Below are 40,982 nucleotides of genomic sequence, written 5' to 3'. Positions count from 1 at the left end.
GGGGGGGGGGCGGCCCCCGCCGCCAATTTAGGGGGGGTAATCGCTATGGGCCCCGGCCCCGCCGCCCGAGGAAGTGGCGGCATAGCGAAGGGGGTGCGCGGCCCCGGCCCCGGCTCCGCAGTCGGTGGGGGTAATTGGGATGCGGTGGGTGTAGCGCCCGGCCGACACTGGGGGTTCATCCGCCCCGGTTCGAAAGGCACCCGTGCAAGCTGTTGTCAGCGTTACTCCTGGTCAGGTTCCTGAGCTGCTGCTGGGGCTGGCGACCGTGCGGCCGGTCTTCCTCTGGGGGGCGCCCGGAATCGGGAAGTCCTCGCTGGTGCGGAAGTTCGCTGACTCGCTCGGGCTGGAGTGCGTCAGTCTGCTCGGGACGCAGCTCGCACCGGAGGACCTCATCGGGGTACCCCAGATCCGCGACGGGCGGTCGGTGTTCTGCCCGCCGGAGGCCATCGCGCGGGACGAGCCGTACTGCCTCTTCCTGGACGAGCTGAACGCCGCCACCCCCGACGTCCAGAAGGCCTTCTACTCCCTGATCCTGGACCGCCGCATCGGCAGCTACGAACTCCCCGAGGGCAGCATCGTCATCGGCGCGGGAAACCGCTCCACCGACAACGCGCTGGCCCGCCCCATCGCCTCCGCCCTGGTCAACCGCCTCACCCACGTACATCTGCGCGCGTCCGCCACCGACTGGCTCGTCTGGGCGGGGGAGAACGGCATCCACCCGTGGATCGTCGACCACCTCACCGACCGCCCCGACCACCTGTGGTCGCCCGCGCCCAAGACCGAGGAGCCGTTCTCCACCCCGCGCTCCTGGCACATGCTCTCCGACGCGCTGCACTCCTTCGGGCCGACCCTCGACGAGGAGACGCTGAAGGTGGTCGCACACGGCACGCTCACCCCCTCGCACGCCGTCTCCTTCTGCGGATACGCCAAGATCGTCCGCCATGCGTACGGGCTCGACGCGATCCTCAAGGGCGACGCGAACTGGCCGAACCGGACCGAGGACCGCGACCTGCTCTACTACCTCGCCGAAGCCTTCCGCGGCCGCCTCGCCAAGGAGCTGCCCGCGCAGAAGGCGCATGTCTCGCCCGCGATGCAGCAGACCGCGTACCGCGCGAAGTCGTTGCTGGTCCAGCTTGCCGAGATCTCGGTGGAGGTCGCCCAGACCGTCATCGCCGAGGACGCGGACGGGCAGCCGGTACTGCCCGCCTGGTTCCTGGTGGAGGCGGCGCGCGACATGCCCCGGCTGGTGGAGGCCCGCCGTTGAGCACCGGTGCGCGCACCGCCAAGTCACGTAAGAACAAGCCCGATCCGGCCACCGAGGCCTTCGCCGCCGGCCTCGCCCTGGTCAAGCGCAACCCCGCCCTCGCCGCCGTCGAGGCGGGCGTCTGCCGCAACGAGAAGTGCCGCAGCGTCGCCCACGACGGTCTGGTCGCCGTCGACTCCAACGGCACCCTGCACGCCCACCACAAGCGCCGCGCCGAACCCGCCGAATGGGCCTGGGCGATCTCGCACGCCCTCCTCCACCTCGGCTTCGGCCACGTCCCGGCCGACACCTCGCAACGCCACCCGCCCACCCCCGCCGAGATCGCCGCCCGCTGCACCGTCGTCAACCGCTTCCTCGCCTCCTCACCCGTGGGCCGTGCACCGGACGACATCCCGACCGCCTACCCCGGCACCGACGAGGAACAGCTCGCCGCCACCTGGCACCGCGACGGCATCCCGGACATCCACCGCTACGGCGGAACCAACGGCAGCGCCCCCGACCAGCTCCTCACCCCCTGGTCGCACCACGAGGAGAAGCCCCCGGACTGGCAGCTCGCCTTCGCCCACGCCCTCACCCGCACCGTCTCCGCCACCATGGACGTCGCGGGCGGCCGACGCGACGCCACCACCGGCGAGCGCGTCCCCCGGCACCCCTGGGAACTCGCCCTCAACTGGTTCGTCTCCTCCTACCCGCTGCTCGGCGGCATCGCCGCCGGCCTCACCCTGGTCGCCGACGCCGAACTCGCCCGCGCCCACGACATCTCCATCGCCGCTGTCAGTGCCACCGCGGGGGAGATCTACGTCAACCCGCTGCGCCGCTTCTCCGACGAGGAGTGGCGCTTCGTCCTCGCCCACGAAATGCTGCACGCCGCGCTGCGCCACTCAGAGCGTGCGGGCCCCCGCGACCCCTACCTCTTCAATGTCGCCGCCGACTACGTCATCAACGGCTGGCTGATCGAGATGCGGGTCGGCGAGATGCCCGAAGGGCTGCTGTACGACGCCGAGTTGAAGGGGCTGTCCACGGAGGAGGTGTACGACCGCATCACCACCGACCTGCGCCGCCGGCGCCGCCTGGCCACCCTGCGCGGCAAGGGCCTGGGCGACGTACTCGACCATCCGCTGGACCGTGCCACCGGCGGGGTCGCCGACTACATCGATCTCGACGAGTTCTACCGGCGCGGCCTCACCCAGGGCTTCGACCTGCACGGGTACGCCGAACGAGGGCTGCTGCCCGCCGGGCTGGTCCAGGAGATCCGTGCGCTGTCCCACCCGCCGGTCCCGTGGGACGCCCAACTGGCCCGCTGGTTCGACGAGTTCGTGCCCCGGCCCGAGGCCCTGCGGACGTACTCCCGGCCCTCCCGCCGTCAGGCGTCCACCCCGGGCATCCCGCGCGCGGGCCGTTACTTCCCGCCGGAGGAGATCGCCCGCTGCACCTTCGGCGTGGTCCTGGACACCTCCGGGTCCATGAACACCACCCTGCTCGGCAAGGCGCTGGGCGCCATCGCCTCGTACGCCGAGGCCCGCGACGTACCGGCGGCCCGTGTGGTGTTCTGCGACGCGGCGGCGTACGACGCGGGCTACCTGCCCCTGACCGAGATCGCCGGGAAGGTACGGGTGAAGGGGCGCGGCGGCACCCAACTCCAGCCAGGGATCGACCTGTTGCTCCGCGCCGACGACTTTCCCGCCGCGGCCCCCCTGCTGATCATCACCGACGGATACACCGACGTCCTGCGGATCAGGCGCGAGCACGCGTTCCTGATCCCGCAGGGGGCGTCGCTGCCGTTCACGGCACGGGGCCCGGTCTTCCGGGTGCGCTGACGGACGCGTCAGAGCAGCCCGCCACCGGTCCGGCCGCGCCGCCGCAGCGCCCACGCGCCGCCGCCCGCGAGCAGCGCCACGCCCGCCAGCGCACCGAACGCCACGCTCGGATCCATCCCCAGCAGGGTGCTCTGCGCCGCCACACCCCGCGGACCCGGCAACGGCGCCGCGCCCTCTGCCTGCGCGCCCGTGGGCAGCAGGTCCATGTCGCTCGAACACACCACGGGCACCTGGGACTTGGGAAGGTACGCGCAGACCGTGCTGGCCGCCCGCAGCGCCCCCGTCCCCTTGGTGCCGACCTTCGCCGACGACGTCAGCACGGCCTTGCCGTGCGCCCGCACATCCGTCGTCCACACCGCCTTGCCGCCCGCGACCTTCGCCCGCTGACCCGCCGCGGCGTGGGACGAGCCGGCGGGCAGCTCCTGCTCGATGCGCAGTTCCGAAAGGTTCTTCGCGCCCTGGTTCTGCACGGTCACCGTGTAGGCGACCTCGGCGCCCGCGCCGACCGTCTCCACACCGTTGGTGAGGGAGATCGACATGGCGGGCGGGGCATTGTCGGCTGCGGCACTCACGGGCGCGTGCGCGCCGAGCAGCAGCAGCGGTACGGCGGCAAGTGCGCAGGCGGTGGAGCTACGAGCGGTGTGACGGGCGGGCATGGGGCCCCTTCCGATAGGGCCGTGGGGACGGCCGGGCCGATTGAACGGGGCCCATCCGAGCACCGCCCGCCGCCCGACCCCCCGCCACCGTGCCGTCGGTTGCCGAGGATTCACCCGTACGCGCACCCGGCCCTTCCGCCCCGCCCCTGCCGCCGCCTGCCCCCGACGGGCCAGGAGGACGGCGGGGAGGTGACTCAGGAGGTCTCCACCGTCCGCAGGTACTCGACCGTGCTGCGGTCCGCCGGGAGGAAGGTCTCGATGGCCAGCTCGGCGACCGTGACGTCCATCGGGGTGTTGAAGGTGGAGATGGACGACACGAAGGAGAGCACCCGTCCGTCGTGCTCGATCTGGAGCGGGAGCGCGAAGTAGGCGACCGGCGGGTCGGCCGTACCGGACGTGTGCGGGTGGGACGGAGGCTGCGGATAGGCCGCCACCTCGTCGTACAGCTCACGCAGCGCGCCGGACCGGTCGAGGGCGATCTGCCGCTGCATCTGGTGCAGGAGGTGCCCGCGCCACTGGGGAAGATTGCGGATGCGCGGGGCGAAGCCCTCCGGGTGCAGGGCCAGACGTATCGCGTTCGGTTCCGCCAGCAGATGGCCGGCGACCCCGGTGAGGAGCATCGCGATGCCCCGGTTGGCGGCGACGACCTGGTACGTGCCGTCGACGACCAGCGCCGGGTACGGCTCGTACCCCTGGAGCAACTGGTCGATGCCCGCGCGCAGCCCCTCCATGGACGGGTCGTCGAGCGGGGTCTCGGCGTACTGCGGGGCGTACCCGGCGGCGAGCAGCAGATCGTTGCGCTCCCGCACCGGTACGTCGAGGTGCTCGGCGAGCCGCAGCACCATCTCGGGGCTGGGCCGGGAGCGGCCGGTCTCGACGAAGCTGATGTGGCGGGCGGAGGAGTCGGCGCGCAGGGCCAGCTCCAGCTGGCTGAGCCGGCGGGTCTCGCGCCAGTGGCGCAGCATGGCGCCAACGCCCTTTTCCACAGCGAGGGTTGTCATGGCATGAAGGTAACCGCAGGAGGTGCGGGCCTGTCACCGGGCTTTTGGCAGTATGGGCCGATGACCTACGACGTAGCAGAGGTGGTCCCCGCCGGACGGATGCGCGAAGGGGAGCAGCCGGTGCTCGCGCTGCCGAGCGGGATCGAGCTGCGGCCCTGGCGTGCCTCGGACGCACCCAGGTTCGTGGAGGCGGGCCAGGACCCGGCGATCCAGCACTGGAACCGGCCGGGACGGGTGGACCTCGCGGAGGCGGAGCGACGCATCGACCGGTGGAACAAGAGGTGGCACAGCGAGCAGGCCGCCATCTGGGCGATGGCGGAGCCCGGCGGGGGAGAGGTGGTCGGCACCATCGGCATCGGTGACCTCCTCCTCGCCCACGGTATGGGTGAGGTCCTCTACTGGGTGCTGCCCGCCGGACGCGGCAAGGGCCTGGCCGTCGAGGCAGCTCTCGCGGTGACCCGCTGGGCGATCGACGAACTCGGCCTGCAACGGGTGCGGTTGACCCACTCCACCCGCAACCCCGCGTCCTGCCGGGTCGCCGAGAAGGCGGGATTCGCCTACGAGGGCACCATGCGCAGCGCCCTGCTGCACGCGGACGGCTGGCACGACGAGCACCTGCACGCGCGAGTGCGGGGCGATGCGTGGCCGGAAGGGTGACGCGTGGCCGGAGCGGCGGCTTGTGGCCGAAGCGGCGAGGGGGCTCCGGCCGCCCGTAACGGCGAATTTACGGCCGGAAGCCTGGGCGAAACCTGCACGCGGTTGGCTGCACCGCATCGCGCATGATCTTCATGCCAGCCGCGGGCCGTCCTCGACGGTCCCGTGGGGTGCAGGGGCGGTGACTGCACCCGGATGCCGATACCTGTGAACCCCTACCAGGGAGAACTGCCGCGATGACACAGATGACACAGCAGGGTTGCGCGACCGGGCCCGACGCCCCTTCCGGCGCCCCGGCCCCGGCCCTCACCGAGCTCGACCGCGAGGCCCGCATGGGCGGTGCCGGCACCGAGCGCACCGACCGCGAGATCCGCCGTATCGACCTCTCCGACTTCGAGGACCGCCGCGAGGAGATCACCCAGCAGCTCTGGGACGCGGCCGTCGAGGTGGGCTTCTTCCAGATCCACCACCACGGCATCGACCTCGCCGCCGTACGCCGGGCGTTCGCCACCACCAGGGACTTCTTCGCACTGCCGGAGGAGACCAAGGCGCAGTACACCCTGAGGAAGGGGCTCAACGCGGGCTGGGAGTCCAAGACCCAGGTACGGCCGTCCATCGGCACCCCGGACCAGAAGGAGTCGTACCAGATCACCCGCCCCTACATGGACGAACTCTGGCCCACCGATACCGAGTTGGCGGGCTTCCGGGAAACCATGCTCGGCTTCGAGGCCCAGTGCTGGGAGGTCGCCATGCGGGTGCTCTCCTGCTTCGCCGACCGCCTCGGCTTCGCCCGCGACTTCTTCGCCGACGCCCACGACCCCTCTCAGGACTCCTACCGCAGCGCGCTGCGCATGCTGCACTACTTCGCCGTCCCCGAGGAGGCGCGCGGCGGCCTCGGACTGTGGCGGGCCGGAGCCCACACCGACTTCGACTGCCTCACTCTGCTCTTCCAGCAGGAGGGCCAGGGTGGCCTCCAGGTCTGCCCCGGCAAGGAGGCCCAGGCGCAGGAGTGGACGCCGATCACCCCGTCCGAGGACGCCATCACCTGCAACATCGGCGACATGCTGATGCGCTGGAGCGATGACGCCCTCCCGTCCAACTTCCACCGGGTGAAGACCCCCGGTCCGGACGAGGACCAGGGCGCCCGCTACAGCATCGCCTTCTTCGCCCAGGCCAACCGGGACGTGCTCATCGAGGGACCCGGCCGCAAGTACCCGCCGATCACCGCCGAGGAGTATCTCCAGCAGCGGATCAGCGCCAACTTCGACCGGAAGGTGGCAGGCTGACCGGAAGCACGCAGTCCTTGACGCGGTAGTGGAGGGAGTCCGGCCATGGCCCAGGAGCCGTTGTCGCAGAAGGAGATCGAGGACCGGTTGCGCGAGCTCCCGGGCTGGTCACTTGAGGAGAGCCGGATCGCCCGGACGTACCGCCTCGGCACGCACTTCGCGGCAGCCGCGATGGTCGTCCAGGTGGCCGCCATCCAGGACGAGCTGGACCACCACGCGGACCTCCTGCTCAGCTACCGCACCCTCTCGCTGTCCGTGAACACGCACAGTGCCGGCGGCGCGGTCACCGAGCTGGACTTCGCGCTCGCCCGCCGCGTCGAGGACATCGCGCCGGGGCTCGGCGCCGCCTGACCGCACCCCTGTGCCCCAGCGCCCCCGTGCCCCGGTAGCGCAGGCTCGCGGGCGTCCTCCCGTGCTCCTCTAGTGGTACGAGGCCCCGCCCCGCGCGCCGAAACCGGGGACGGCGCCGGTGGCCAGCCACCGCGGATAGGTGGCGCTGCGGGCGATCGCTTCCCGATACGCCGTTGCGGTGTACCCGGCGACCGCCCTCGCGGCCTCGGCCGCGGGGGCTCCCGGGTGCCAGCCCAGCAGATGCCGCCAGGACAGCGGCGCCCCCACCAGCGGAACGGTCACGATTCCCGGCGTGGCGGGGAAGGTGGCCCGGCACAGACCCACCGCCCGCCCCACCTGCACCAGGTGCATGCAGGACGCCGTATCCGTCTCGTACACCTGCATCGGGGCGAACCCGGCCCGTGCGCACGCCGCCGTGAAGCAGTCCGAGAAACACCCCTCACCCGGCACGTCCGTCCAGCACTCACCGGACAGCCGCGACAGCTCCAACTCCCGTTCCCCGGACAGCGGATGCCTCTCCGGAAGCATCACGAACACCGGATCGACCCCCACCACCTCCCAGGTGAGCCGGTCCGTCGCGGGCGGCCGGCTCTCTCCGCAGGTACCGATCAGTGCGAAGTCCAGCCGCCCCTCCACCAGCATGGTGCTGATCTCCGTCACCGACCAGGTGGTGTACGTCGTCACCGGCACGGTGGGCCGCGCCGTCGCCAGCTGATCCACCAGCCCGCCGAGCAACGGACCGTGTGTCGCCCCGAGCCGGAACCGGTCCAGGTTCGCCCAGGTGTTGGCGAACCGGACGGCGTCCTCCTGAAGCTCCCGCACCGCGGGCAGCAGCACCCGCGCCCGGTCGAGCACCAGCTCGCCCAGCGGTGTGGGCCGCGACCCGGTGTGATCCCGGTCGAACAGCGGCCCGCCCAGCGCCCGCTCGATCCTCCGCAGCTGCGTACTGAGCGCGGGCTGCGCCAGCCCGAGCGCCGCTGCGGCCTTGGTGAGACTCCCGGCGTCGGCGATGGCTCTTACGGTTCGCAGGTGGCGCAACTCCAGCTCCATACCGGCAAGTTATGGGGCGCGGATACCCCCGGCAATACGCGTGCGCGAGTTGTGTCGAGTTCTCGTGGAGGAGACGTGAGCCGCCTGGCACCTCACCCCTGCCAAGCCCCCGCCGCGAACTCGCCGAAGGGCCTGGCCTCGCGTCCCAGCACCCTGCGCACTCCGTCCGTCGTCGACGCGTTGTGGCCGTCCAGCAGGAATCCGAACAGCCCCGCCAGCCACTCGGCCTCGCCCGCCGGCATTCCGTACTCCGTCAGCGCCGAGGCGTACTCGGCCACCGTCAGCGGGACGTACCGCACCTCCTTGCCCGTGGCCCGGCCCAGCTCTGCCGCGACCTCCGCGAGGGTGAGCAGGGACGGGCCCGTCACCTCGTGGATCTTGCCGCCGTGGCCGTCCTCCAGCAGTACCGTCGCGACCACGTCGGCGAGGTCGTCCGCGTCGACCCAGGGCTCCGCGGTGTCCCCGCCGGGGAAGTGGATCTCGCCGGCGCGGACGCCGTCGGTCAGCGCGCCCTCGCTGAAGTTCTGGGCGAAGAAGGCCGCGCGGATCACCGTCAGGCGCTCCGGCGCACCCCAGGCGCTCCGCAGTGCCTCCTCGGCGACCACCGCGTCCGGCTCACCCCGGCCGGAGAGCACGACCAGGCGTCCCACGCCCTGCTCCGCGGCGATCCGGCCGAACGCCCGCATGGCCTCGGGCGCCCCGGGGGCCGCCAGGTCCGGGTAGTAGGTGAGGTACGCCGCGTCCGCGCCGGACAGTGCCGGGCCCCAGGTGCTCTCGTCCTCCCAGTCGAACCGGACGGCGCCCTTGCGGGAGCCGGCCCTCACGTCGACGCCGCGTGCTGCCAGGCGGTCCGCGACCCGTCGTCCGGTCTTGCCCGTGGCCGCCGTCACCAGAATGGTGCTCATGTGAACTCCCTTGTCAGTGCGACCCGTTGGCCGCTCGTTGCGATGTCTCAAGAATGGCGCCACGGGAGTGGACGGAACATGCTCCACAGGCTCACTTCCATACGCGTAAGTCCAACCCCTGTGACATGGCTCAGAGTTCGGAACAGGGGCCGGAGTCCGGGGCATGGCCTAGAGTTCGGGACATGGACGCACTTGCCGGGCTTCTCGACGGGCCACGTGCGCGGGGGGCCTTCCTGCTGCGGACCGTGATGGATCCGCCCTGGTCGATCCGGGTCGAGGACGAAGCGCCCCTCACTCTGATGTGCATGATGCGCTCCAGCGCGTGGATCATGCCGGACGAGGGCGACCCGGTCCTGCTCCGCCCCGGCAGCATCGCCGTCGTCCGTGGCCCCGCCCCGTACACCTGCGCCGACACCCCGGCCAGCCCGCTGCGGGCGAGGATCGGTCCCGGCGGGGCGTGCAGTTCGCAGCTGGGGGCGCCGCTCGCCGACGAGATGCATCTGGGCGTACGGACCTGGGGCGATCGCGTCGACGGGGAGGCGTCCATGCTGATCGGGACGTACCAGCTGGACGGCGAGGTCGGGCGGCGGCTGCTCGATGCGCTGCCCGGGCTGACGCACCTGCCGCGCGAGGAATGGGAGTGTCCCCTGCTGCCCGTCCTGGAGGACGAGATCAGCCGGGACGCGCCGGGGCAGGGCGTCTTTCTCGACCGGCTGCTCGATCTGCTGCTGATCGCCGTGCTGCGGGCCTGGTTCGCACGGCCGGAGGCGCAGGCGCCCGCCTGGTACCGGGCGATGGGCGACCCGGTGGTCGGCAAGGCGCTGCGGCTGATGCAGGACGAACCGGCGAATCCCTGGACGGTGGCCTCGCTGGCCGCCGGAGCGGGAGTGTCGCGGGCGGGGCTGGCACGCCGGTTCGCGGAGCTGGTGGGGCAGACCCCGATGGCGTACCTCACCGACTGGCGGCTGACGCTGGCCGCCGATCTGCTGCGCGGCTCGGACGCGACCGTGGAGACGGTGGCCCGCAAGGTCGGCTACAGCGGGTCCTTCGCGCTCAGCGCCGCCTTCAAACGCGTACGCGGCATCAGCCCGCAGGAGCACCGCAGGGCGGTGGCCGCAGGCTGATGCCGTTCATGCCGGTCTGTAAATCCCTTTACGGCTTGGGGAGTTCACATCCCGCGCGGGTCAGGTCGATCTTGCTGCCCGCCCCGATGCACGGCACGATTCCGTACGTCTGCTGGCCGTAGTTGATGCCCTTGCGGACGGTCACCTGGCCGGCCTCGTCGACCTCGCAGGGGTTGTTCTGGGTGCACTCCTGCCCGTCCTCGTTGCCGGTGTTGTTGACGGCGACGACCTTGCCGGTCGCGTCGTCGACCACCGGGGAGCCGGAGGTGCCGCCGATGGTCTTGCAGTCGGCGGTGTAGCGGACCGAGTCCTTCCAGGTCCAGTCACCCTCCTTGAGGCGGTACGCGAAGCCGTCGACCTTGCAGCTGTACGTCTTCTTCCAGTAGCCGGAGACGACCGTGATGGCCGTGCCCTGGGCCGGACGGGCCGTGCTCAGCTCCAGCGCCTTGATCCCGTACTGGCTCTCGATCTGGGCGTAGGTGCTGGTGAGCTGGTAAAGGGAGACGTCCGTGTCCGTCATCGTGCCGTAGGCGATCTTGCTGGCCTTTACGGTGCCGAGCTCTCCGGCGGTGTTGTCGAGCAGGGTGAAGGTCCGGGTCGACGGCTTGTCGACGACCACCTCGCCCGCCGCCGGGAAGCCCGACTCCAGGCAGTGCCCGTTGGACATCACCAGCGCCGGGTCCTCCGGCTTGGAGTCCGCGGTGCGCACGACGGAGCCCGAGCAGTTGCTCAGTGCCACCGTCCCCGCGAATCCAACTGCCTTGACCTTGGCGGCCTTTGACGGACCTGCCTTCACTGCCGTCTGCGCTGCTGTCTTTGCTGCTGCCGGGTCCCGCGTGGGTGCGGGCGCCGAGCCCGCTGTCGCAGGTGCCGCGCCTGCCCCGACGAGCAGGGTGGCGAGAAGCGCGCCGACGAGAGGCTTGTTCATGTGGGGGTCCCCTCCGTGCCATGTGTGACCGGGGCGTGGGGGCCCCGGTTGTCATGGGCATTGTTCGGGGTGTCCAGGTGCTGAGACAAGGGGGCGCCTGTGAGGCTGTTGTGCGCATTGCGGCGCGCGGACACCGCTGCCCGCACCGCAACGCCCGTTGTGCCGCGTCTGCTTCACGTCCGAGCCACGACCACCCGACCTCGTCGCCCCGGTCAGCCGAGTGGTGCCGGCTCCAGCTGCCACCACTGCCCGGGCGAGTCGGTGTCCTCCCACTGCTGCACCCGCGCCCCCTCCTCCGCGCTGCCGTCCGCGACCTCCAGCAACAGCCCGCTGATCCAGCTGACCAGGCTCACCCGCCCCGGCGCGTCCGGGTGCCGCTCGATGATCCACTCCTGGGCGCCGAAGTTGTTGGCCCGCCACTGCTGGATCCGGGTGCCGTTCTCCACCGAGGCGTTGGCGACGTCCAGCCGCTTGCCGGTGGCCTCGTTCACCACATGGTGCAGCCCGCTGCCCTCGTGCACCGGGCTCAACTGCCAGCGCTGGCCGGGCGTTCCGGCATCCTTGCCCTGCTGTACGCCGCTGCCGCCGCGCCCCTCCAGGAGCAGGCCGCTGCCTGCGTTGCGCAGCAGATAGGTGCCCGCGGGGGCGGACTCGGTGGCTGACATGGCAGGCGCCTCTCGGAAGGGGGACCGGGGGCCGGTTCCCGCTGGTCACGGCCGGTTGCGGCACGGTCGTGGGGGGTGAGTGTATGACGATTTGCGAAGGGCGGCAGAGTGGGGCCATGGCATCAGTGGACGTACGTACCGATCATGGAGTTGTACGGGGCCGGAGCGAGCGGGGGCTGGCGGTCTTCCGTGGCATCCCCTACGCCCAACCCCCGGTGGGCGAACTGCGGTTCGCGGCGCCCCGGCCCCCGGAGCCCTGGGAAGACGTACGGGAGGCCGACGCCTTCGGCCCGCCGTCACCCCAGTCGATTCCGCTGCCGGGAATCGAGCCCGCCCCCGGCGACGGATGGCTCACGGCCAATGTCTGGACCCCCCTGCCCGACCCGGCGGGCGAGCCGGGCAGCGACCCCCTGCCGGTACTCGTGTGGATCCACGGCGGCGCCTACGTCGCGGGCAGCTCCAGCGACCCGATGTACGACGGCGCCGACCTGGCCCGGCAGGGGCTCGTCGTCATCACTGTCAACTACCGCGTGGGCGCCGAGGGTTGGGCCCACGTCGAAGGTGCCCCCGACAACCGCGGCCTGCTCGACCAGCTCGCCGCCCTCACCTGGGTCCGGGACAACATCGGTGCCTTCGGCGGCGACCCGGACCGGGTCACCGTCTGCGGTCAGTCCGCGGGCGCCGGATCGATCGCCACCCTGCTGGTCTCGCCCCCGGCCGCCGGGCTCTTCCACCGGGCCATCGCCCAGTCCGTCCCCGGCATGTACTGCACCCCCGCCTTCGCCGCCGACTTCACCGCCGCCCTCGCCGAGCGGCTGGGAGTGGCGCCCACGGTGGCCGGCCTCGGCGCCCTCGCCCCGCAGCAACTGGCCGACGAGATCGGCCTGTTCATGCGCGAGCTGCCCGCCCACGGCGACCGGTGGGGCCGGGCCGCCCACCTCGGCGCACCCCTCGCGCCGGTACTCGACGGCGTACTCGTCCCGCAGACCCCCTGGCAGGCCCTGCGCGACGGACGGACGCCGGGCGTCGAACTGCTGACCGGGCACACCAAGGACGAGTTCCGGATGTTCCTGCTCATGACGGGCCGCACCGAGTTCACCGACGCCGAGGCGGACGCCGCCCTCACCCGCTTCGCCCCGCTTCCCGAGGGCCCGGCCGCCTACCGCGCGGGCCTGCCCTCCGCCACCCCCTTCGAACTCTTCGACACCGTCCACGCCGACACCCTCTTCCGGATGCCCACGGCCCACCTCGCTGAGGCCAACGCGGCCGCCGGAGCGGCCACGTACCTCTACGAACTCACCTGGCCCGCCCCATCGATGGGCGGCGTGCTCGGCTCCTGCCACGCCCTCGAAGTCCCCCTGCTCTTCGGTACGTTCGACAGTCCGGCGGCCCGGATGGTGCTCGGTGACCCCACCGACGAGGCACGCGCACTCGCCGAGGACATCCGGGACGCGTGGGTGGCCTTCGCGAAGAGCGGTGACCCGGGCTGGACGGCGTACCACCCCCACCACGGCCGCAACACCCGCGTGTTCGACGGCAAGGGGAGCGCCCCGGCGGTCCCGTACCCCGAAGAGGTCTCGCGGCGGATCTGGGAGGGCGCGGAGATCGAGCCGTTCGGGGTCGCGGGCGAGTAGCGGAGCCCTCCGGCGGGCGGTCCGCGCGCGGTACATGGTGGTACGGCTCCCGCGCGCGACCGCTTCGGGGCATCATGCGTACATGGTCAACGAAGGGCGCCCCCAAGGGCATTCGGAGCGCGTCGTCGGGGGCCGCTACCGGCTGACGGGGCGTCTGGGCGCGGGCGGCATGGGTGCGGTGTGGGCGGGCCGGGACCTGCTCGTCGACCGCGACGTGGCCCTCAAGGAGGCGTACGTCCCGGAAAGCCTGCCCACCGGGGGGCGTGGCTCCGGCGGCGCCGCGCACACCGAACGGATCCTGCGGGAGGCCAGGGCCGCCGCCCGGGTGGACCACCCCTCGGTGGTCACCGTGCACGACGTGGTCGTCGAGGACGGCATCCCCTGGATCGTGATGGAACGGGTGCGCGGCGAGTCCCTGGAGGACCGGCTCCGCCGCGAGGGCTCACTGTCCGAACCGGAGACCGCCCGTATCGCCCTGGCCGTCGCCGAGGCCCTGCGCGCCGCCCACGCGCGCGGGGTGCTGCACCGGGACGTGAAGCCCGGCAACGTCCTGCTGGACCCCGCCACCGGCCGCGTGGTCCTCACGGACTTCGGTATCGCGTACATCGAGGGCGACGAACCCCTCACCCGCTCCGGCGAGTTCATCGGCTCCCTGGAGTACACCGCGCCGGAACGCATGGGCGGCTCCCGCCCTGGCCCGCCGTCCGACCTGTGGTCCCTCGGTGTGCTCCTGGTCCGCATGCTGGAGGGCCGCTCACCCTTCCGCCGGGAGTCTCTGGAGGCGACGGTCACCGCGGTGGTGCTCGCGGAGCTGCCCCGGCTGTCGGCGCCCGGTCAACTGGGTCAGCTTGTGGGTGAGTTGCTGGTACGAGACCCGGAGGCGAGGCCCTCTGCGGACATGGTGGTGGCTGCGCTGCGCGGAGTGGGGAGCGCGGCGGGGAAGAGGACGGGGAGGACGGCGTCCGGGCGGGCGGGGGTGGCTGCCGGCCCTGTGATGCCGTCGGTGCACGAGAGGGCGACCGCGGACGGGCCTTTGCTGCCGCAGCCGCGGCTTGAGCCGGTGTCGCTGCTTGAGCCGCTGCCGGAGTCCTCGCCGGTGCCGGTGCGTCCTGGCCGGTGGGCGACCCGACGGGCGGTGCGGCTGGGCGTGGTCGTGATGGCGTTCCTGCTGGGCGGGCTGGTGGCTTTCTACCCGTGGGGCAGCCTGCGCGGTGAGCCGGAATCCAGGGGCCCCGGTGCCACGTCGGCCGCGCCCCCTGCCGGGCCCTCCGCCCCGGCCTCGACCGGTCCCGGGCGGCGAGGCTCCCAAGAGCCGAGCACGACTGCCGAATTCTCTGTCGAGGTGCCCGCCGGCTGGAAGCCGCTGGCGAAGAACAATCGGGGACAGTACCGGTACCGGGGCCCCGGCGGACTCGAACTGACCGTGGTGCCGGGACGCGACACGGCGGCGAAGTACGGAAGCGACCCCATGGTGTACCAGCTCAAGGAGGAGCAGGAGCTGGCGCCGTTCAGAGACTCCACGTGGGCCTCGCAGTCGGGGCTCCGCAGGGTGGGCGTCGGCAAGGACGCGATGGCGCTCGGCACGTTCTCCTGGACCGACGGGAGGGGTCGCCAGCTGTATGTCCGCAACCAGGCCCGTCTCGCCGCGGGCCGGTACCACCTGCTCCTGGTCACCGGACTGGAGCAGAAGGACAACGAGGAGGCGGACCGGGTGTTCGAACGTGCCACCGCCACCTACCGGCCGCGATGACAGGAGGGCCGCCGCCCGGCACGCATGCCGGGCGGCGGCCCTTGGACGTACGCCACACTCACGTACACCCGGTCCCGCACACACCGCAGGTGCGCGCACCTGCGGACGTATCTGCTGAAAGGAATCAGGCGCCGAACACGGCCGGGTCCGGGCCCAGTCGCTTGCCCTCGTCCAGGGCGGCGAAGGCCGCCATGTCGTCGGCGTCCAGCTCGAAGTCGAAGACGTCGATGTTCTCCGCGATCCGCGACGGGGTCACGGACTTGGGGATCACGACGTTGCCGAGCTGGAGGTGCCAGCGCAGGACCGCCTGGGCCGGGGTCTTGCCGTGCTTGCGGGCGACGGCGACGACCGTGGGGACCTCCAGGAGGCCCTTGCCCTGGCCGAGCGGCGACCAGGCCTCGGTCGCGATGCCGTGCTTCACGTGAAGGGCGCGCGAGTCGGCCTGCTGGAGCTGCGGGTGCAGCTCGATCTGGTTGACCGCCGGGACCACGGAGGTCTCGGCAAGCAGCGTCTCCAAGTGCTCAGGAAGGAAGTTGGAGACACCGATCGCCTTGGCGCGGCCGTCCGCGAGGATCTTCTCGAACGCCTTGAAGGTGTCGACGAAGGTGCCCTGGCCGGCGACCGGCCAGTGGATCAGGTACAGATCGACGTAGTCCAGGCCGAGCTTGCCGATCGACTCGTCGAAGGCGCGCAGCGTGGAGTCGTAACCCTGCTTGTCGTTCCACAGCTTGGTGGTGACGAACAGTTCGTCACGGGCGATCCCGGAGGAGGCGAGCGCACGGCCCGTGCCCTCCTCGTTGCCGTAGATCGCGGCGGTGTCGATGCTGCGGTAGCCGGCCTCCAGGGCCGTGCTCACGGCGGCCGTGGCCTCGTCGTCCGGCACCTGCCAGACGCCGAATCCGAGCTGCGGCATTTCGACGCCGTTGTTGAGGGTCAGGGAGGGGACCTTGCTCACGAGGAAACGATCCTTACTTCGTCGGGGGTATCACCAGTCTCAACGATCACCACGGGTCACACATTCCTGGCCCCGGGGACGATTTTGAGCGGCTACTTGCTTACCGGGTAGCTTTTATCCAACTTTATGTAGATCATCCGCTTATGACTTATTCCCCTGAACCATGGGGTTCCCACGCCTCCCACGCCCCCCGCGACTCCCATGGATCCCGGAGCTTTGACGACCTGATCGCCGAGGCCGACTCCGTATCGGTCGACGGCTGGGACTTCTCCTGGCTGGACGGCCGGGCCACCGAGCAGCGCCCCTCCTGGGGGTACCAGCGCCTGATGGGTGAGCGGCTGGCAGGGGTGTCCGCCGCGCTCGACATCCAGACCGGCGGCGGCGAGGTCCTCGCGGGTGCCCCGCAGCTGCCCCCGGTGATGGTCGCCACCGAGTCCTGGCCACCGAACGTGGCCAAGGCAACACAGCTGCTGCATCCGCTGGGCGCGGTCGTCGTCGCCGACACGGACCAGCCCCCGCTGCCCTTCGCCGACAACGCCTTCGACCTGGTCACCAGCCGCCACCCGGTGCGGGCCTGGTGGGAGGAGATCGCCCGGGTGCTCAGGCCCGGCGGCACGTACTTCTCCCAGCAGGTCGGCCCGGCGAGCGTCTTCGAGGTCGTCGAGTACTTCCTGGGCCCGCAGCCCGAGGCACGCCTCGGCCGCCGCCCGGAGACGGCCGGGGAGGAGGCCGAGGCGGCCGGGCTGGAGATCGTCGACCTGCGGTCGGAGTCGCTGCGGACCGAGTTCTTCGACATCGGGGCGGTCGTCTACTTCCTGCGGAAGGTGATCTGGATGGTGCCCGGCTTCACCGTGGAGACGTACCGGGACCGGCTGCTGGACATGGACGGGCAGATCCGCCGGGACGGGTCGTTCGTGGCTCACACCGCACGCTTCCTGATCGAGGCGCGCAAGCCGGAATGAGACGGCGGGGCGGGGACGGCGCGGCCCCCGCCCCGGCCGGGGGCCCGTCAGGGTCCGGATGCAGCCCCTCAGGCCCGCAGGGTTCGGACACAGCCCCTCAGGCCCTCAGACCGGCGACACCAGCCCCAGATGGTCCGGATTCCACAGGTCCTCCGTGCCGTCCGGCAGCACCAGCACCCGCTGCGGGCGCAGCGCCTCGATCGCGCCCTCGTCGTGCGTGACCATCACGATCGCTCCCGGGTACGAGTCCACCGCGGCCAGCACCTCCGCACGCGACGCCGGATCGAGGTTGTTGGTCGGCTCGTCGAGCAGCAGCACATTCGCCCCGGAGTGCACCAGCCCCGCCAGTGCGAGCCGGGTCTTCTCCCCGCCCGACAGCACCCCGGCGGGCTTGTCCGCGTCGTCCCCGGAGAACAGGAACGCCCCCAGCACCCGCCGCGCCTCCCCGTCGGTGAGATGGGGTGCCGCCGACGCCAGGTTCTCCCGTACGGTCCGGTCCGCCTCCAGCGTGTCGTGCTCCTGTGCGAAGTAGCCGAGCCGTAGCCCGTGGCCGTGCACGACCCGGCCCGAGTCGGGCTTCTCCTGCCCTGCCAGCAGCCTCAACAGGGTGGTCTTCCCCGCCCCGTTGAGGCCCAGCACGACCAGCCGGCTGCCCCGGTCCACCGCCAGGTCCACGCCCCCGATCACGTCCTGACTCCCGTACGACTTCGTCAGGCTGATCGCCCCCAGCGGCATCCGCCCGCACGGCACCGGCTCCGGCAGCCTGATCCTCGCGACCTTCTCCGTGCGGCGCACGGGCGCCAGGCCGGCCAGCATGCGGTCCGCGCGGCGGGCCATGTTCTTGGCGGCGACCGCGGTCGCGACGTTCGCCCGCATCCGGTCCGCCTGGGAGTGCAGCGCGGACGCCTTGCGTTCGGCGGCGGCACGCTCCCTGGTGCGCCGTCGCTCGTCGGCGTCGCGCTGGGTGAGATACGCCTGCCAGGGAGTGTTGTGCACGTCGAGGGCGGCGCGGGCGGGGTCGAGGTGGAAGACCCGGTTCACGGTGCCGGCGAGCAGGGCGGTGTCATGGCTGATCACCACGAGGCCGCCTGGGTGGGAGAGCAGGAAGGTGCGCAGCCAGGCGACGGAGTCCGCGTCGAGGTGGTTCGTCGGCTCGTCGAGGAGGAGGGTCTCGTGGTCGGCGAAGAGGATGCGGGCCAGCTCGACGCGGCGCTTCTGGCCGCCGGAAAGGTGGCCGACGGGGCGGCCCATCGCCTCTGTCGGCAGCCCGACCCCGGCCGCGACCCGGGCGGCCTCGGCCTCCGCGGCGTACCCCCCGCCCGCCTGGAACTCGGCTTCGGCGCGGGTGTAGGCGGCCATGGCCTTCCGCTGGGCGCCGGGGTGCCCGGCTTCGGCCATCGCGGTCTCGGCCGCGCGCAGCCGGCGTACCGCACGGTCGAGACCACGGGCGGACAGGATCCGGTCGGCGACCGAGACGGTGGGATCGGCGGCCCGCGCGTCCTGCGCCAGACAGCCGAGCGAGCCGGTACGGGTCACGGTCCCGGCGGCGGGCGGCAGCCGCTCGGCGAGGGTGTTGAGGAGGGTGGTCTTCCCGGCCCCGTTACGGCCGACCAGGCCGATGCGGTCGCCGGGGGCGACGCGGAAGGAGACCTGGGACAGCAGGAGGCGGGCGCCGACGCGGACGTCGACACCACTGGCGGTGATCATGAAATTACGCTCCGGAGAAGCAAAAGGACACACGGGTGGCGTGGGTGTGGGTCCTCAGCTAGGAAACGCGGGGCGTAGACATGCGGGTCAGGGTACGGGTGGAGCCCGGCGGGACGCCAGCCAATTCCGCCGCCCCCGCAAGTCCGCCCGGCGGCGGGGCCGCGCCCTCACCTGCGCCGGGCCGGCCTCCGCCCCCGTACCCCTCACCGGTACAACGCACTGACCTCCGACTCGTACGCCTTCTCGATCGCCTTCCGCTTCAGCTTCAGCGAAGGCGTCAGCAGGCCGTGTTCCTCGGTGAACTGGTGCGCCAGAATCCGGAAGGTCCGGATGGACTCCGGCTGGGAGACCAAGGTGTTCGCCGCCACCACCGCTCTGCGCACCTCCATCTCCAGATCCGGATCCCGCACCAGATCCTTCGGCGCCAGCACCGCCCGCCCCTGCATCGCCAGCCAGTGCTCGACCGCCTCCAGGTCCAGCGTGACCAGCGCCGCCACATACGGCCGGTCGTTCCCGACCACGATGCACTGGGCGATCAGCGGATGCGCCCGTACCCGCTCCTCAAGCCCCGTCGGCGAGACGCTCTTGCCGCCCGACGTCACCAGGATCTCCTTCTTGCGTCCGGTGATCGTCAGATACCCGTCCTCGTCGAGCGCCCCGATGTCCCCGGTCGACAGCCACCCGTCGTGCAGTACGGCCGTCGTCGCGCCCGGGTCGTTGAGATACCCGGAGAAGACGTGCCCGCCGTGCAGCCACACCTCGCCGTCGTCCGCGATGTGCACCGTCGTCCCCGGCACGGGCAGCCCCACCGTGCCGAACCGGGTCCGCTCCGGCGGGTTGGCCGTCGCCGCCGCGGTCGACTCCGTAAGCCCGTAACCCTCGTAGATCGTCACTCCGGCGCCCGCGAAGAAAAGCCCGAGCCGGCGTTCCATGGCGGAGCCGCCCGACATCGCCTGCCGGACCCGTCCGCCCATCGCCTCGCGCACTTTGCCGTACACCAGCTTCTCGTACAGCTGGTGCTGCATCCGCAGCGAGGCGGACGGGCCGGGCCCGGTTCCGAAGGCCTTGTGCTCGATGGCCTCCGCGTAACGCACCGCCAGCTCCACCGCCTTGTCGAAGACACTCGCCTTCCCCGCGGCCTCCGCCTTGCGCCGCGCCGCGTGGTAGACCTTCTCGAAGATGTACGGCACGCCCAGGATGAACGTCGGCTTGAACGCGGCCAGATCCGGCAGCAACTCCGAGGCGGACATGACCGGTTGATGCGCCAGCTTGACCCGGCCCCGGATCGCCGCCACCTCCACCATCCGCCCGAAGACATGCGCGAGCGGCAGGAAGAGCAGAGTGGACGCCTCGTCGCCGGGGGCGGACCGGAAGACCGGGGTCCAGCGGGCTATGACGGTGTCGGTCTCGGTCATGAAGTTGGCGTGGGTGAGGACACAGCCCTTGGGGCGGCCGGTGGTGCCAGAGGTGTAGATGACGGTGGCGACCGTCTCCGGGGTGACCGCGCGGCGGTGCCGGTGCACCACGTCGTCCTCCATCTGGGCTCCGGACGCGACGAGTTCGTCCATCGCGTCGGTGTCCAGCTGCCACAGCCGCTCCAGCCTCGGCAGCCGGTCGATCACCGAGGCGATCGTCATCGCGTGGTCCTCGTGCTCGACGACGCAGGCCACCGTCTCCGCATCGTGCAGCGTCCAGAAGACCTGCTCGGTGGAGGCGGTCGGGTAGATGGGTACGGGCTGCGCGCCGACCGCCCAGAGCGCGAAGTCGAGCAGCGTCCACTCGTACCGCGTACGGGACATGATCGCGACCCGGTCGCCGAACCGCACACCCTGCGCGAGCAGCCCCTTCGCGAGCGCCATCACCTCGTCACGGAACTCGGCCGAGGACACGTCCCGCCACCGGCCGTCCGAGCCCTTGCGGCCCAGTGCGACCCGGTGCGGATCCTCCTCGGCATTGCTGAACACCGCATCGGCCAGCCCGCCGGCCTGAGGAGTCGCAGCCATGGGTGGGACAGTGAACTCGCGCAATGGACTGCTCCTTGTAGCGCTCCGCACGGCGCCGTGACGGTACCCCGATCCACCTCGGTACGGGAGGGTCGGACGGCGACCTTACTTCCGGGTAAGTCAGGCTGTGTGGAATCTCCACGGAATCTGTACGTTGCACGTGCTGGGCGCCTACGGGGGATCAATTCCGGCCACTGGGGCCATCCGGGCGCGGTAACGCTTTACGAGCTGGAACACGTTACGGTCCCTGCCCTCACTCACGCCCCAACCGCCACTCACGCCCCACCGACTACCCGCCACTCACACCCCCACCGCCCGTCACTCACGCCCCCCTACCCGCCTCGGTGCAACCTGTCCGCCCCTGCCAGGATCGCCGCGGCCAGCGCGTCCGCCGCCTCCTGCGAGGCAGGCCGTCGGCGTCCGTGCAGCAGTACGAAGTCGACCGTGCCCAGCTCGGGAAGCCCGGGACCGCCGCCGCCGCGCTGCCGCAGCGGCTCCAGCCCCGGCGGGATCAGCCCGTGGGTGTGCGCCATCACCCCGAGTCCGGCCCGCGCCGCCGCCACCAGCCCGCTGAGGCTGCCGCTCGTGCAGGCGATCCGCCACGACCGTCCCTGGGCCTCCAGCACCTCCAGCGCACGGGCCCGGGTGATCGCCGGCGCCGGAAACAGAATCAACGGGACGGGACGGTCCGGTTCGAGCCGCAGCCCCGGCGCCCCGATCCACGTCAGCGAGTCCCGCCACACCAGCTCGCCGTGCGTGTCCGTGTCGTCCGCCCGGCGCTTCGCCAGCACCAGATCGTGCCGCCCCCGCTCCAGCTGCCCGTGCAGAATGCCCGAAAGCTCCACGGTCAGCTCAAGATCGACCTCCGGATGCTCCCGCCGGAAACTCTCCAGAATCTCCGGCAGCCGGGTCAGTACGAAGTCCTCCGACGCCCCGAACCGCAGCCGCCCCCGCAGCCGGGTGCCGGTGAAGAACGCCGTCGCCCGCTCGTGCGCCGCCAGGATCGTCCGCGCGAAGCCGAGCATCGCCTCTCCGTCCTCGGTGAGCGCCACCCGGTGCGTGTCCCGGACGAACAGCCGCCGCCGCCCGGCCGCGTCCTCCAGGCGCCGTACGTGCTGGCTGACCGTCGACTGCCGCAGCCCGAGACGACGGGCGGCCTGGGTGAACGACAGTGTCTGGGCCACGGCCAGAAAGGTGCGCAGATGAGTCGGGTCGTACATACCCGCAGACGCTATCGCGATCCGCGATGACAGTCAGCACGGTGTGCGCCTTTCCCGATGGGCCGGGCCCGGGGGACGATGACCCGCATGAACAGCCGCCACCCCCGCCTCTCCCTCAAGCTGCCGTCCTGGCTGCCGGTCGACGCCTACATCCTGGTCCTGATCGGCACCGTCGCCCTCGCCAGCCTGTTCCCCGTCTCCGGCACCGCTGCCGACATCCTGGACAAGGTGACGGTCGGGGCGATCGCGCTGCTGTTCTTCCTGTACGGGGCGAAGCTCTCCACCGCCGAGATCGTGACCGGCCTGGGGCACTGGAGGCTGCACCTGACCGTGCTCGCCGCCACCTTCCTCGTCTTCCCGCTGCTCGGCCTCGCCGCCCGCGGCCTGGTCCCGTACGTCCTCACCCCCCAGCTCTACAGCGGCTTCCTGTTCCTCTGCCTGGTGCCGTCCACCATCCAGTCCTCCATCGCCTTCACCTCGATCGCCCGCGGCAACGTCCCGGCCGCGATCTGTGCGGGCTCCTTCTCCAGCCTGGTCGGCATCGTCCTCACACCGCTCCTCGCGGCGGGCCTGATCGGCGGCGACAAGGTCAGCTTCTCCGGCGGCTCGGTCCTCAAGATCGTCCTTCAGCTGCTCCTCCCCTTCCTCCTCGGTCAGGCCCTGCGCCGCTGGGTGGGCGGTTTCCTCACCCGGCACAAGAAGGTGCTCGGCTACTTCGACCGTGGCTCGATCCTGCTCGTCGTGTACGCCGCGTTCAGCGCGGGCATGGTGCGCGGTATCTGGAACCAGATCTCGCCCGGTCGCCTGGGCGCGCTGCTCCTGGTGGAGATGGTGCTGCTCGCGGTGATGCTCTGCCTCACCTGGTACGGCTCCAAGCGGCTCGGCTTCCCGCGCGGCGACCGCCTCGCCATCCAGTTCGCGGGCTCGAAGAAGAGCCTGGCGGCCGGACTCCCCATGGCCAGCGTCCTGTTCGGCGCCCAGGCCGGTCTGGCGGTGCTCCCGCTCATGCTCTTCCACCAGATGCAGCTGATGGTCTGCGCGGTCATCGCCAAACGGCGCGCCCAGGACCCCGAGGCGGCGACCGAGCCCATTGCGGGAATGCCGGTCACTGCTGGCAAGATCGCCAAGTGACCTCCGCGATACGTTCCTTCGCCTCCCGCACCCGTCCCTGCGCCCTCACCGTGTGCCGGGGCTGCTGCTGCGGCGACGCCCGCAAGCACCCCGGCACCGACCACCAGGCCCAGCTCCACCGCCTGCGCGAGGCGGCAGCCGCCTCCGCCGGTCGCCTGACCGTCCGCACCAGCGACTGCCTCGGCCCGTGCGGCCAGGCCAACGTCGTGGTCGTTCAGCCCTCCACGGAGGGCCGCCGCCGGGGCGGTCGTGCCGCGTGGGTCGGCTGGGCCCTGGACGACGACAGCACCGACGAGATCCTGGCCTGGGTCGCGGCGGGCGGACCCGGCATCGCGAAGCCGCCCGCGACGCTGGAGTTGCAGTTCTTCCCGGCGCCGGTCGAGACGAAGACGCCGAAGAGGCGCTGAGTCGCGGCCGGGGCACGGTCCGATGGGGGCGAGGTCCAGGGGTGTTGTAGCGTGGACGTGCTCCTGCGCCGGGTTTCCGGCGGCAGCGAACCGAATTCCTGTTCCTTCTGTGTGCCGATCCCGAGGTGACGTCCTATCAACCAGGCCATGTAGTCGTCCGTGTTCCCCGCGTGCTGTGTTGTCGCACGTGTCCGGGAGCGGACGTCGCGCTGGTCTGAGTTGCGTCATCCCCCCGCAGTTTTCCTCCCGGGTGCAGCTCTGCCGTCTGCCCCGGGTTCCGTGTGCTGAGGCCCCGGTAAGGCTGTCGGCAGGGCTCCCCGAATCCTTTGGATCAGGAGCTTTCCCCTCGTGACTTCCTCAGCGCTCGACAACGAGCCAGAGCACACCCTCCCGTCCCCGGGCCGCCCAGCGGATCACCACCCGGCACCTCACCGTCCGAGAATGGCCCTGGCGGCCCGGATCGCCCTCCTGGTGCTGCTGACCGCCGAACTCATGGACATCCTCGACCAGTCTGTCGTCCTGACCGCCCTGCCCGCGATCCAGGAATCGACCGGCGCCGGGCCTGCCGCGCTGCAGTGGCTGACCACCGGTTACTCGCTGCCCGTCGCCATCGGGCTGATCACCGGCGGGCGCCTCGGCGACCGCTACGGCCGCCGCAGGCTCCTGCTCATCGGCACCGCCGTGTTCACCTCGGCCTCCCTGCTGTGCGGCCTCGCCGCCGGGCCGGGCGTGCTGATCGGCGCCCGTGCGCTCCAGGGCGTGGGGGTCGCGCTGATGATCCCGCAGGTCCTGGCCACTCTCCACGTCACCTTCGAGGGCCAGCACCGCAGCAAGGCGTTCGGCCTGTACGGGGCGGTCCTCTCGATCGCCAACGTCCTGGGCCCCGTGCTGGGCGGCCTCCTCACCGAGGCCGACCTGTTCGGGCTCTCCTGGCGGCCGATCTTCCTGATCAATGCCCCCGTCGGGCTCGCCGTGCTTCTCCTGGGACGCAAATTCGTCCCCGAGTCGACCGCGCGGAAGGCCGACCGGCCCGACTTCACCGGCATGGCGCTGTCCGCACTGGCCCTCGTCCTGATCGTCCTCCCGCTCACCGAGGGCCACCTGCACCACTGGCCGGTGTGGGTCTTCGCCCTGCTCGCCGCCGGTCTCCTCACACTCGGCGTCTTCCTGCGCCAGCAGCGGCGCAAGCAGCACGACGCGCCCCTCGTGCCCCTGCCCCTCTTCCAGGGCGGGCAGTTCCCCGGCGGCACGGCCGCGCAACTGGTGCACGGCCTGCTGTGCGGACTGTTCTTCATGACCTGGACCCTCTACCTCCAGCACGGGCTGGGCATGAGCCCCTTCCACGCGGCCCTGGCCTTCGTCCTGCTCTCCTTCGGAGAGCTGGCCGGCGCGACCATCGCGGCGAAGAGCGCCGGGCGCTTCGCCCGCCGCCTCCCTCAGACCGGCATCCTCATCACGATCGCCGCGATGGCCGGCTACGGGCTCCGGATCGCAGCGGGCCAGGCGGACCTGACCCTGCTGGCGATGACCGCTCCCGTGGTACTGATCGGCTTCGGCCTCGGCATGGTCAGCGGCCCGCTCGCCGACATGACCCTCGCCAGGGTTCCGCACGACAACGCCGGGGCCGCCTCAGGCCTGTTCAACACCGCCATGCACCTGGGCATCGCCCTCGGCACCGCGCTGACCGCCCTGGTGTTCTTCGCCACCACCGACGGCTCACCCGACGCCGGACTCAACCGCGACGCCTTCATCACCGTGCTGTGGTGGGTCGGCGGCCTCCTTGCCCTGATGTGGGCCCTGATGTTCTGCCTGCCCCAGCAGGCCGATCGCCAGGCCGACAGCCAGGCCGGCGATCAGGCCGCCTGAGTCACCCCCGGGCGACCGGCCGGACTCGCTCCCGTCAGCTTCCCGTTTCAGCCGTTCACGCGGTCGCTCCAGGCGCTATCTCGGCGATCAGTCCCTCGACGAGGGCCCTGATCTCGTCCCGGATCGAGCGGACTGCTTCGACGCCCCGGCCCGCGGGGTCTTCGAGCTTCCAGTCGAGATAGCGCTTGCCCGGGAAGACGGGGCAGGTGTCGCCGCAGCCCATGGTGACGCAGACGTCCGACTCCTTCACGGCGTCGACGGTGAGGATCTTCGGTGTCTCCTGCGAGAGGTCGATGCCGACCTCGGCCATGGCCGCCACGGCGGCCGGGTTCACGGCGGCCCCCGGCGCGGAACCGGCCGAGCGGACCTCGACACGGTCCCCGGCAAGGTGGGTGAGCCAGCCGGCGGCCATCTGGGAGCGGCCGGCGTTGTGGACGCAGACGAACAGGACGGACGGTTTGTCGGCCATGGTGAAGGTCTCTCTCGCGGGGCGGCACTCGGCTGGTAGTCACATCAGCTGCCGCTGGTATCAGCGAGCAGTGATGTGAAAGTATCAGCGCATGCTGACTTCAGTCGACGCTGATGTGATCCGGGTGCTGGGCGATCCGCTCCGCCTGAAGATCGTGACCCTCCTCGCCCGCGAGACGCTGTGCACGACGCACTTGGTGGAGGAGACCGGAGCGAAGCAGACCAACCTCTCCAACCATATGAAGGTGCTGCGCGAGGCCGGGATCGTGGACACCGAGCCGTGCGGCCGGTTCACCTACTACAAGCTCAGGCCCGAGGTCCTGGAGGGGCTCTCCGCGCGGTTCGCCGACCTCGGCGTGTCCGCCCGCGATGCGGCCCGGAACAGGAGGGCTTGCTGATGGCCGCCGTGGACCCCGCCACCGCACCGGCCGGTGAGGCGTCGGTGGTCAGGAAGCTCTCCACCCTTGACCGTTACCTCGCCGTGTGGATTCTGCTGGCCATGGTCGTCGGCCTCGGCCTGGGACGCCTCGTCCCCGGGATGAACGGCGCCCTGGCGAAGATCGAGATCGGCGGGATCTCCCTGCCGATCGCGCTCGGCCTGCTCGTGATGATGTACCCGGTGCTGGCCAAGGTCCGTTACGACCGTCTCGACCGCGTCACCGGCGACAAGAAGCTGATGGTCTCCTCGCTGGTCGTCAACTGGGTCGTGGGACCGGCGGTGATGTTCGCCCTCGCGTGGACGTTCCTGCCCGACCTCCCCGAGTACCGCACCGGACTGATCGTCGTCGGCCTCGCCCGGTGCATCGCGATGGTCATCATCTGGAACGACCTCGCCTGCGGTGACCGTGAAGCCGCCGCCGTCCTGGTCGCCCTCAACTCCGTTTTCCAGGTGCTGGCGTTCGGGTTGCTGGGCTGGTTCTACCTCGACCTGCTGCCCCGCCGACTGCACCTGGGCGATGGTCAGGGACTCGACGTCTCCGTCTGGCACATCGCCCTGAACGTCGTCATCTTCCTCGGTGTCCCGCTGCTGGCAGGGTTCCTCACCCGTCGCATCGGCGAGCAGAAGTGGGGCCGCGAGTCCTACGAAGCGAAGTTCCTGCCGAAGATCGGCCCATGGGCCCTGTACGGGCTGCTGTTCACGATCGTCATCCTGTTCGCCCTCCAGGGGAAGACGATCACCTCCCAGCCGTGGGACGTGGTGCGGATCGCGCTGCCGCTGCTGGTGTACTTCGCGGTGATGTTCTTCGGTACCTTCCTCCTCGGCAAGGGCCTGGGCCTGGCCTACGACCGCACCGCCACGCTGGCGTTCACCGCGGCGGGCAACAACTTCGAACTGGCCATCGCGGTCGCCATCGCCACCTTCGGCGTCAGCAGCGGCCAGGCCCTGTCCGGTGTCGTCGGTCCGCTCATCGAGGTCCCGGTGCTGATCGGCCTGGTCCACGTCGCGCTCGCGTGGCGCAGGAAGTTCGGCCCCGAGGCCATGGCGACGGCCTCCTAGGGGGCGTCCGCGCCGGTCAGCGGGACGGCGCGGACGGGATCGGGCGGTGGTTGCGCGGACGGGGCTGGGCGGTCGCTGCGCGGACCGGGCCGGGCGGTGGCTGCGCGGACGGTCAGGCGGTGGCTGCGCGGGTGAGGAGCCGGCCCATGGCGGCCAGGACGGACGGCTCGACCTTGTAGTACACCCACGTCCCACGCCGTTCGGAGGTCAGCAGGCCGGCCTCGCGGAGCTTCTTCAGGTGGTGGGAGACGGTCGGCTGGGACACCCCGACATCGGAGATGTCGCACACGCACGCCTCGCCGCCCTCGTGCGAGGCGACCAGGGAGAACAGCCGCAGCCGGACGGGATCCCCGAGGGCCTTGAACATGACTGCGGCCCGCTCGGCCTCCTCGGCCGTGATCGGGCGTTCGGACAGGGGCGGGCAGCACGGAGTGACCGCTTCCTGCTCCAGCAGCGGCAGCGCTTTCGTCGTCATGGCCCCATTATCCATGGGAGTTCGACAAACGTCTATGTTGACGGATGTCGATACAAGGTGTCATGGTGACGTCGCAAGACATCGACATCCGTCGAATCACTAGGAGCCTGCCGTGAACGCGCCTTCTCCCGCCGAAGTTCTGCCCGTCGTCGTGATCGGCGCCGGTCCCGTCGGGCTGGCCGCTGCCGCCCAGCTCATCGAGCGGAACATCGAGCCACTGGTTCTGGAGGCCGGGCCCGCCGCCGGGGCGGCGGTGCGGGAGTGGGCACATGTCAGGCTGTTCTCCCCCTGGTCCGAGGTCGTCGACCCGGCCGCCGAGAAGCTCCTGGCTCCCACCGGCTGGGTACGCCCCGACGGTGCGGGCTATCCGTCCGGCGGCGACTGGGCCGACCTTTACCTCCTGCCCCTCGCCGAAGCCCTCGGCGACAGGGTCCGCACCGGCACCACCGTCACCGGTGTCTCCCGTACGGGCCGCGACCGTGTCGTCGATGCCGACCGCGAAGCCCAGCCGTTCGTCGTCCACCTCGCACGCGCCGACGGCACCGAGGAGCGCGTACTGGCCCGTGCCGTCGTCGACGCCTCCGGCACCTGGAGCGTTCCGGGGCCGGCCGGTGGCAGCGGTCTGCCCGCTCTCGGCGAGAAGGCGGCCGCGGACCGCCTCACCTACCGCGTCCCCGACCTCAAGAACCCGGCCGTCCGCGCCCGGTACGCGGGCAAGCGCACCGCCGTCATCGGCTCCGGTGCCTCCGCCTTCACCGCACTCGCCTACCTCGCCGACCTCGCCACGTCCGAGGACGGCGCCGGCACCCACGGCCTCTGGGTCCTGCGACGCGGTATCTCCGGGAGCACCTTCGGCGGCGGCGAAGCCGACCAGCTTCCCGCCCGCGGCGCCCTCGGCCTCGCCGCCAAGGCCGCCGTCGACAACGGCCACGCCGACGCCGTCACCGGCTTTCGCACCGGCGCCGTCGAACGCGACGGCGACGGCCGCCTGGTCCTGGTCGGTGAGGACGGCCGCCGCCTGGACCCGGTCGACGAGGTCATCGTCCTCACCGGCTTCCGCCCCGATCTCAGCTTCCTGAACGAACTGCGCCTCGGCCTCGACGAGCGTCTCCAGGCCCCCACCGAACTGGCCCCGCTGATCGACCCCAACCAGCACTCCTGCGGCACCGTCTACCCCCACGGCCACCGCGAGCTCTCCCACCCCGAACCCGGCGTGTTCCTCGTGGGAATGAAGTCCTACGGCCGTGCCCCGACCTTCCTCGCCATGACCGGCTACGAGCAGGTCCGCTCCCTCGCCGCCGCCCTGGCCGGTGACCTCGCGTCCGCCGACCGGGTCGAACTCACCCTCCCCGAGACCGGGGTGTGCGGCGGAGCCGGACTCTTCGACGACCCGGCGACGGAAGCAGCCGACGGCGGGGGCTGCTGCGGAGCATGACCGCTCCCACCCGTTCAGGCCCCGTCCAGCACCACCCGCTCCTCACCCGCGTACACGTTCATGTTCGCCCCCCGCAGGAATCCCACCAGCGTGAGCCCCGTCTCCGTCGCCAGATCCACGGCCAGTGAGGACGGGGCCGAGACCGCGGCCAGGAACGGGATTCCCGCCATGACAGCCTTCTGGGCGAGTTCGAAGGAGGCGCGGCCCGACACCAGCAGGAGGGCGCGGGAGAGGGGGAGGCGCCCGTCCGTCATGGCGCGGCCGACCAGTTTGTCGACCGCGTTGTGGCGGCCCACGTCCTCCCGTATGTCGAGGAGTTCGCCGGTTTCGGAGAAGAGGGCTGCCGCGTGCAGTCCGCCGGTCCTGTCGAAGACCTGTTGGGCTTCGCGGAGGCGGTCGGGCAGGGAGGAGAGGAGGCCGGGGGTCACCCGGAGCGGGGGAGTGTCCGCGATCGCAAACCGGGCGGTGGTGCGGACGGCGTCCAGGCTGGCCTTGCCGCACAGGCCGCAGGAGGACGTGGTGTAGACGTTGCGTTCGAGAGTGATGTCGGGGACGGGGGTGCCGGGGACCAGGCGTACGTCCACCACGTTGTAGGAGTTGGAGCCGTCCTCCTGGGCGCCCGCGCAGTAGACGATGTTCGCGACCTCCGAGCCGTCGCCAAGGACGCCCTCGCTGACCAGGAAGCCCGCTGCCAGCGCGAAGTCGTCGCCGGGGGTGCGCATGGTGATGGCCAGGGGCTTGCCGTTGAGACGGATCTCCAGGGGTTCCTCCGCCACCAGGGTGTCCGGGCGGGTGGACACCGCCCCGTTCCTGATGCGGATGACGCGGCGGCGTGCGGTGACCCGGCCCATGGTGAATCAGTCCTGCCCGAGAGTGACGGATGTGTAGCGAGAGGTGAAGTACAGGGGCGCGTTCGTGTGCGCGTGCGTACAGCGAGTGCCATTCTCCGCGGGGTGGGCGGGAAGCTCCAAAGTCTGGGTGGCGAATGCTGTTGATTCACGCGCCCTCGTACCGGTGAGTCACAAAGAAGACTGGGTCGCTCCGACTGTCCGCAATGAGGGGTGGAGTCGCCGCATGACCGGTTCACGGATCGTCGCGCTCGGGCATTACCAGCCGGCCAAGGTGCTCACGAACGAAGACCTGACGAAGCTGGTCGACACCAGCGACGAATGGATCACCAGCCGGGTAGGCATCAGGACCCGGCACATCGCGGGCCCCGACGAACCGGTCGACGAGCTCGCGGCGCACGCCGGAGCCAAGGCGCTCGCCTCGGCCGGGCTCGCCCCCGCCGACATCGACATGGTCCTGGTCGCCACCTCCACCGCGATCGACCGCTCGCCGAACATGGCCGCCCGGGTCGCCGCGCGGCTCGGCATGGGCTCGCCCGCGGTGATGGACCTGAACGTGGTCTGCTCGGGCTTCACGCACGCGCTGGCCACCGCGGATCACGCGGTACGGGCCGGGTCCGCGACCCGTGTCCTGGTCATCGGCTCCGACAAGATGACCGAGATCGCCGACTGGAGCGACCGCTCCACGTGTGTGCTGGTCGGGGACGGGGCGGGCGCGGCGGTCGTCGAGGCCGTGGCGGAGGATTCCGCGGGGCTGGGCGGTCTCGGTACGCACGCGGGCGCGATCGGCCCGGTGCTGTGGGGGTCGGTGCCCGAGATGGGGCATGCGGTACGGATCGAGGGGACGCCGCCGCGGTTCGCGCAGGTCGGGCAGTCCGTGTACCGGTGGGCGACGACACAGCTGCCGCCGATCGCCCGGAAGGTGTGCGAGCGGGCGGGGGTCGCGCCCCAGGAGCTGGCCGGGGTCGTGCTGCACCAGGCCAACCTGCGTCTGATCGAGCCGCTGGCCCAGCGGATTGGGGCGGTCAACGCGGTGATCGCGCGGGATGTGGTGGACTCCGGGAACACCTCGGCGGGGAGCATTCCGATGGCGTTCTCGAAGCTGGTGGAGCGGGGGGAGATCAGGTCGGGGGAGCCGGTGCTGTTGTTTGGGTTTGGGGGGAATCTGTCTTACGCGGGGCAGGTGGTGCGCTGCCCGTAGGGGGACTCCCAGGTGGCGGGCTCTAAGGGTGGTCGTCGCCGTCCTTCGTCTTGCCGGGCAGGTGTGCGTACGAGCTGCTCTCGTGTGGGCCGCCGCCTCGTGAACGGTCGTCCGTCGGGCGGGGGAGTGGCCTGCACAGGGGGAGGGCGAACAGCCAGGCGACCGCGGTGAGGCCGCCGAAGAGCAGGAGCATGCCGCCGTCCCCGTCGCCCCGGACGGTCAGGGGGATGCCGAAGCCCAGTTGGGCAAGGGATCCGGCGATGGAGAGCCCGGCCAGGACGCGGCGGGTGCGCAGGCGGCGGCCGACAGCGGTGCGGTTCTTCTCGGCGGCGCCGCGCACTCCGCGTTTGCGTTCCTGCCACCACCAGGCGATCCAGCAGGCCACGCCGAGGACGCTGAGGTAGAAGGCGCAGTTCAGCAGGATGTCCAGCCACAGGACGTCGGTGTATCTCGCGAGTTTGCCCCCGCCGGCTGCCAGTGGGAGGTGATGCTCCGTCATCTCCATGGATGCCGGGTGCCCGCTCGGAGAAGAGGCAATCCGGGGGCCTGGCCCACCGCTTTGTCCTCAGCGTGGAGAAAGTTGACCCCAATTCGCGCGCAACTTCTTCCCACCCCTGGCACCCGCTGCTACGTTCCCCTCCAAAGAACCACCGGAACAAGCCAGTTGAGGCTTGCGGCGCAGGCCGCGGAGGCAGGAGGGGGCACGTGAGGCGCATGACGGCCCGACCCGCGAACGCGCACCAGGCGCGACTGCTGCGCCTGTTGCGCGACGGGGGCCCCAACTCCCGGGCGCAGCTGGGTGATCAGGTGGATCTGTCGCGGTCCAAGCTGGCGGTCGAGGTCGACCGGCTGCTGGAGACCGGACTGGTGGTCGCCGACGGCCTCGCCGCCTCCCGGGGCGGCCGCCGCTCCCACAACATCCGGCTCGCTCCGGCGCTGCGTTTCCTGGGCGTGGACATCGGTGCCACCTCGATCGATGTCGCCGTCACCAACGCCGAGCTGGAGATCCTGGGGCATCTCAACCACCCCATGGACGTCCGGGAGGGCCCGGTCGCGGTGTTCGAGCAGGTCCTGGTCCTGGCGGCGAAGCTGAGGGCGACCGGGCTCGCCGACGGTGGGTTCGACGGTGCGGGCATCGGCGTTCCGGGCCCCGTCCGGTTCCCCGAGGGCGTCCCGGTCGCGCCGCCGATCATGCCGGGCTGGGACGGCTTCCCGGTACGGGAGGCGCTCAGCCAGGAACTCGGCTGCCCGGTCATGGTCGACAACGACGTGAACCTGATGGCGATGGGCGAGCAGCACGCCGGAGTCGCACGCTCCGTCGGTGACTACCTGTGCGTGAAGATCGGCACCGGCATCGGCTGCGGCATCGTGGTCGGTGGCGAGGTCTACCGGGGGACCACCGGCAGCGCGGGCGACATCGGGCACATTCAGGTCGAGCCCGAAGGACGCCCCTGCGCCTGCGGCAACAAGGGCTGCCTGGAGGCACACTTCAGCGGCGCGGCGCTGGCCCGCGACGCGGAGGCCGCCGCCCGGGCCGGTCATTCCGCCGAGCTTGCCGCACGGCTGGAGGCGGCCGGTTCGCTCACCGCCGCCGATGTGGCAGCGGCGGCGGCCGCCGGGGACGCCACCGCCCTCGAACTGATCAGGGAGGGCGGCAACCGGGTCGGCCAGGTCATCGCCGGCCTGGTCAGCTTCTTCAACCCGGGACTGGTGGTGATCGGCGGCGGGGTGACGGGCCTCGGTCACAATCTGCTGGCCAGCGTCCGCACCCAGGTCTACCGCCAGTCGCTGCCGCTGGCCACCGGCAACCTTCCCATCGTGCTCGGGGAACTGGGCCCGGCGGCGGGGGTGATCGGCGCGGCCCGGCTGATCAGCGACCACGTGTTCTCCCCGGCCTGATCCCGGGCGCCGTACAGCCGCACAGCCGTACCGCAGCACCGCTTGTCCAGCAGTACCCCGTACCCAGCACCGCCGCACTCCAGCCAGCCCCGCACCACCTGACACACCCGCCACACCCGCACCTGGCACAGCCCTGTCCGCTCACGGCCGTATCCGCCGAGGGGAATCGTCATGGCACCAGAGCACCCGACATCACCCGCACCACCCCCGGGTCCCTCCGGCCCTCTCCTCACCATGTCCGGCATCACCAAGTCGTTCCCCGGCGTCCGTGCCCTGGACGGCGTCGACCTGGAGGTCCTGCCGGGTGAGGTGCACTGTCTGCTCGGCCAGAACGGCGCCGGGAAGTCCACCCTGATCAAGGTGCTCGCCGGGGCCCACCAGCCCGACGGCGGACGGATCACCTGGTCCGGCGAGGAAGTCCTGCTCAAGTCCCCGATCGCGGCGATGCGTCTCGGCATCGCCACCATCTACCAGGAACTCGACCTGGTGGAGGGCCTGTCGGTGGCCGAGAACATCTTCCTCGGCCACGAGCTCACCGCCGCCGGTTTCGTCGTACGGGGCCGGGCCGGCCGGGCCCGGGCGGCGGCCCTCCTCGCCCGCCTCGGCCACCCGGAGATCGGCCCCGGCCGGCGGGTCGGCTCGCTCTCCGCCGCCCAGCAGCAGATCGTCTCGATGGCGCGCGCCCTCTCGCACGACGTACGGCTGATCGTGATGGACGAACCGTCGGCGGCCCTCGACCCCGACGAGGTCGCCAACCTCTTCCGGATCGTGGCCGCGCTGACCGCCGACGGGGTCGCCGTGGTCTACATCTCGCACCGGCTGGAGGAGATCCGCCGCATCGGCGACCGGGTCACCGTCCTCAAGGACGGCCGCGCGGTGGCCGTGGGGCTCCCGGCACGGACCACCCCCACCCGCGACATCGTGGCGATGATGACCGGCCGCAACGTCGAGTACGTCTTCCCCGAGCAGCGGGACCGGGCCGGGACGGCTCAGGAGCCGGTGCTGCGGGTTCAAGGGCTGTGCCGCAGCGGGGAGTTCGAGCCGCTGGACCTCGATGTGCGGCCCGGCGAGATCGTCGGGCTCGCCGGGCTCGTCGGGTCGGGGCGCTCCGAAATCCTGGAGACGATCTACGGAGCCAGGAAGCCGGATGCCGGTCAGGTAACGCTCGACGGGCGGCAGTTGCGCACCGGGAGCGTGCGAGCCGCGGTCCGGGCCGGCATAGGGCTGGCCCCCGAGGAGCGCAAGGCACAGGGGCTCCTGATGCTCGAATCCGTCACCCGCAACGTCTCCGTCTCCTCCCTCTCCCGCTTCTCCCGGGGCGGCTGGGTCGACCGCCGCACCGAGCGGCGAGACGCCCAACAGGCCACCCGCGAGCTGTCGTTGAGGCCGGACAACCCCGACGCCCGGATCCGCACTCTGTCCGGAGGCAACCAGCAGAAGGCGGTACTCGCCCGCTGGCTGCTGCGCGGCTGCCGGGTGCTGCTGCTCGACGAACCGACCCGGGGCGTGGATGTCGGCGCCCGCGCCGAGCTGTACGCGGTGATCCGCCGCCTTGCCGACGAGGGTCTCGCCGTGCTCCTGGTCTCCAGCGAAGTGCCCGAGGTGCTGGGTCTGGCCGACCGGGTGCTGGTGCTGCGCGAAGGCAGCGTCGTGCACACGGCGCCCGCCCGCGAACTCGACGAACACCGCGTACTCGACCTCGTGATGGAAGGGAGCACGGCCTCATGACACAGTCCGAGGCGCAGGCGCAGACGGACCTCAAACCCCGTGACGGCAAAGGGGGTTGGCCGGGCACCGGGCTGCAACTCGACGTCCGTAACCTTTCCCTCCTCGGCGTCCTCGCGGTACTGATCGCGGTCGGCGGCATCACCAAGCCCGACCAGTTCCTGGACATCGGAAACCTCCAGCTGGTCCTCACCCAGGCGTCGATCATCGGCGTCGTCACCGTCGGGATGACCTTCGTCATCACCAGCGGCGGCATCGACCTCTCCGTCGGCGCCATCGTCGCGCTCGCCTCGGTGTGGGCGACCACCGTCGCCACTCAGGAGTACGGGTTCGCGGGCATCCTCTTCACCGCGATCCTGGTCGGCACGGCCTGCGGGCTGGTCAACGGGGTTCTCGTCGCCTACGGCAAGCTGGTGCCGTTCATCGCCACCCTCGCGATGCTGGCCTCCGCACGCGGGCTCGCCCTCCAGATCACCGAGGGCAGGACCCAGATCGTCACCGTGAAACCGGTGCTCGACCTCGGCGTCCCCGACGCGTACGTCCTCGGGATCCCGCCCCTGGTCCTGGTCTTCGCGCTGGTCACCCTCCTCGGCTGGCTGATCCTGAACCGGACGACCTTCGGCCGGCGTACCGTCGCGGTCGGCGGCAACGCGGAAGCGGCCCGGCTGGCCGGCATCGACGTAAGGCGCCAGCGCCTCTACCTCTACCTGCTGTCCGGTCTGTGCTGCGGCATCGCCGCGTTCATGCTGGTCGTGCTGTCGGGCTCGGGCCAGAACACCAACGGCAACATGTACGAACTCGACGCGATCGCCGCCGCCATCATCGGAGGCACCCTGCTCACCGGCGGACGCGGCACCGTCGTCGGATCGGTGCTCGGCGTCCTGGTCTTCACCACGATCACCAACATCTTCGCGCTGAACAACCTCCAGAGCGACGTCCAGCAGATCGCCAAGGGCGCCATCATCGTGGCCGCCGTGCTGGTGCAGCGTCGCGACGCGTCCGAACGCTCCTCGTAGCCAGCTCAACCACCCCGTCCAGCAAGCCAGTTGACCACCCGAGTCGAAGGGTTCCACCGCCATGCCACGAAACAGCTTCCTGCCACGAAACGGCTCCGCATCGCGGAACACCTCCGCGCCACAGAGCAGCGCGGACCGCGGAAGCACCCGCAGGGGAATCCTCTTCGGCGGCGCCGCGGTCTCCGCGGCCGCGGTCCTCACCGCCTGCACCAGTAACGAGCCCAGCAAGAAGGAAGCCCCGGCCGCCGGCAACCAGCCCGCCGCCGACGACAAGCCCGGCAAGAAGGTCACCATCGGCTTCGCGGGCCCGCAGGCCGACCACGGCTGGCTCAACGCCATCAACGAGAACGCCCGCGAACGCGCCAAGAAGTACTCCGACGTCACCCTCGACATCACCGAGGGCTCCAACGACACCGCCGCCCAGATCGGCCAGATCCAGACCCTGATCAACAAGAAGGTCGACGTCCTGGTCATCCTGCCGACCGACGGCAAGGCGCTCACCGCGATCGGCCTCCAGGCCATGAAGGCGGGCATCCCCGTCATCAACCTGGACCGGGTCTTCGCCGACCCGCAGGCGTACCGCTGCTGGATCGGTGGCGACAACTACGGCATGGGTCTGAACGCCGGACGGTTCATCGGCGAGAAACTCAAGGGCAAGGCGCAGGCCAAGGTCATCGAACTCGCCGGGGTCGACAGCCTGGAACTCACCAAGCAGCGCAGCGCGGGCTTCAAGGAAGCCCTCAAGAGCTACCCGAACGTCCAGCTGGTGGGCCGTCAGGCAGCCGAGTTCACCGTTGAGTCCGGACAGGCCAAGATGGCCCAACTCCTCCAGGCCAACCCGCAGTTCGACGCATTGTGGAATCACGACGACGACCAGGGGGTCGGCGCCTTGCGGGCCATCGAGCAGGCCGGCCGCAAGGACTTCCTGATGGTCGGCGGGGCCGGCGCCAAGTCGGCGATGGACGCCATCAAGGCCGACACCGGGGTGCTGAAGGCGACCGTCCTCTACCCGCCGACGATGTCCGCGTCCGCCATCGACCTGGCCCGCGCACTCGGCCAGACCAAGGGCATCGGCGGCATGGCGGAGCTGGAGATACCGTCCTCGATCACGCTCTACTCGGCCGTCGTCACCAAGGAGAACGTCGACGACTACCTGCCGCAGTCCTTCACCTGATCCCACCCGGACAGGCCGAAATGTCACTGCAGCGAGGAGGGACCCGGATGGACGGGACACAGGACCAGGTGGACGCGGCGGGCGAAGTACGTGCCGAGCCGCCCGTGCTCGGTATCGGAATGGTCGGCTACTCCTTCATGGGGGCCGCCCACTCCCAGGGGTGGCGCACCGTGGGGAGGGTCTTCGACCTGCCGGTACGTCCGGTACTCGCGGCGGTCTGCGGACGCGACCGCACGGCCGTGACGGCCATGGCGGACCGGCACGGCTGGGCCGCCGCCGAGACCGACTGGCGGGCGCTGATCGCCCGGGACGACGTACACATCGTGGACATCTGCACCCCGGGCGACAGCCACGCGGAGATCGCCCTCGCCGCCCTGGCGGCGGGCAAGCACGTGCTGTGCGAGAAGCCGCTCGCCAACACGGTCGAAGAGGCCGCGGCGATGGCCGAAGCCGCTCAACAGGCGCGCACCAAGGGCCAGGTGGCGATGGTCGGCTTCAACTATCGCAGGGTGCCGGCCCTCAGCTACGCCCGCACGCTGATCGCCGAAGGCAGGCTCGGCACCCTGCGGCACCTGCGTCTGACCTACCTCCAGGACTGGCTGGTCGACCCGGACGCCCCGCTGGGCTGGCGTCTCCAGCGGGACCGGGCGGGCTCCGGCGCGCTCGGCGACCTGGGCGCGCACATCGTGGACCTCGCCCAGTATCTGGCGGGGGAGCCGGTGGTGGGCGTCTCCGCGCTCACCGAGACCTTCGTACGGCTGCGGCCCGACCCGGACACCGAGGGCGCCGCCCGGGGCGAGGTGACCGTCGACGACGCGGCCCTCTTCACCGGGCGGATGGCCTCCGGTGCCCTCGTCTCCTTCGAGGCGACCCGGATGGCCGCCGGACGCAAGAACTCCCTGCGCCTCGAACTCAACGGCGAGAAGGGCTCGTTGGCCTTCGACCTGGAGAGCCTCAACGAACTCTCCTTCCACGACCACACCGAACCCGTGACCACGGCCGGCTTCCGCCGCATCCTGGTCACCGAGCCCGGCCACCCCTACCTCAAGGCCTGGTGGCCGCCGGGCCACGCACTCGGCTACGAGCACACCTTCGCCCATCAGGCCCGCGACCTCCTCACCGCCATCGCGCGGGGCACCGATCCCCGGCCCTCGTTCGCGGACGGGCTCCAGGTGCAGCGAGTCCTGGCGGCAGTGGAGGAGAGCGCGGAGAAGAACGCCGTCTACACGCCCGTACCCCAGCCCTCGATGCCGGAGCCCCCGCATTCGCCGGCCCAACCGTCCTAGGAGGCCTCCTCGTGCCACGCCCCTTCACCCTCTTCACCGGCCAGTGGGCGGACCTCCCGCTGGAACAAGTCTGCGCGTACGCACGTGACTTCGGGTATGACGGTCTCGAACTCGCCTGCTGGGGAGACCACTTCGAGGTCGACAAGGCGCTCAGCGATCCCGGCTACCTGGACTCCCGGCACGCACTCCTCGACAAGTACGGCCTCAAGTGCTGGGCGATCTCGAACCACTTGGTCGGCCAGGCCGTCTGCGACAGCATCATCGACGAACGGCACCAGGCAATTCTGCCCGCCCGCATCTGGGGCGACGGCGAGGGGGAAGGGGTGCGCCGCCGGGCCGCCCGGGAGATGGCGGACACCGCCCGGGCCGCCGCCGCCTTCGGAGTCCGTACCGTCGTCGGCTTCACCGGATCGTCCATCTGGCACCTGGTGGCGATGTTCCCGCCGGTCCCGCCCGCCATGGTCGACCGGGGGTACGAGGACTTCGCGGAACGCTGGAACCCGATCCTCGACGTCTTCGACGCGGAGGGGGTGCGCTTCGCCCACGAGGTGCACCCGAGCGAGATCGCCTACGACTACTGGTCGACTCAGCGCGCACTGGAGGCGGTTGGGCACAGGCCGGCCTTCGGGCTGAACTTCGACCCCAGCCACTTCGTCTGGCAGGACCTGGACCCCGTCGGCTTCCTCTACGACTTCCGGGACCGGATCTACCACGTCGACTGCAAGGAGGCCCGCACCCGGCTCGACGGCCGCAACGGGCGCCTCGGCTCGCACCTCCCCTGGGGCGACCCGCGCCGGGGCTGGGACTTCGTCTCCGCAGGTCACGGCAGTGTGCCATGGGAGGACGTGTTCCGGATGCTGCGCTCGATCGACTACCTGGGCCCGGTCTCGGTGGAGTGGGAGGACGCGGGCATGGACCGCCTCTCCGGCGCCCCGGAGGCCCTGGCCCACCTCAAGCGCTTCGACTTCGACCCTCCGACGGCCGCGTTCGACGCCGCCTTCGGGGGAGGCGAATAGGGGAACGGCGCAAGGGGGCGGGGCGCACTTTGTCCACCCTCTGGGCAAAGCCGACTTCTTTGCTGCGCAAGCCCTTTCGGCTCCGTACGAACGCGGCTACCGTCCATGACGCGTACATGGAAAGAGTGGCTATGGAAAGAGTGGACCCGGGGTGATGGTGCACCCCGGGGCCACCGCCCCGAACCGGGGCAACCCGCCCGTTCCGCCCGGCACTTCATTCCGGAGGACCCCGTGCACGGAAGACGCCCGAGAACCCCACACCTCACAGGAACCACCAGAGCCAGGAGGGCGCTCGCCCTCCTCACCGGCAGCCTCCTGGCCGCCACCTCCTTCGCCTTCATCGCACCGCACGCCGCGAGCGCGGCCCCCCTTGCGGACCCCGCCCCCGCTGCCGCCGAGGAATTCCAGCAGGTCACCCTCGCCAAGGGCGCGCAGGAGATGGGCGAGCCCATGTCGCTCGCCGTGCTCCCGGACCGCTCGGTCCTGCACACCTCGCGCAACGGCGAACTGCGGATGACCGACGCGGCGGGAAATACCCGTGTTGTGGGCTCCCTCCCCGTCTACTCGCACGACGAGGAAGGCCTCCAGGGCATCGCCCTGGACCCCAACTTCGCCCAGAACAGGGCCCTTTACCTCTACTACGCGCCCCCGCTGGACACCCCCGCCGGTGACGCCCCGGAGAGCGGCACCGCCGCCGACTTCGCCAAGTTCGACGGTGTGAACCGCCTCTCCCGCTTCGTCCTCAAGGCGGACGGCACCCTCGACAACGCCAGTGAGAAGAAGGTCCTGGACGTCCCCGCGACGCGCGGCATGTGCTGTCACGTCGGCGGTGACATCGACTTCGACGCGGCGGGCAACCTCTACCTCTCCACCGGTGACGACTCCAACCCCTTCGCCTCCGACGGCTTCACCCCGATCGACGAACGCCCCGGCCGCAACCCGGCGTTCGACGCCCGCCGGGGCGCCGGCAACACCAATGACCTCCGCGGCAAGATCCTCCGCATCAAGGTCGCCGACGACGCGTCGTACACCGTCCCGGCCGGCAACCTCTTCGCCCCGGGCACGGACAAGACGCGCCCCGAGATCTACGCGATGGGCTTCCGCAACCCCTTCCGCTTCAGCGTCGACAAGAAGACCGGCGTTCTGTACGTCGGCGACTACGGACCCGACGCGGGCGCGGCGGACCCCAAGCGCGGGCCGGCCGGACAGGTCGAGTTCGCCCGGGTGACCAAGCCCGGCAACTACGGCTGGCCGTTCTGCACCGGCAACAACCAGCCCTACGTCGACTACGACTTCGCCACCAAGGTCTCCGGCGGCACCTTCGACTGCGCCGCCCCCAAGAACGACTCCCCGTACAACACCGGCCTGGTCGACCTGCCCCCGTCGGTACCCGCCTGGATCCCGTACGACGGCGGTTCGGTACCCGAGTTCGGCACCGGCTCGGAGTCCCCGATGGGCGGCCCCGTCTACCGCTACGACCCGGCCAACACCTCCCCGGTGAAGTTCCCCGAGGCGTACGACGGCGACTTCTTCGCCACCGAGTTCGGCCGCCGCTGGATCAAGCGGATCGAGCAGGGCGAGGACGGCACCGTACAGAAGATCAAC

General features: G+C 71.0%; 37 protein-coding genes (1 of these 37 only partly in view). 23 read left to right on the top strand and 14 right to left on the bottom strand.

Going from position 1 to position 40,982, the window contains the following annotated elements; translation table 11 throughout:
* Positions 1-202 precede the first annotated feature (202 nt).
* Entirely contained in the window at positions 203-1,264 is a 1,062-nt protein-coding gene (locus ACIA73_RS36590; protein ID WP_399443282.1) for an ATP-binding protein, read from the top strand.
* Entirely contained in the window at positions 1,261-3,081 is a 1,821-nt protein-coding gene (locus ACIA73_RS36585; protein ID WP_399443281.1) for a hypothetical protein, read from the top strand. Before ACIA73_RS36590 ends, ACIA73_RS36585 begins: the two co-directional genes overlap by 4 nt.
* Before the next feature lie 8 nt (positions 3,082-3,089).
* Here ACIA73_RS36585 and ACIA73_RS36580 read toward each other — a convergent pair whose 3' ends face one another.
* On the bottom strand, positions 3,090-3,737 hold the full coding sequence (locus ACIA73_RS36580) for a hypothetical protein (protein WP_399443280.1): 648 nt from the start codon (positions 3,735-3,737) through the stop codon (positions 3,090-3,092).
* A 194-nt stretch (positions 3,738-3,931) separates the two neighbouring features.
* On the bottom strand, positions 3,932-4,738 hold the full coding sequence (locus tag ACIA73_RS36575) for a helix-turn-helix domain-containing protein (protein WP_399443279.1): 807 nt from the start codon (positions 4,736-4,738) through the stop codon (positions 3,932-3,934).
* 60 nt (positions 4,739-4,798) lie between these two features.
* On the opposite strand from ACIA73_RS36575, the gene ACIA73_RS36570 reads away from it, so the two are divergent.
* The 3 genes from ACIA73_RS36570 (at position 4,799) to ACIA73_RS36560 (ending at position 7,029) form a co-directional block, all read left to right on the top strand.
* Positions 4,799-5,395 (top strand): GNAT family N-acetyltransferase, encoded by a 597-nt coding sequence (locus tag ACIA73_RS36570; RefSeq protein ID WP_399443278.1) that lies wholly within the window; start codon positions 4,799-4,801, stop codon positions 5,393-5,395.
* Between the two features lie 233 nt (positions 5,396-5,628).
* The gene (locus ACIA73_RS36565) at positions 5,629-6,678 is read left to right on the top strand and encodes an isopenicillin N synthase family dioxygenase (protein ID WP_399443277.1); all 1,050 of its coding nucleotides are present in this window, start codon (positions 5,629-5,631) and stop codon (positions 6,676-6,678) included.
* 45 nt (positions 6,679-6,723) lie between these two features.
* Positions 6,724-7,029: a 4a-hydroxytetrahydrobiopterin dehydratase gene (locus ACIA73_RS36560; RefSeq protein WP_399443276.1), complete on the top strand. Its 306-nt coding sequence runs from the start codon at positions 6,724-6,726 to the stop codon at positions 7,027-7,029.
* Between the two features lie 69 nt (positions 7,030-7,098).
* Here the strand turns inward: ACIA73_RS36560 and ACIA73_RS36555 are convergent, their stop codons facing one another.
* Both ACIA73_RS36555 and ACIA73_RS36550 read right to left on the bottom strand, forming a co-directional pair.
* A complete protein-coding gene (locus tag ACIA73_RS36555; protein ID WP_399443275.1) occupies positions 7,099-8,079 on the bottom strand; it encodes a LysR family transcriptional regulator in 981 nt (326 codons plus the stop codon).
* A gap of 92 nt (positions 8,080-8,171) precedes the next feature.
* Positions 8,172-8,984, bottom strand: a complete 813-nt coding sequence (locus ACIA73_RS36550; protein WP_399443274.1) for an NmrA family transcriptional regulator — start codon at positions 8,982-8,984, stop codon at positions 8,172-8,174.
* Between the two features lie 182 nt (positions 8,985-9,166).
* Between ACIA73_RS36550 and ACIA73_RS36545 the strand changes: the two genes are divergently transcribed.
* Complete coding sequence (locus ACIA73_RS36545) at positions 9,167-10,108, top strand: AraC family transcriptional regulator (protein ID WP_399443273.1); 942 nt, start codon at positions 9,167-9,169, stop codon at positions 10,106-10,108.
* Positions 10,109-10,136: 28 nt separating this feature from the next.
* Here the strand turns inward: ACIA73_RS36545 and ACIA73_RS36540 are convergent, their stop codons facing one another.
* Both ACIA73_RS36540 and ACIA73_RS36535 read right to left on the bottom strand, forming a co-directional pair.
* Complete coding sequence (locus tag ACIA73_RS36540) at positions 10,137-11,036, bottom strand: serine protease (protein WP_399443272.1); 900 nt, start codon at positions 11,034-11,036, stop codon at positions 10,137-10,139.
* A gap of 212 nt (positions 11,037-11,248) precedes the next feature.
* Positions 11,249-11,701, bottom strand: coding sequence for an RICIN domain-containing protein (locus ACIA73_RS36535; RefSeq protein ID WP_399443271.1), 453 nt, complete (start codon positions 11,699-11,701; stop codon positions 11,249-11,251).
* A 116-nt stretch (positions 11,702-11,817) separates the two neighbouring features.
* On the opposite strand from ACIA73_RS36535, the gene ACIA73_RS36530 reads away from it, so the two are divergent.
* Together ACIA73_RS36530 and ACIA73_RS36525 are read left to right on the top strand one after the other, a co-directional pair.
* A complete protein-coding gene (locus ACIA73_RS36530) occupies positions 11,818-13,335 on the top strand; it encodes a carboxylesterase/lipase family protein (protein WP_399443270.1) in 1,518 nt (505 codons plus the stop codon).
* An 82-nt stretch (positions 13,336-13,417) separates the two neighbouring features.
* A complete protein-coding gene (locus ACIA73_RS36525; protein WP_399443269.1) occupies positions 13,418-15,085 on the top strand; it encodes a serine/threonine-protein kinase in 1,668 nt (555 codons plus the stop codon).
* A gap of 124 nt (positions 15,086-15,209) precedes the next feature.
* On the opposite strand, the gene ACIA73_RS36520 is transcribed toward ACIA73_RS36525, so the two are convergent.
* The gene (locus ACIA73_RS36520; RefSeq protein WP_399443268.1) at positions 15,210-16,040 is read right to left on the bottom strand and encodes an aldo/keto reductase; all 831 of its coding nucleotides are present in this window, start codon (positions 16,038-16,040) and stop codon (positions 15,210-15,212) included.
* 143 nt (positions 16,041-16,183) lie between these two features.
* On the opposite strand from ACIA73_RS36520, the gene ACIA73_RS36515 reads away from it, so the two are divergent.
* Positions 16,184-17,002: a class I SAM-dependent methyltransferase gene (locus ACIA73_RS36515; RefSeq protein ID WP_399443267.1), complete on the top strand. Its 819-nt coding sequence runs from the start codon at positions 16,184-16,186 to the stop codon at positions 17,000-17,002.
* Positions 17,003-17,107: 105 nt separating this feature from the next.
* On the opposite strand, the gene ACIA73_RS36510 is transcribed toward ACIA73_RS36515, so the two are convergent.
* From ACIA73_RS36510 to ACIA73_RS36500, 3 genes are all read right to left on the bottom strand, one after another.
* The gene (locus tag ACIA73_RS36510) at positions 17,108-18,709 is read right to left on the bottom strand and encodes an ABC-F family ATP-binding cassette domain-containing protein (RefSeq protein WP_399443266.1); all 1,602 of its coding nucleotides are present in this window, start codon (positions 18,707-18,709) and stop codon (positions 17,108-17,110) included.
* A 203-nt stretch (positions 18,710-18,912) separates the two neighbouring features.
* Positions 18,913-20,712 carry an AMP-dependent synthetase/ligase gene (locus ACIA73_RS36505; protein ID WP_399443265.1) on the bottom strand — a complete coding sequence of 600 codons (1,800 nt, stop codon included), beginning with the start codon at positions 20,710-20,712 and terminating at the stop codon, positions 18,913-18,915.
* Positions 20,713-21,044: 332 nt separating this feature from the next.
* The gene (locus ACIA73_RS36500) at positions 21,045-21,932 is read right to left on the bottom strand and encodes a LysR substrate-binding domain-containing protein (RefSeq protein WP_399443264.1); all 888 of its coding nucleotides are present in this window, start codon (positions 21,930-21,932) and stop codon (positions 21,045-21,047) included.
* Positions 21,933-22,019: 87 nt separating this feature from the next.
* Between ACIA73_RS36500 and ACIA73_RS36495 the strand changes: the two genes are divergently transcribed.
* The 3 genes from ACIA73_RS36495 to ACIA73_RS36485 all read left to right on the top strand — a co-directional run bounded on the left by ACIA73_RS36495 (position 22,020) and on the right by ACIA73_RS36485 (position 25,336).
* Positions 22,020-23,063, top strand: a complete 1,044-nt coding sequence (locus ACIA73_RS36495; RefSeq protein WP_399443263.1) for a bile acid:sodium symporter family protein — start codon at positions 22,020-22,022, stop codon at positions 23,061-23,063.
* Positions 23,060-23,470, top strand: coding sequence for a (2Fe-2S) ferredoxin domain-containing protein (locus ACIA73_RS36490; RefSeq protein ID WP_399443262.1), 411 nt, complete (start codon positions 23,060-23,062; stop codon positions 23,468-23,470). Before ACIA73_RS36495 ends, ACIA73_RS36490 begins: the two co-directional genes overlap by 4 nt.
* 441 nt (positions 23,471-23,911) lie before the next feature.
* The gene (locus ACIA73_RS36485; RefSeq protein WP_399443261.1) at positions 23,912-25,336 is read left to right on the top strand and encodes an MFS transporter; all 1,425 of its coding nucleotides are present in this window, start codon (positions 23,912-23,914) and stop codon (positions 25,334-25,336) included.
* A 55-nt stretch (positions 25,337-25,391) separates the two neighbouring features.
* On the opposite strand, the gene ACIA73_RS36480 is transcribed toward ACIA73_RS36485, so the two are convergent.
* The gene (locus ACIA73_RS36480) at positions 25,392-25,805 is read right to left on the bottom strand and encodes an arsenate reductase ArsC (RefSeq protein WP_399443260.1); all 414 of its coding nucleotides are present in this window, start codon (positions 25,803-25,805) and stop codon (positions 25,392-25,394) included.
* A gap of 91 nt (positions 25,806-25,896) precedes the next feature.
* On the opposite strand from ACIA73_RS36480, the gene ACIA73_RS36475 reads away from it, so the two are divergent.
* The gene (locus ACIA73_RS36475; RefSeq protein WP_399443259.1) at positions 25,897-26,202 is read left to right on the top strand and encodes an ArsR/SmtB family transcription factor; all 306 of its coding nucleotides are present in this window, start codon (positions 25,897-25,899) and stop codon (positions 26,200-26,202) included.
* Positions 26,202-27,302, top strand: coding sequence for an ACR3 family arsenite efflux transporter (gene arsB / locus ACIA73_RS36470; RefSeq protein WP_399443258.1), 1,101 nt, complete (start codon positions 26,202-26,204; stop codon positions 27,300-27,302). Before ACIA73_RS36475 ends, arsB begins: the two co-directional genes overlap by 1 nt.
* Positions 27,303-27,414: 112 nt before the next feature.
* Here the strand turns inward: arsB and ACIA73_RS36465 are convergent, their stop codons facing one another.
* Positions 27,415-27,777, bottom strand: coding sequence for an ArsR/SmtB family transcription factor (locus ACIA73_RS36465; protein ID WP_399443257.1), 363 nt, complete (start codon positions 27,775-27,777; stop codon positions 27,415-27,417).
* Positions 27,778-27,889: 112 nt separating this feature from the next.
* On the opposite strand from ACIA73_RS36465, the gene ACIA73_RS36460 reads away from it, so the two are divergent.
* The gene (locus ACIA73_RS36460) at positions 27,890-29,212 is read left to right on the top strand and encodes an FAD-dependent oxidoreductase (protein ID WP_399443256.1); all 1,323 of its coding nucleotides are present in this window, start codon (positions 27,890-27,892) and stop codon (positions 29,210-29,212) included.
* Between the two features lie 14 nt (positions 29,213-29,226).
* Here the strand turns inward: ACIA73_RS36460 and fdhD are convergent, their stop codons facing one another.
* Positions 29,227-30,063, bottom strand: a complete 837-nt coding sequence (fdhD, locus tag ACIA73_RS36455; protein WP_399443255.1) for a formate dehydrogenase accessory sulfurtransferase FdhD — start codon at positions 30,061-30,063, stop codon at positions 29,227-29,229.
* A 223-nt stretch (positions 30,064-30,286) separates the two neighbouring features.
* Here fdhD and ACIA73_RS36450 point away from each other — a divergent pair, with 223 nt between their 5' ends.
* Positions 30,287-31,261, top strand: a complete 975-nt coding sequence (locus ACIA73_RS36450) for a beta-ketoacyl-ACP synthase III (protein WP_399443254.1) — start codon at positions 30,287-30,289, stop codon at positions 31,259-31,261.
* A gap of 22 nt (positions 31,262-31,283) precedes the next feature.
* Here the strand turns inward: ACIA73_RS36450 and ACIA73_RS36445 are convergent, their stop codons facing one another.
* Positions 31,284-31,760, bottom strand: a complete 477-nt coding sequence (locus ACIA73_RS36445; protein WP_399443253.1) for a hypothetical protein — start codon at positions 31,758-31,760, stop codon at positions 31,284-31,286.
* Between the two features lie 215 nt (positions 31,761-31,975).
* Between ACIA73_RS36445 and ACIA73_RS36440 the strand changes: the two genes are divergently transcribed.
* The 7 genes from ACIA73_RS36440 to ACIA73_RS36410 form a co-directional block, all read left to right on the top strand.
* A complete protein-coding gene (locus tag ACIA73_RS36440; RefSeq protein ID WP_399443286.1) occupies positions 31,976-33,160 on the top strand; it encodes an ROK family protein in 1,185 nt (394 codons plus the stop codon).
* Positions 33,161-33,394: 234 nt separating this feature from the next.
* Positions 33,395-34,888: a sugar ABC transporter ATP-binding protein gene (locus tag ACIA73_RS36435; RefSeq protein ID WP_399443285.1), complete on the top strand. Its 1,494-nt coding sequence runs from the start codon at positions 33,395-33,397 to the stop codon at positions 34,886-34,888.
* Positions 34,885-35,901 (top strand): ABC transporter permease, encoded by a 1,017-nt coding sequence (locus ACIA73_RS36430; protein ID WP_399443252.1) that lies wholly within the window; start codon positions 34,885-34,887, stop codon positions 35,899-35,901. Before ACIA73_RS36435 ends, ACIA73_RS36430 begins: the two co-directional genes overlap by 4 nt.
* 61 nt (positions 35,902-35,962) lie before the next feature.
* A complete protein-coding gene (locus ACIA73_RS36425) occupies positions 35,963-37,075 on the top strand; it encodes a substrate-binding domain-containing protein (RefSeq protein ID WP_399443251.1) in 1,113 nt (370 codons plus the stop codon).
* 47 nt (positions 37,076-37,122) lie between these two features.
* The gene (locus ACIA73_RS36420) at positions 37,123-38,361 is read left to right on the top strand and encodes a Gfo/Idh/MocA family protein (protein ID WP_399443250.1); all 1,239 of its coding nucleotides are present in this window, start codon (positions 37,123-37,125) and stop codon (positions 38,359-38,361) included.
* 11 nt (positions 38,362-38,372) lie between these two features.
* Positions 38,373-39,377 (top strand): sugar phosphate isomerase/epimerase family protein, encoded by a 1,005-nt coding sequence (locus tag ACIA73_RS36415; RefSeq protein WP_399443249.1) that lies wholly within the window; start codon positions 38,373-38,375, stop codon positions 39,375-39,377.
* 231 nt (positions 39,378-39,608) lie between these two features.
* Positions 39,609-40,982, top strand: the 5' portion of a protein-coding gene (locus ACIA73_RS36410; protein ID WP_399443248.1) for a ThuA domain-containing protein. It continues 2,367 nt past the right edge of the window; the window shows 1,374 of its 3,741 coding nt (coding positions 1-1,374); it begins with the start codon at positions 39,609-39,611; its stop codon lies off the right edge, out of view.

Source organism: Streptomyces sp. NPDC051561, from assembly GCF_044454195.1.
Taxonomy (GTDB): Bacteria; Actinomycetota; Actinomycetes; order Streptomycetales; family Streptomycetaceae; genus Streptomyces.
This window is presented reverse-complemented; position numbering and strand designations above follow the sequence as displayed.

Coding starts and splice junctions, on each gene's coding strand:
- ACIA73_RS36540 (WP_399443272.1), bottom strand. CDS start 11,036: ATGAACAAGCCTCTCGTCGGCGCGCTTCTCGCCACCCTGCTCGTCGGG.
- ACIA73_RS36475 (WP_399443259.1), top strand. CDS start 25,897: ATGCTGACTTCAGTCGACGCTGATGTGATCCGGGTGCTGGGCGATCCG.
- ACIA73_RS36480 (WP_399443260.1), bottom strand. CDS start 25,805: ATGGCCGACAAACCGTCCGTCCTGTTCGTCTGCGTCCACAACGCCGGC.
- ACIA73_RS36440 (WP_399443286.1), top strand. CDS start 31,976: ATGACGGCCCGACCCGCGAACGCGCACCAGGCGCGACTGCTGCGCCTG.
- ACIA73_RS36445 (WP_399443253.1), bottom strand. CDS start 31,760: ATGACGGAGCATCACCTCCCACTGGCAGCCGGCGGGGGCAAACTCGCG.
- ACIA73_RS36465 (WP_399443257.1), bottom strand. CDS start 27,777: ATGACGACGAAAGCGCTGCCGCTGCTGGAGCAGGAAGCGGTCACTCCG.
- ACIA73_RS36550 (WP_399443274.1), bottom strand. CDS start 8,984: ATGAGCACCATTCTGGTGACGGCGGCCACGGGCAAGACCGGACGACGG.
- ACIA73_RS36545 (WP_399443273.1), top strand. CDS start 9,167: ATGGACGCACTTGCCGGGCTTCTCGACGGGCCACGTGCGCGGGGGGCC.
- ACIA73_RS36530 (WP_399443270.1), top strand. CDS start 11,818: ATGGCATCAGTGGACGTACGTACCGATCATGGAGTTGTACGGGGCCGG.
- ACIA73_RS36515 (WP_399443267.1), top strand. CDS start 16,184: ATGACTTATTCCCCTGAACCATGGGGTTCCCACGCCTCCCACGCCCCC.
- ACIA73_RS36495 (WP_399443263.1), top strand. CDS start 22,020: ATGAACAGCCGCCACCCCCGCCTCTCCCTCAAGCTGCCGTCCTGGCTG.
- ACIA73_RS36450 (WP_399443254.1), top strand. CDS start 30,287: ATGACCGGTTCACGGATCGTCGCGCTCGGGCATTACCAGCCGGCCAAG.
- ACIA73_RS36510 (WP_399443266.1), bottom strand. CDS start 18,709: ATGATCACCGCCAGTGGTGTCGACGTCCGCGTCGGCGCCCGCCTCCTG.
- ACIA73_RS36565 (WP_399443277.1), top strand. CDS start 5,629: ATGACACAGATGACACAGCAGGGTTGCGCGACCGGGCCCGACGCCCCT.
- ACIA73_RS36505 (WP_399443265.1), bottom strand. CDS start 20,712: ATGGCTGCGACTCCTCAGGCCGGCGGGCTGGCCGATGCGGTGTTCAGC.
- ACIA73_RS36485 (WP_399443261.1), top strand. CDS start 23,912: ATGGCCCTGGCGGCCCGGATCGCCCTCCTGGTGCTGCTGACCGCCGAA.
- ACIA73_RS36425 (WP_399443251.1), top strand. CDS start 35,963: ATGCCACGAAACAGCTTCCTGCCACGAAACGGCTCCGCATCGCGGAAC.
- ACIA73_RS36555 (WP_399443275.1), bottom strand. CDS start 8,079: ATGGAGCTGGAGTTGCGCCACCTGCGAACCGTAAGAGCCATCGCCGAC.
- arsB (WP_399443258.1), top strand. CDS start 26,202: ATGGCCGCCGTGGACCCCGCCACCGCACCGGCCGGTGAGGCGTCGGTG.
- ACIA73_RS36580 (WP_399443280.1), bottom strand. CDS start 3,737: ATGCCCGCCCGTCACACCGCTCGTAGCTCCACCGCCTGCGCACTTGCC.
- ACIA73_RS36535 (WP_399443271.1), bottom strand. CDS start 11,701: ATGTCAGCCACCGAGTCCGCCCCCGCGGGCACCTATCTGCTGCGCAAC.
- ACIA73_RS36430 (WP_399443252.1), top strand. CDS start 34,885: ATGACACAGTCCGAGGCGCAGGCGCAGACGGACCTCAAACCCCGTGAC.
- ACIA73_RS36575 (WP_399443279.1), bottom strand. CDS start 4,738: ATGACAACCCTCGCTGTGGAAAAGGGCGTTGGCGCCATGCTGCGCCAC.
- ACIA73_RS36500 (WP_399443264.1), bottom strand. CDS start 21,932: ATGTACGACCCGACTCATCTGCGCACCTTTCTGGCCGTGGCCCAGACA.
- fdhD (WP_399443255.1), bottom strand. CDS start 30,063: ATGGGCCGGGTCACCGCACGCCGCCGCGTCATCCGCATCAGGAACGGG.
- ACIA73_RS36570 (WP_399443278.1), top strand. CDS start 4,799: ATGACCTACGACGTAGCAGAGGTGGTCCCCGCCGGACGGATGCGCGAA.
- ACIA73_RS36525 (WP_399443269.1), top strand. CDS start 13,418: ATGGTCAACGAAGGGCGCCCCCAAGGGCATTCGGAGCGCGTCGTCGGG.
- ACIA73_RS36420 (WP_399443250.1), top strand. CDS start 37,123: ATGGACGGGACACAGGACCAGGTGGACGCGGCGGGCGAAGTACGTGCC.
- ACIA73_RS36560 (WP_399443276.1), top strand. CDS start 6,724: ATGGCCCAGGAGCCGTTGTCGCAGAAGGAGATCGAGGACCGGTTGCGC.
- ACIA73_RS36435 (WP_399443285.1), top strand. CDS start 33,395: ATGTCCGGCATCACCAAGTCGTTCCCCGGCGTCCGTGCCCTGGACGGC.